The following is a 56,235-nucleotide window of genomic DNA, read 5'->3' as shown; positions in this document are numbered from 1 at the left end:
CGTCGTCGGCGACCTCGCCGAAGTTCCAGCCCTCGCCGTACAGGATGATCTTCTTGCCGTCGACGCCGTCCTTCTTGAGGGTCAGCGCGTCGAGGGCCTTGCGTACGGCGAGGATGTTGGCCTTCGGGTGGTGGCCCATGAGGTCGAAGCGGAAGCCGTCGACCTTGTACTGCTTGGCCCAGGTGACGACCGAGTCGACGACCAGCTTGCCCATCATGGCGTTCTCGGTGGCGGTGTTGGCGCAGCAGGTGCTGTTCGCCACCGAGCCGTCGGCGAGGAGCCGCTGGTAGTAGCCGGGGACGATCCGGTCGAGGACGCTGGTCTTCGCCTGGCCGCTGGCCGCGGTGTGGTTGTAGACGACGTCCATGACGACGCGCAGGCCGTCCTCGTTGAGCGCCTTGACCATCTCGCGGAACTCGACCGTGCGGGCGGTGCCGTCCGGGTCGGTGGCGTAGGAGCCCTCGGGGACCGTGTAGTGGTACGGGTCGTAGCCCCAGTTGTAGGCGTCCTTGGCGGCGGCCTTCGCCACGCACTCCTGCTGCTTGACGGAGTCGGCCGGGAGCGCGGCGAGGTCGCAGTCGACGGTGGCCTGGTCGGACTTCTTCTCCGGGATCGTGGCGATGTCGAAGGCGGGCAGCAGGTGCACGTACGACGTGCCGGCCTCGGCCAGTTCGCGCAGGTGCTTCGAGCCGTCGCTCTTCTTGTCGGTGAAGGCGAGGTAGGTGCCCTCGCGGTCCGCGTCCGCCGTCCGGTCCGCGACCGAGAAGTCGCGGATGTGCAGCTCCTGGATCTGGGCGTCCCTGAGCGGCACGGCCTCGGGCTTGTCGTAGCTGTGCCAGCCTCGCGGGGTGAGGGAGCGGTCGCCCAGGTCGACGACGAGGCTGCGCTCGGAGTCGGTGGTCAGGGCGAGGGAGTACGGGTCGGTGACCTTGTTGGTGACGACCTTCCCGGCCTCGGGCGCCCACACCTTCACGGCGTAGCGATAGTCCTTGCCCTTCCAGGAGCGCGGGCCGCGCACGGACCAGACGCCGGTGTCGTCGTCGCGCCGCATGCGGACCGTGCGGTCGCCGATCTCCAGCTTCACGTCCTGTGCGGTCGGCGCCCACACGGAGAGGGTGGGGCGGCCGTGGCGGAAGGTCGGGCCGAGGTCGGCCTTCGTCGCGTCGGCCGCGTACAGGTCGTCCAGGACGCCGCCGATCTGCACGCCGGTCGCCGAGAGGACGGCGCCGTTGGCGGCGCGCTGCGAGGCGACGACCTGGCCGCGCAGGGCCTCGCGCACCCGGTCGCGGTCGCGCGGGTCGACGGACCAGGCGGTGTACGCGCCCAGGTGCGGGAACTTCGCCTTCTGGGCGTCGGTGAGGGTGGTCTTGGCGAGGCGGAGCCAGGTGGTGTCGTCGTCGCCGGTCAGGGTGGAGTCCTCGGCCTTGATCGCGCCGGTGCGGGAGGCGAGCAGCTGGGTGGAGGCGGCGCCCTCGGAGCCGTTCCAGGCGACGGTGTTCCGGTCGATCCAGACCGCCTTGGAGGTGGTGAGGTCGACGGCCGCCGCCGAACCGGCCGGTTGCGGCAGCAGGTACTTCTCCTCGCCGCTCACCAGCCACACCTCGTGCCCGTTGGCCTTGAGGTCCAGGGCCTGGTCGGTGGGCAGGTCCTTCTCGTCGCCCTTGTGGACGATGTAGCTGAGACTGGTGGCACCCTCGGTGAGCGGTACCTCGAAGACCGCGCCATAGGGGTCAGTCTTCACCGGTGTCAGGGGCTTCGACCAGTCGGTGGGGTTCGCGGCGCCGCCCCAGACGTGCAGTCCCCAGCCGTCGTAGTTCCCGTCGGCGCGGTGGTAGTGGAGGACGGCCTTGGTGGTGTCCTGGGCGGGGTAGTCGGGCCGCTCCGTGGCGACCGGCTCCTTGCCCTGCTCGATCCACACCTCGCCGGTCCGCGTGACGTCGATGGTGCGGTCGGCGGCCACGTCCTTGTTGCCGTCCTTGTCGACGACGAGGAAGCTGACGTCACTCGCGCCGGGCTTGAGCTTGACGTAGGCGAAGGCTCCGTAGGCGTCCCGGCCGGTGAAGGGGTGGCTGTCGGGCCAGGTGGTCGCCTCGCCGTCGGCGAGGTCGCCCCAGGCGTACAGGCCCCAGTCCTTGTAGTTCCCGTCCTCCCGCTTGTAGTGGACGATCGCGTAGTCGCGGGAAGCGGCGGTGGGCGGCTGCTCGACGGGCGGGGTGCCGGTCGTCGAGGCTGCCGTGGTGCTCGCGGTGCGGCCCGCCGAGTCGACGACGACCGCCTTGTAGCGCAGGGCGGTGCCGGCGGGGGTGTCCTCGCCGATGGTGTGGGTGACCTTGTAGGGGGCGTGGTCGGCGGAGCCGAGGGTGCGCCACTTGCCGTCGCCGGTCTGGGCGGCGAAGACGACGCGGTTGAGCTGTCCCCCGGTGACGTCGGCCGTCAGCTCGACGGTGCCGGTGGCGCCGGGCTCGGGGGCGGTGAGGGTGAGGGCCGGCTCGGTGGCGGGCTCGGCGAGCCGGCCGGCGGCCTTGAGGACGATGGCCGACCCGGCGGGGACGGTGACGGTGACCTTCTTGTCGGCGCCGGACCTCACGTCGTCGTCGGTGCCGTAGAGGGCGCGGAAGGCCATGCGCGCCGAGCCGGTCGCGAAGGTCGCGGTCTTCGCCTCGTCGGCGTTGTTGAAGGCGACGACGTACTCGGTGCCGCGTTCGGCGTCGGTGCGGGAGAAGGCGTAGACGCCGGTGCCGTCGGCCGCGTACCGCGCGGTCTGGACGCCGTCGGCGAGGGCCGGGTGGGCCTTGCGGAGCTTTGCGAGAGCACTGATCTGCTTGTAGAGCGGTGCTCGCGTGTCGTAGGCGGCGTCGGCGTGGGTGCGGTCGGTGCCGAGCTGGTCGTCGTCCAGGTAGTCGGCGGTGCGGGAGGCGAACATCGGCTGGCGGGCGTCCTTGTCGCCGCCCGCGCCGGTGAAGCCCTGCTCGTCGCCGTAGTAGATCACCGGGTTGCCCCGGCTGAGGAACATCAGCTCGTTGGCGAGCTTGTCCTTCTTCAGCAGTTCGGCGTCGGTGGCCTTCGGGTTGTCCTGCTTGAGGAAGGTGCCGAAGCGGCCCATGTCGTGGTTGCCGAGGAAGGTGACCTGCTCGTAGGCGTTGGCCTTGTCGGTCGTGTACTTCCAGTCGTCACCGAAGACGGCCGCGAGCTTCTGGGCGCTGCCGCCCTGGGAGGCGTAGCCGCGGGCCGCGTCCTGGAAGGGGAAGTCCAGCGTGGAGTCCAGGCGGCCCTGGGTGACGTACGGGGAGGTGACGGAGGTGTCGGCGGAGTAGACCTCGCCGAACATGAAGAAGTCGTCCCGGCCCTTCTTCGCCGCGTAGGCGTCGAGCGCGGTGGCCCACTGGGTCCAGAACTCCATGTCGACGTGCTTGACCGTGTCGATGCGGAAGCCGTCGATGGCGAAGTCCTTGACCCACCGCTGGTAGATCTTCTCCATGCCGTCGACGACCTCGGGCCGTTCGGTCCACAGGTCGTCGAGGCCGGAGAAGTCGCCGTAGGTGGCGGACTCGCCGGCCCAGGTGGAGTCGCCGCGGTTGTGGTACATCGCCGGGTCGTTGAGCCACCTCGGGACCTTGAGGTCCTTCTTGGCGGCGGGGACGACCGGCGTACGCGGGAAGGAGCCGGCGTCCACGCGCGGGAACCGGCGGTCGCCCTTCGCGTAATCGGCGTCGTCGAAGGGCTCGCCATCCTTGGTCAGGTACGGGAAGGCGCCCTTGGAGAGGTAGTCGTAGGACTTCTCCTCGTAGTCGACGACGTCGGCGGTGTGGTTGGTGATGACGTCGAAGAAGACCTTCATGCCCTTGGCGTGCGCCTTGGAGATGAGGTTCTTGAGGTCCTGGTTGGTGCCGAAGTGCGGGTCGACCTGGGTGAAGTCGGTGATCCAGTAGCCGTGGTAGCCGGCGGAGGCGTTCTCCCCGGTCCCCTGCACGGGCTGGTTCTTGAAGATGGGCGCCATCCAGATGGAGGTGGTGCCCAGGCCCTTGATGTAGTCGAGCTTCTCGGTCAGGCCCTTGAGGTCGCCGCCCTGGTAGAAGCCCTTGTCGGTGGGGTCGTAGCCGGTGACGAGCCGGGTGCCGGTCAGGCCGCCCCGGTCGTTGCGGGCGTCGCCGTTGGCGAAGCGGTCCGGCAGGACGAAGTAGAACTGCTCGCGGGTGAGGTCGTGCCGCGCGTCGGCCTTCGCGAGCTTGGCGTCCGACGGGGGCGCGGGCGGGGCGTCGGCCCGCGCGGCGAGGGGCTGGACGAGCGTTGCGGCGAGCGCGGCCACGGTGACGGCCGCGACCCGTCTGGCTCGTGCGGTGCGGCGCGCGACAGGCACCGGCCATCTGGGTATCACAGGCGTGAACTCCTTGCGACTACGGCTCGATCGGGTCCGACCCCGGCGAGACCGTAGCGCTGCCGCAGGGCTTGCAGCAAGACTTGCGCAAGTAACGGAAAGGGTTTTCACAGTACTTGCCCCAAGTGCGTTCCGGCGGGGCCACGCGCAAGGCCCGCCGCTTCCCGTGGGGAGGCGGCGGGCCTTGCGCGGCTCGGGCGTTACCGGAGGTCAGGCCCGGGTCCACCACACCGTCGTGTCCGCCGGCACCTTCGCCTCGCCGGCCGCCTCGGTCACCTCACCGCTGGCCAGCAGCACCCGCCCGTACGCGGGCATCGGCACCGACTCGCCGGTGGTGTTGGCGACGCACACGAACTCGCCGCGCCGGAAGGCGACGACGCCCTCGGGTGCGCGCAGCCACTCGACGGCGTCGCCCGCGCCCAGGTCGGCCCGCTCGCGGCGCACGGCCAGCGCGGCGCGGTACAGCTCCAGGGTCGAGCCGGGCTCGCCGGTCTGCGCCTCGACGCTCAGCTCGCCCCAGCCCGCCGGCTGCGGCAGCCAGCTGCCGCCGTCCCCGAAGCCGTACGACGACCCCGTGCGCGTCCAGGGGATCGGCACCCGGCAGCCGTCGCGGAAGCCGTCCTGGCCGGCGCCCCGGAAGTACGCCGGGTCCTGGCGCACCTCGTCCGGCAGGTCGACGACGTCCGGCAGCCCCAGCTCCTCGCCCTGGTAGACGTAGGCCGAGCCGGGCAGCGCCAGCATCAGCAGGGTCGCCGCGCGCGCCCTGCGCAGGCCCAGTTCGCGGTCGCCGGCCAGACGGATCTGGGTGCCGAGGCCGGGCGGGTTGGCGAAGCGGGTGGCGTGCCGGGTGACGTCGTGGTTGGACAGGACCCAGGTGGCCGGGGCGCCGACCGGGCGCATGGCGTCCAGCGTGCGGTCGATGACCGTGCGCAGCTCCGCCGCGTCCCAGTGGGTGCCGAGGTACTGGAAGTTGAAGGCCTGGTGCAGCTCGTCGGGGCGGACGTAGTTCGCGGTGCGCTCGACGGTGGGGGTCCAGGCCTCGGCGACGAAGATCCGCTCGCCGGAGTACTCGTCGAGGATCGTCCGCCACTGGCGGTAGATGTCGTGGACGCCGTCCTGATCGAAGAACGGCATGACATCGTTGCCCAGCAGCTTCAGCTGCTCGTGTGATCCAAGGTCGGGCAGGCCCTCGGCCTTCACCATGCCGTGTGCGACGTCGATCCGGAAGCCGTCGACGCCCATGTCCAGCCAGAACCGCAGGATGGAGCGGAACTCGTCGCCGACGGCCGGGTGCTCCCAGTTGAAGTCGGGCTGCTCGGGGGCGAACAGGTGCAGGTACCACTCCCCCGGCGTGCCGTCGGGCTCGGTGACCCGGGTCCAGGCGGGGCCGCCGAAGATGGACTCCCAGTCGTTGGGCGGCAGTTCGCCGTTCTCGCCCTTGCCCGGGCGGAAGTGGTAGCGGTCGCGCGACGGCGAGCCGGGGCCCTCGGCGAGGGCGCGCCTGAACCACTCGTACTGGTCGGAGGAGTGGTTGGGCACCAGGTCGACGATGACGCGCAGGTCCAGCGCGTGGGCGTCGCGGATCAGCGCGTCGGCGTCCAGCAGGGTGCCGAACATGGGGTCGACGGCCCGGTAGTCGGCGACGTCGTAGCCGGCGTCGGCCTGCGGCGAGGCGTAGAAGGGGCTGAGCCACACGGCGTCCACGCCGAGGTCGCGCAGGTACGGCAGGCGGGTGCGGACACCCTCCAGGTCGCCCATGCCGTCGCCGTTGCTGTCGGCGAAGCTGCGCGGATACACCTGGTAGATGACCGCGTCCCGCCACCAGTCGTGGCGCCCTGCGACGGTGGCGACGGCGGAGGCGGGGGCCGGTGCGGCGGAGTGCTGCTGGCTCATGTCGTCCTTGTGATGTGACGGAGTTCAGGTCATGGAGGCACGGGTGGGGGAGGGAGCGGCCGGCCGCGGTGCAGCGGGGTCGGATGGGCACCGCGGCCGGACGTTTTCCCGGCGGGGCGTCAGCCCTTCGTGCCGCCGGCGGTGAGGCCGGTCACCAGGTTCTTCTGCACCAGGTAGAAGAACGCGGAGACGGGTATCGCGACGAGTACGGCGGTGGCCGCCATCAGATGGCGCTGCGCGTCGTGCTCGCTGACGAAGCTCTGCAGGCCGACGGCGAAGGTGTACTTCGTGTCGCTCAGCATGAACGTCGAGGCGAAGGCGACCTCGCCGAAAGCGGTGATGAAGCTGTAGAAGCCGGCGACCGCCAGGCCCGGCCGGGCGAGCGGCAGGATCAGCCGGAAGAAGGTGCCGAAGGGGCTCAGGCCGTCGACGCGCCCGGCCTCGTCGATCTCGAACGGGATGGTGTCGAAGTAGCCCTTGAGCAGCCACGCGCAGTACGGCACCGCGGTCGAGCAGTAGACGAGGACCAGGCCGAGGTAGCTGTCGACGAGCTGGAGCTCGGACAGGATCTGGTACATCGGCACGATCAGTACGGCGATGGGGAACATCTGGGTGACCAGCAGCACCCACATGAGCTTTTTGTAGCCCGGGAAGCGCATCCGCGAGACCGCGTAGCCGGTGGTGGCGGCGACCATGACGCCGATGACCGTGGTCCCCAGTGAGACGATCAGCGAACTCTTCAGCCAGTCGAAGAACTGCGTGTGCTGGAGCACGAACGCGTAGTTGTCGAAGGTCATCTTCGACCAGATGCGCTCGGGGTGCAGGTAGTCGTTCTTGTCCGGGCCGAGCGACAGGTAGACCAGCCAGGCGACCGGGAAGAGCGCGATGAGGCTCGCGACGGACAGGACGCCGTGGGAGGCGAGGGACGCGGCGCGGCTGCGTTCGCCGCGGCCGCGCACCCGGCGCGGCGGCGCGGTGGACGCGTCGGCCTGCTCCGCCGGGGCCTTGGTGGGCGCGGTTGTTGTACTCATGGCGGCTCCTGCCTCAGTTCGCGAGCTGCTGCTCATTGCGGTTCAGCCAGCGGCGGTAGAAGGAGGTGAAGACGATCAGGATGGCCAGCAGCAGGATGCCGTAGGCCGCGGACTGCGCGAAGTCGCGCGGCTGCTGCCCGAAGCCCAGGTGGTACGCCCAGGTCACCAGGATCTGCGCGTCGGGCGCGGTGTTGCCGAACAGCAGGAAGATCACGGCGAACTGGTTGAAGGTCCAGATGATGCCGAGCAGGACGACCGTGGAGCTGACCGCCCGCAGACCGGGCAGGGTGACGTGGCGGAACCGCTGCCAGGCGTTCGCGCCGTCCATCTCGGAGGCTTCGTAGAGCGTGTTGTCGATGGACTGCAGGCCGCCGAGGAGCGAGACCATCATGAACGGCACACCGCACCAGGTGTTCACCATGATCGCGGAGAACCGCTGCCAGAAGGTGTCCTCCAGCCACGCGGGGGTCGGCAGGTGCAGCCAGTCCAGGGCCGAGTTGACGATGCCGGCGTCGGCGAGCATGAAGCGCCAGCCGAAGACGGTGACGAAGGTGGGCACGGCCCACGGCAGGACCAGGATCAGCCGGTAGAAGGTGCGGCCGCGCAGCTTCTGGTTGAGCAGCAGGGCGAGACCGAGGCCGATGAAGAAGTGCAGGCCGACGCAGACCGCCGTCCACACGATGGTCCAGATGAAGTGCGACCAGAAGCGGTCGTACGCCGTCGGGCCCCACAGGATGTCGGCGTAGTTGTCCAGGCCGACGAACTTGTACGTGGCCTCGATCTCGTTGACGCCGATCGTGCGCCCCGTGTTGAGGCTGTTGGCGTCGGTGAGGGTGAGGTAGAGGCCGTAACCCAGCGGGTACAGCACGAGGACGCCGATCACGACGGCCACCGGCGCGATCATGGCGTAGGCGTACCAGTGCTTCTGGTAGCCGTCTTTCAGACGCCGGCCAAGGCCGGGCCGCGGGGTGCGGTCACCGCGGCGCTTGCCGGTCGCGCGGTCGATGGCGACTGTCATGGTTCGACACCTTCGGGAGCATCAGGACGAGCGGAACGTCAGGGGGTACGGCGCTCGGTGCGGTGGCCGCCGGGTCCCTCCCCTCCGGTAGGGGACCCGGCGGCCACCCGGACTCACTTGCTGAAGTCCGGCACCAGCTTGGCGATCGCGGTCTCGGCGTCGCTCAGCCCCTCGTCCAGGGACTTCTTGCCGCCGGCGATCTGGGGCAGCTGCTCATCGAGCGGGGTCCACAGGGAGCTGTACTCCGGCAGGGCCGGGCGCGGCTGGGCGGCCGGCAGGACCGTCTGGAAGCCGGCGATGCCCGGGTCGGCCTTGACCTCGGCGGTGTAGGCGTCGTCGCGGGTCGGCAGCGTGGAGTTCTTCAGGGCGACGGTCTCCTGGGACTTCGCCGAGGTCATGAACTTCACGAACTTCAGCGACGCCTCCTGGTGGGCCTTGTCCGAGCCGGCGTACACCGACAGGTTGTGGCCGCCGGTCGGGGCGCCCGCCTTGCCGGTGGAGCCGGCCGGGACGGTGGCGATGCCGAGGTTGTTCTTGTCCTTGAAGGCGGAGCCCTTGTAGAAGTTGGTGATCTCCCACGGGCCCTGGATGATCGAGGCGACCTTGCCGCTGACGAACGCCTCCTGGATGTGGGCGTAGGCGTCGGCGGTGACGTCGGCCTTGTGCAGGCCCTTGCCCTCGAAGAGGCTCAGCCAGGTGCCGTACGCCTTCTTCGCCTCGGGCGAGTTGACGGTGATCTTCTTGCCCTCGGCGTCGACCGTGTCGGTGCCCTCGCCGTACAGGAACGGCTGCGCGTAGTAACCGGCCGTGGAGGCCCAGTAGCCGTCGGCGCCGGTCTTGTCCTTGATGGTGGCGGCGGCCTTCTTCAGCTCGTCCCAGGTCTTGGGGGCCTCGACGCCGGCCTTCTCGAAGAGTTCCTTGTTGTAGACGAAGGCGAGGGTGTCGGTGACCAGCGGGACGCCGTAGGTCTTGCCCTCGTACTTGGCCTGCTCGATCAGGTTGGGCTGGAACTTGTCCTGCTCGGCGAGGGCCTCGGTGCCGTCCAGCGGCAGGAAGAAGCCCTTCTTGGCGAAGGCGGGGGTCCAGCCGACCTCGGCACGCAGCACGTCGGGGGCGCCCTTGGAACCGGCGGCGGTGTCGAACTTGTTCTGCGCCTGGTCGAAGGGGACGTTGACGTAGTTGACCTTGACGTCCTTGTTGGCGGCCTCGAACTCCTTGACCAGGGCCTGGTAGGTCGGCGCCTCGTTGGTCGCGTTCGAGGTGTCCCAGTACGTGATGGTGACCGGTCCGCCCGACTCGCTGTCGCTGCCGCCGTCCCCGCCGCACGCCGTCGCCGCGAGGGCGAGGGACGCCACCAGAGCGGTGGCCGCTATGCCACGCCGCATGAGTTCTCCTTGAGGGTGAAAGCCCGTGTGGTGCAGGGTGCGGGCCCGTCCGCCGCTCCTGCCGACACCGACCGCGTCCTTGCCGCCGTCGGGCGACGTGAACGTAACAGCGTTGCAAGCGGCGCGAAAGTGCTTGCAGCAAAAAAGTGCAAGAGATCTCCGAAGTTATCCGTGCGTGACCTCCTGGCGACCGTCATGAGACGCTTGTTTACGGGGGCCGAGCGGTATCGGGCCGGTTGTGCAAGACTCTGCAAGCTCTTGCCGTCACTTTCTCGAGGGAGCGCGATGACGCAGCAGCCCGCGCCGGGCCGTCCAACAGGCCGTGCACGGCGCCCGATCGGTGTGCAAGGCGGCGGCCGACAGGTACAGTCCACCCCTGTGACCACACGGCTTGCCGACATCGCCGCCCAGGCGGGGGTGAGCGAAGCGACGGTCAGCCGCGTCCTCAACGGGAAGCCGGGCGTCGCCGCCACCACCCGACAGTCCGTACTCGCCGCCCTCGACGTCCTGGGCTACGAACGCCCCGTGCGGCTGCGGCAGCGCAGCGAGGGCCTGGTCGGCCTGATCACGCCGGAGCTGGAGAACCCGATATTCCCGGCGCTGGCCCAGGTCATCGGCCAGGCGCTGACGCGTCAGGGCTACACGCCGGTCCTCGCCACCCAGACCCCGGGCGGTTCCACGGAGGACGAGCTGACGGAGATGCTGGTCGACCGCGGGGTCGCCGGCATCATCTACGTCTCCGGGCTGCACGCCGACACCACCGCCGACATGCAGCGCTACGAACGGCTGCGCGCGCAGGGCGTGCCCTTCGTCCTCGTCGACGGTTTCTCGTCGAAGGTGCAGGCGCCGTTCATCTCCCCCGACGACCGCGCCGCGATGAGCCTGGCGGTCACGCACCTCGTCTCGCTCGGCCACACCCGCATCGGGCTGGCCCTCGGCCCGAAGCGGTTCGTGCCGGTGCAGCGCAAGATCGAGGGCTTCGTCCGCACGATCCAGGACCAACTGGATCTGAGTGCCGAGACCGTGGAGACGGATCTCGTCCAGCACTCCCTCTACACCCTGGAGGGCGGCCAGGCGGCGGCCACCGCTCTCATCGAGCGGAACTGCACGGCGGTGGTCTGCGCCAGCGACATGATGGCGCTGGGCGCCATACGGGCGGCCCGGCAGCGGGGCCTGGAGGTGCCCAAGGACTTCTCGGTCGTCGGCTTCGACGACTCGCCGCTGATCGCCTTCACCGACCCGCCGCTGACGACCGTCCGCAAGCCGGTCCCGGCGATGGGGCAGGCGGCGGTGCGCACGCTGCTGGAGGAGATCGGCGGAACGCCCGCGCCGCACAGCGAGTTCGTGTTCATGCCGGAGCTGGTGGTACGCGGCTCGACGGCGTCGGCGCCGGGCGAGCGCAACCGGTAGCCCTGCCCCCTCCTCCGCGAGGTGGCCGGATGCGGCCCGGATCCGACGGGGGGATGATCGGTGGGAGAGGGCTTTTCTGGCAGACTTCATGCCTATGGGTGACGCGACCGTGAGGACTTCGGAACGCCTGGGAGAGGGCGTTCCGCACCCCGTCACGGAGGAGACGGGGCGGGGCCCGCTGCGCCGGCTCCGCGCACCGCGCCGACCCCGGCTGTGGTTCGAGATCCTGCTGATCGCCGTCAGTTACTGGACGTACTCCCTCGTCCGGAACGCGGTACCGGAGCAGCGGACGCAGGCGCTGCGCAACGCGGACTGGATCTGGCGCGTCGAGCAGCAGCTCGGCATCGCCGTCGAGCAGACCGTCAACCACGCCGTGAACTCGGTGACTTGGCTGGTCGTCGGCATGAACTACTACTACGCCACGCTGCACTTCGTGGTGACCCTGGGTGTGCTGGTGTGGCTGTACCGCGGCCACCCCGGGCGGTACGCGGCGACCCGGCTCGTGCTCTTCGCGACGACGGGCGTCGCCCTGGTCGGTTACTACCTGTATCCGCTCGCCCCGCCCCGTCTGATGAACGGCGGGCACTTCATCGACACGGTGATGGTCCACGAGACGTGGGGCTCGATGGCGTCCGGCGACCTGAAGAACATGTCGAACCAGTACGCGGCGATGCCCTCGATGCACATCGGGTGGTCGGTGTGGTGCGGGCTGACCATCTTCGCGCTGGCCTCCGTGCCGTGGGTGCGGGTGCTGGGGCTGGTGTATCCGGCGCTGACCCTGGTCGTGATCGTCGCCACCGCCAACCACTTCTGGCTGGACGCGGTGGGCGGGGTGCTGTGTCTCGGGTTCGGGTACGCGGTGGCGGCCGCCTGGTACGGGGCGTTGCCGCATGCGCTGCCGCGGGTTGTGCCGGGGCCGGTGGAGCGGCGGGGGGCGTGGTTGCCCACGCGTGCGTGACGCCTGCCGGCGTTGACGCCGGGGCGGGCGCTGCGCGGCCCGGCGGTGCGGGGTGCCTCCTCCACAGCCCACCCGTACCGCCTGGGGGTACCTCCCAGGCCGTTCAGGCACTGAGGGAGGCGCGACTGCCCGCAGCGGCGTGGCGCGTACGCCTGCTCGGCGCGACTGCCCGCAGCCACCGCGTAGCGGCTACGCGTAGAACAGGTCCTCCACCACCGCCCGGGCCCGGCGGGCCGTGCGGCGGTACTCGTCGAGCATGTCGCCCGCGTGGCCCGGGCCGTGGCCCAGGTAGCGGCCCACCGCCGCCAGCTCCCGGGGGTCGGTCGGGAAGGTGTCGGCGGCCCGGCCGCGCACCAGCATCACCGCGTTGCGGACGCGCGTCGCCAGTACCCACGCCTCGTCGAGTGTCCCGGCGTTCTCCGCCGAGATGAGCCCGGCGTCGCAGGCGGCGGACAGGGCCTGGCGCGTCCGGGTGGTGCGCAGCCCCCGCTCCGCGTGCCCGTGCCGCAGCTGCATCAGCTGCACGGTCCACTCCACGTCGGACAGCCCGCCCGGCCCCAGCTTGGCGTGCAGCTTGGGGTCCGCGCCGCGCGGCAGCCGCTCGGACTCCATCCGGGCCTTGAGCCGCCGGATCTCCCGCACGGCGTCCTCCCCGAGCCCGTCCGCCGGGTACCGCAGCGGATCGACCAGCTCGGTGAACCGGCGCCCCAGGTCCGCGTCGCCGGCGACGAACTCGGCCCGCAGCAGCGCGTGCCGCTCCCACACCAGCGACCAGCGCCGGTAGTAGGCCTCGTACGACTTCAGGGTCCGCACCAGCGGGCCGGACTTGCCCTCGGGACGCAGGTCCGCGTCGATGAGGAGGGGCGGGTCGGCGCTGGGGACCTGGAGCAGGCGGCGCATCTCGGAGACGACCTTGTTCGCCGCGTCCGACGCCTCCCGTTCGTCGACCCCGTCCCGCGGCTCGTGCACGAACAGCACGTCCGCGTCCGAGCCGTAGCCCAGCTCGTGCCCGCCGAACCGGCCCATGCCGATGATCGCGAACCGGGTCGGCAGCGTGTCGCCCCAGCCCTCCCGTACGACGGCCCGGAGCGTGCCCGCCAGGGTCGCCGCCGTCAGGTCGGACACGGCGCCGCCGACCAGGTCCACCAGGGCGCCCTGGTCGGCCTCGACGGGCTGCGTCTCGGTGCCGTAGGAACCGACGATGTCCGCGGCCGCCGTACGGAACAGCTCCCGGCGCCGGACCCCGCGCGCCGCCGTGACCGCCTGCACCGCGCCGTCGGCCCGGCGGACCGCGGCGAGTGTCTCCTGCTCCAGCTGGAGCCGCCCGCGCGGCGCCAGCCCGCCGGCGTTGCCGTCCCCGAGCAGTGCGACGGCCTCGGGCGCCCGCATCAGCAGATCGGGGGCGAGCCGCCCGGCGGACAGCACCCGGGCGAGGTTCTCGGCCGCGGCACCCTCGTCCCGCAGCAGCCGCAGGTACCAGGGCGTCGTGCCGAGCGCGTCGGAGACCTTGCGGAAGTTGAGCAGGCCGGTGTCCGGGTCGGCCGAGTCGGCGAACCAGCCGAGCAGCACGGGCAGCAGGGTCCGCTGGATGGCCGCCTTGCGGGTGACGCCGGACGCCAGCGCCTCCAGGTGCCTGAGCGCGGCGGCCGGGTCGGCGTACCCGAGGGCGACCATCCGCTCCCGCGCCGCCTCGGGGCTCAGCCGGGCCTCGCCGGGCGCCAGCTGGGCGACGGCGTCGAGCAGCGGCCGGTAGAACAGCTTCTCGTGCAGCCGGCGTACGACGGACGCGTGCCGCTTCCACGCGCGCAGCAGCCCGGTGACCGGGTCGGTGCGCAAACCGAGGGAGCGGCCGAGACGCCGCAGGTCGGCCTCGTCCTCGGGGACGAGGTGGGTGCGCCGCAGCCGGTGGAGCTGGATGCGGTGCTCCATGGAACGCAGGAAGCGGTACGCCTCGTCGAGCTGGGCGGCGTCCGCCCGGCCCACGTACCCGCCCGCGGCGAGGGACTCCAGCGCGTCCAGCGTCGTACCGCTGTGCAGGGACGTGTCCGACCGCCCGTGCACCAGCTGGAGCAGCTGGACGGCGAACTCCACGTCCCTGAGCCCGCCCGGACCCAGTTTCAGCTGCCGGTCGACCTCGGCGACGGGGATGGTCTCCACCACCCGGCGGCGCATCTTCTGCACGTCCGGGACGAAGTTCTCGCGGTCGGCGGCCTGCCACACCAGCGGCTGGAGGGCGGCCACGTACTCGGCGCCGAGGCCGGGGTCGCCGGCCACCGGGCGGGCCTTGAGCAGCGCCTGGAACTCCCAGGTCTTGGCCCAGCGCTGGTAGTAGGCGAGGTGGCTGCTGAGGGTGCGCACCAGCGGGCCGTTGCGTCCCTCCGGGCGGAGGTTGGCGTCGACGGGCCAGATGGAGCCCTCGACGGTGGTCTCGGAGCAGATCCGCATCAGGTGCGAGGCGAGCGCGGTCGCGGCCCGCATCGCCCTGGCCTCGTCCTCCACCTCCTCCGCGGGCTCGCCCACGAAGATCACGTCCACGTCGGAGACGTAGTTCAGCTCGTGTCCCCCGCACTTGCCCATCGCGATCACCGCGAGCCGGCACAGCGCCGCCTCTTCGGGCGCGGCGGCCTCGGCGAGGGCGAGGGCGGCGCGCAGCGTGGCGGTGGCGAGGTCGGCCAGCTCGGCGGCGGTCTCGGCGACGTCGATGGTGCCGCACACGTCGCGGGCGGCGATGGACAGCAGGCAGCGCCGGTAGGCGACGCGCAGCGAGACCGGGTCGGTGGCCTCGGCGAGGCCGCGCTCGAACTCCGCCACCCCGCGGTGCAGGTCGCGCGGCTCGTAGGTGACCAGGGCCTGCCAGTCGCCGGCGTGCCGGGCGAGGTGGTCGGCGAGCGCCTCGGAGGCGCCGAGCACACCGAGGAGACGGTCGCGCAGCGGCTTGGCCGCTATCAGGGTGTCCAGCAGCTCCCGGCGGGCGGTGGGGTCGGGCTGCGCCTCCAGGAGCCGGACCAGTCCGTGCAGGGCGAGGTCCGGGTCGGCGGTGGCGCCCAGCGCCTCCAGCAGGACCGGGTCGCTGCGGACCGGTGCCAGCTCCACTCCGTCCAGCAGCCGCTCGGCGGCCGAGGGATCGGTGAAGCCGTGCCGCAGCAGCCGCGTGAAGGTACTGCTCCTGCGCCCCGGCGCCGTCATCTCGGCCTCCTGTCGGACCTGTGGGATGGACCTGTGGGATCAAGGTCGTACGGCCCGAGCGTAACCGGGGAGCAGCGCGGGGGCGCCGGGGCGTACCGCTCTCGCCCCCCGTTCCCGGCCTCCGGTGGACCGCTCCACACTCGTACGATATCTTGTACAAGCCGTGAAGGGAGGCACCGGTATGTCCATTACCGCAAGCGAAGCCCGTCAGAACCTGTTCCCCCTGATAGAGCAGGTCAACGAGGACCATGCCCCGGTGCACATCACCTCCCGCAAGGGCAACGCCGTGCTCATGTCCGAGGAGGACTTCACGGCCTGGACGGAGACGGTGCATCTCCTGCGTTCCCCCAAGAACGCCCGCCGCCTGCTCGACTCCATCGCCGAGGCCGAGTCCGGCGGCGCACGGCGGCGCGAGCTGATCGATCCGGACGCGGAGCGCCCGTGAAGATCACTTTCACGTCGCACGGCTGGGAGGACTACGTCCACTGGGCCGAGAGCGACCGGAAGGTGACCAAGCGGATCAACAAACTGATCACCGACATCACACGTGACCCGTTCAAGGGCATCGGCAAGCCGGAACCCCTGAAGGGCGACCTGTCGGGCTACTGGTCACGACGCATCGACGACACACACCGTCTGGTGTACAAGCCCGCCGATGGCGTCCTGGTCATCGTGCAGGCGCGGTACCACTACTGATACCGACATCGTGCTCGACAAGGACGTCGAAGGAGCCATGCCATGGACTTCACGCTCGAAGTGATCCCGCTGCCCGTGACCGACATCGACCGGTCCCGGGACTTCTACCGGGACAAGGTCGGCTTCCACGTCGACATCGACCAGGAGGTCATGCCGGGCATGCGCATCGTCCAGCTGACGCCGCCCGGCTCGGGCTGCTCCATCGCCCTCGGCGAGGCCATCTGGGACATGGCCCAGGGACAGACCACGCCGGCCCCCGGCTCGTACCAGGGACTCCAGCTGTGCGTCACCGACATCAAGGCGGCCCACGCGGAGCTGGTGGGGCGCGGCCTGGAGGTCTCCGAGCCGGTGCAGTACGCGCCGGACGACGGCGCCACGTTCATGTACTTCAAGGACCCGGACGGCAACGGCTGGGCGGTCCAGGAGTACCGCCGCCGGGCGACGGAGCCGCTGCACCAGCTGCTGGCAGACCAGAAGCGGCAGTCCTAGGGCCTGTCTGACAGGCCCTAGGAGGGTCGGTCGTTCGGATCAGCCGGCTCCCGCCACCGGTTGGTGATCGGGAGCCGGCGGTCCTTGCCGAAGCCCTTCGGCGAGATCTTGGTGCCCGGCGGGTACTGGCGCCGCTTGTACTCCGCGGTGTCGACCATGCGCAGCGTCCTCGTCACCAACTCCCGGTCGTACCCGGCGGCCACGATCTCGTCCGCGCCCCGGTCCCGGTCGACGTACAGCTCGAGGATCGCGTCCAGCACCGGGTAGTCCGGCAGCGAGTCCGTGTCGACCTGGCCCGGGCGCAGCTCCGCGCTCGGCGGCTTGGTGATCGAGTTCTCGGGGATCGGAGGGGCCTGACCGCGCGATTCGGCCGCCCGGTTGCGCCACTCGGCGAGGCGGAAGACGGACGTCTTGTACACGTCCTTGATGGGCCCGTACGCGCCGACCGAGTCGCCGTACAGCGTGGAGTACCCCACCGCCAGCTCCGACTTGTTGCCGGGCGCGAGCACGAGGTGGCCCTCCTGGTTGGAGATGGCCATCAGCAGCGTCCCGCGCAGCCGCGACTGGAGGTTCTCCTCCGCCAGCCCGGTCAGGTCCAGCGCCCCCATGTACGCGTCGAACATCGGCTCGATCGCCACGGTGCGGTAGTTCAGCCCGGTGCGCCGCGCCAGCTCCGCCGCGTCGTCCCGGGAGTGCCCGGAGGAGTACGTGGACGGCATCGAGACGCCGTACACGTTCTCCGCGCCGACCGCGTCGCAGGCGATCGCCGCGACCAGCGCGGAGTCGATGCCTCCGGACAGCCCGATCAGCACCGAGCGGAAGCCGTTCTTCGCGACGTACGCCCGCAGTCCGACGACGAGCGCCGAGTAGACCTCCTCGTCGTCGTCGAGCCGCTCCGCGTACCCGCCGGACAGCTCCGGCGGGTAGGCCGGCACCGGCTCCTCGGACAGCACGACCCGGTCGACGCGCAGGCCGTCGTCCACCACGCCGGTCGGCGCGTCCGCCTCGGCGGCCGGCAGGTCCAGGTCGACGACCACGCAGCTCTCGGAGAACTGCGGCGCCCGCGCCACGACCTCCCCGTCCCGGTCGACCACGATCGAGTCGCCGTCGAAGACCAGCTCGTCCTGCCCGCCGGTCATCGCGAGGTAGGCGGTCGTGCACCCGGCCTCCCGGGCGCGCCCGCGCACCAGTTCCAGCCGGGTGTCGTCCTTGTCGCGCTCGTACGGCGAGGCGTTGACGGAGAGCAGCAGCCCGGCCCGCGCCGAGCGAGCGGCCGGCACCCGGCCGCCGTCCTGCCACAGGTCCTCGCAGATGGCCAGCGCCACGTCGACACCGCGCACCCGCACCACCGGCATGGTGTCGCCGGGCACGAAGTAGCGGAACTCGTCGAAGACGCCGTAGTTGGGCAGGTGGTGCTTGGCGAAGCTCAGCACCACCTCGCCGCCGTACAGCACGGCCGCCGCGTTCTGCGGGGCGCCGGCCGGCTGGCCGTACTTCGGCTGGGCGGTCGCGGAGCGGTCGAGGTAGCCGACGACCACCGGCAGCGTGCCGAAGCCCTCCCGCGCCAGACGCGCCGCCAGCGAGCGCAGGGCCGCGCGGGACGCCTCCACGAAGGACGGCCTGAGCGCCAGGTCCTCGACGGGATACCCGGTCAGGACCATCTCCGGGAACGCCACCAGGTGCGCTCCCCGCTCGGCCGAGTGCCGGGTCCAGCGGACGACCGACTCCGCGTTCGAGGCGATGTCGCCGACACACGAGTCGATCTGGTTCAGGGCGAGTCGTAGTTGAGGCACCCGCACAGTCTAATCGTCAGAACGACGCGATGGGGTGGCGTGCCGGTACCCGCCTCAGGTCCGCGGCTTCGCGCCCCGCTCCGTCAGCAGGTCCGCCATCAGCCGGATCTCCGACTCCTGCGACTCGACCATCCCCTGCGCCAGCCGCTTCTCCACCCCGACCGTGCACCTGTCGGCGCACCCCTGGGCCATGTGGACGCCGCCCTTGTGATGCTCGGTCATGAGCTGGAGGTAGTAGACCTCCGCCCGCTTCCCGTCGAGCGCGGCCAGTTTCTCCATCTCGGCGTCGGTGGCCATCCCCGGCATCAGCGAGCCCTCCCCCGCCGACGGCATGTCGCCCATGCCCATCCAGCTCATCGGCGGGTCGGACGACACCTTCGGCAGCCCCCACAGGTCGAGCCAGCCGATCATCATGCCGCGCTGGTTGGCCTGGGTCTGCGCGATGTCGTACGCGAGGCGCCGCACCTCCTCGTCCTTGGTGCGGTCGCGCACGATGTACGACATCTCCACGGCCTGCTGGTGGTGCACCGACATGTCCCGCGCGAAGCCGGCGTCCGCGGAGTCGGCCGTCGGGACCCGGCCCGCGCCGTCGTCCCCGGCGACGGCGTAGGTGATGCCGCCGGCCGCGACGAGGGCCGCGGCGGCGGCCCCCGCGATCCAGCCGGCCCGTTTCGGTGTCACTGCGACAGGCCGTTCGTGCAGGCGGCACCCGGCTCCGGGGTCTGCTCGCCCTGCACGAACTTCTCGAAGAACTTGTCCACGTTCGGGTCGTCGGCGCCCGTCACCGTGCGCTGGTGGCCCCAGGCGGTGAGCATGATCGGGTCCTTCTGCTTGTCGTCCGGGCTCATCAGCGAGTACGGCGTCTTCTTCACCTTCGCCGCCAGCTTCTCCACGTCGGCCTTGGGCGCCTTGTCGGTGTACGTCACCCAGACGGCGCCGTGCTCCAGCGAGTGCACGGCGTTCTCGTTCTCCAGCGGCTTGGTGTAGACGTCGCCGTTGCAGTTCATCCAGACCTGGTTGTGGTCGCCGCCGACCGGGGGCTCGGCCGGGTAGGACACCTTCTTGGTGACGTGGTTGCGGGACAGGTCCCCCTTCCAGGTCCGCACCCCGTCCGCCCCGGCGACGAACTTGCCGGAGGTCTTGCCGTCCGACGCCGTGGCGTCGTCGGAGTCGCCGGACTGCGACCGGACGAGGACGACACCGCCGACGACGAGACCGGCGACGACCACGGCGCTGACCGCGATGGTGAGGATCCGGTTCCGGCGGTCGCGGGCCTCCTCGGCGCGCCGCATCTCGGCTATGCGTGTCTGTCGCGCCGTGTTGCTGCTCTTCTTGGCGGAACCCATGGGGTGTGCCCTTCTGGGAAAAGGGGGGCGGTGGAGTCCGCTGATCGTAATGGCGGAGGAGGGCTGAATCGTAGGGAGATCACAGGATCCGTCGCGGTGGGAGTCCAGGAATGGCCCGATCGAACAGGTGGCCTCTACGCTGCGGGGAGAGCCGGTGGGCCGATCGAGGCCCGCAACGCGTACGAAACCGTGCTGTGGTGTGATGCTCAGGTGCCCGACCGCCTCCCGCCGTACCGGAGACAGGCGGCCTGACCAGCAAGGATGGGGAAGCGGAAGATGGACAAGCAGCAGGAGTTCGTGATCCGGACGCTGGAGGAGCGCGACATCCGGTTCGTACGCCTGTGGTTCACGGACGTACTGGGCTTCCTCAAGTCCGTCGCCGTGGCCCCGGCGGAGCTGGAGCAGGCCTTCGACGAGGGCATCGGTTTCGACGGCTCGGCGATCGAGGGCTTCGCCCGGGTCTACGAGTCCGACATGATCGCCAAGCCGGACCCCTCCACCTTCCAGGTCCTGCCCTGGCGCGCGGAGGCCCCCGGCACGGCCCGCATGTTCTGCGACATCCTCATGCCGGACGGTTCCCCGTCCTTCGCCGACCCGCGCTACGTCCTCAAGCGCGCCCTGGCCCGCACCTCCGATCTGGGCTTCACCTTCTACACCCACCCGGAGATCGAGTTCTTCCTGCTGAAGGACAAGCCCGTCGACGGCACGGTCCCCACCCCCGCCGACAACTCCGGCTACTTCGACCACACCCCGCAGAACATCGGCATGGACTTCCGCCGCCAGGCGATCACCATGCTGGAGTCGATGGGCATCTCGGTCGAGTTCTCCCACCACGAGGGCGCCCCCGGCCAGCAGGAGATCGACCTGCGCTACGCAGACGCGCTCTCCACGGCCGACAACATCATGACCTTCCGCCTGGTCATGAAGCAGGTCGCACTGGAGCAGGGCCTCCAGGCCACCTTCATGCCGAAGCCGTTCTCGGAGTTCCCCGGCTCGGGCATGCACTCGCACCTGTCCCTCTTCGAAGGCGACCGCAACGCCTTCTACGAGTCCGGCGCCGAGTACCAGCTCTCCAAGGTCGGCCGCTCCTTCATCGCGGGCCTGCTGCGGCACGCGGCGGAGATCTCGGCGGTCACCAACCAGTGGGTGAACAGCTACAAGCGCATCTGGGGCGGCTCCGAGCGCACGGCGGGCGCCGGCGGCGAGGCCCCCTCCTACATCTGCTGGGGCCACAACAACCGCTCGGCCCTGGTCCGCGTCCCCATGTACAAGCCTGGCAAGACCGGCTCGGCCCGCGTCGAGGTCCGCTCCATCGACTCCGGCGCCAACCCGTACCTGACCTACGCCGTCCTCCTCGCCGCCGGTCTCAAGGGCATCGAGGAGGGCTACGAACTCCCGCCGGGCGCCGAGGACGACGTCTGGGCCCTGTCCGACTCGGAACGCCGCGCACTGGGCATCGAGCCCCTCCCCCAGAACCTCGGCGAGGCCCTCGCCCTGATGGAACGCAGCGACCTGGTCGCCGAAACCCTCGGCGAGCACGTCTTCGACTTCTTCCTCCGCAACAAGCGGCAGGAGTGGGAGGAGTACCGGTCCCAGGTGACGGCGTTCGAGCTGCGGAAGTCGTTGCCTGTGCTGTGACGCTCCGCTGGAGGTGGGGTCGACGGGTCACGCCGACCCTTCGACCCCACCGACTCGCCTGCTGACGGCTCAGACGTGCGGGACTTCCTCGACCACCTTTTCCCCGAACCGCCACGAGCCCCGGTTGCCCAGTGCCTCCGCGCGCAGGCCCCTCTCCTCCTGCTCCTCCCGCGTGGTGGCGGTGCCGGTAGCGCGCTGGTACACCCTGCTCATGCCGCCCGGCCGCTTCCTCTCGTCGCGTCGCCCGGCGGCATCCGATCCGCGCCATGTCATCCACCCGACGGCACCCAGCGCGGCGAGGGCCGGCGCCCCCGCGCCGAACAGCTCACCAGTGGCATCCACCTGTCCCGGCGTCCGGGGTCGAAGCGTGCCCTCGGGATCCTCGATCACGGTGAGCACCTGACCGACGTCGTAGAGATCGGACGTCGTCTCCATATCGGGCCCAGGCACGCGAGAGCCGTCTTCCCTCCGCAGCTCGTAATGGGAGTGGCGGGCCTTGCGTCCCTGCGCCGGGTCAAGCCTCTCCTTCACGACCGTGGCAGTGACTCTCTCACCACGATGCTGAAGCGTGAGGTCGTCGCGCGCCAGGTCGAACACGTACACCGACATCACGGACGTGATCACGACGAAGAGGGCCGCATACGTGCTCGACTCACGCGCCCCGAGCCTCCGGATCAGCACAACGAGCAGCAGCCCGTGCAGGATCCACAGAGCGATCCGAGCGAAAGGCCCGGGCCCGTCCACGAGGAGGAACATCGCCGCGATCACCACGAGCACGTAGCAGCCGATACCGGCCGCCAGCAGTGCGGGATGCCTCGCACGCCTCCTGCGCGCCTCCTCCCCATCCTGCCGCGCGCTGATCATGCTCGTTGCTCCATTCCTCCGGTGTCCTCGGCCCGTCACCCAGCACGAGCCCCTGGCGTGTTACTCCCCCTGAACCGGCCGCCGGCCCGGGGCCGACCCCGAAAATCCCTCGGACCTGCACACCGTTCATCGCTCGGTCGCACGGAAAGGGCGTGGTGGAGGCGGATTGGGCCGGCTGGGCGGATCGCAGCTCGGGAGGACTCTCATACCGGCGGGTAGCGTGAAGACGGGGGCTCGTTCCGTGACCGGATTCGCACACAGATGGACGTGGCGGCGCCGGGCGAGAACCCTCAACCTCGCGCGGATGGTCGGCCGTTCAGCAGCGTGCTTTGATCAGTGCGCGGCACGCCGGTGATCGGGTCCGGACTCCCCCAACTCCGTATTCCGGGCGTGCGTGCCTCACCGCTCCCATTTCGTTCGCACGAAAGGAAAGACCTGCCATGAACCTCGTCCCCCAGGTCGAAACGGCTGAAATCTCCGACGCGGACCTGGACCAGGTGTCCGGCGGCAACATCGGCGTCGACGCCGGCGCGGCCGTCATAACGACCGCTGGCTCGGTCGGCGCCGGTCTCTACGCGGAGGCCGGCCCGTTCGCCATCGGTGCCGGTCTCGGCGGCTCCGCGTCGCTCGGCGGCGCCACGGCGCAGGGCCACGCGCACACGACCATGGTCTGAGCCGTACGGCTGACGCGCGTGTGAGGCCCCGGACCACTGCGTCCGGGGCTTCTCACTTGCCGGTGTCCGCCACGAACGCGGCCCACATGGCCGGGGCCACGGCCAGGCGGGGGCCGTCGGGGTGCTTGGAGTCGCGGACGTGGATGGTCGCGGGGGTTATCGCCACCTCGACGCGGTCGTTGCCGTCTCCGCTACTGCTGTAGCTGCTCTTGAACCAGTGATTCACGTCTCCCCCAGCACTTGTTCGATGAAGGCCAAGGACTCCTTGGCGGGCAGGGCTTCGGCGCGGTTGGCACCGTAGCGCAGTTCAAGAATCCGCAGTTGACGGAGATCGGTGACGGGTCGGCTGTCATAGGTGTTGTCAGCCCGGCCGACCGCTGTACCGTCACTGAACTTGAGCACCTGGATTCGCCCGCCCGTTCCTGGGTGGTCGCCACGCGAGGTCGGCATCACCTGGATATCGACATGCCGCAGCCGCGCCACCTCCAGCAGGTGTTCGAGCTGCTTGCGCAGCACCGCCCTCCTGCCAATGGGCCGCCTCACGGCGCAGTTTCAGTTGGCGCCCTACCGCAGTGATGACGGCTGCACCCCACCCGTCGTCCGGGTCGACTTCCCAACCCGACCCGTCCACCCTGCCGTCCACCGACATCCGCACCCCTCCGCCCTACGCGTCGTATCGCGACGTGCGTCACGGTAGGGGCGCGGAACACGGTGAGCGGTCGGATCGCGTCGGTCACACCCCCAGGGGTGACATCACCGGCGTACGGCCTCCGCCGCCTCCGGCACGTGACTCGCGACCACGCGCTCGCGTCCGGCGGCGGCAGGGCGCCGGTCCACCGCCCACGCCGCGCCCGCGACGCCCAGGCCGAGGACCGCCAGCCCCGCGCCCGCCGTCGCCGGGGACGTGGCGCCGAAGCCCGCCGCGAGGGCGAGGCCGCCGATCCAGGCGCCGCCGGCGTTGGCGAGGTTGAAGGCGGCCTGGTTGGCCGAGGAGGCCAGGGAGGGGGCCGCGGCGGCCTTCTCCATGACCATCAGCTGGAGGGGCGAGCCGGTGATGAAGGCGGCCATGCCGAGCAGGGCCACGGCGAGGGCCGCGCTGGCCTCCGTGCGCATCAGGAGCGGGAAGAGGGCGAGGACCACGACCAGCGAGGCGAGGCCGCCGAAGAGGGTGCCCCGCAGGGAGTGGTCGGCCAGGCGGCCGCCCAGCAGGTTGCCCGCGGTGGCGCCGACTCCGAAGAGGGCCAGCAGCAGCGTCACGCTGGCCTCGGCGAATCCGGCGGCGTCCGTGAGCATCGGGGTGATGTAGCTGTACGCGGAGAAGAGCGCGCCGAAGCCCGCGACCGTCGTACCGAGCGCCAGCCAGACGGGGACGGAGCGCAGGGCGGCCAGTTCGCCGCGCAGGCCGGTGGTGGGGGCGGGGGCGTGGTCGCGGGGTACCAGGGCGACCAGCGCCGCTATCGCCGCGACGCCGATCGCGCTCACGCCGAGGAAGGTCGCCCGCCAGCCGAGCTGCTGGCCCATGGCCGTGGCCGCGGGCACGCCGACGATGTTGGCGACGGTCAGGCCCAGGAACATCAGGGAGACGGAGCGGGCCTTGCGTTCCGGCGCGACCATGCCGGTGGCGACCACCGCGCCGACGCCGAAGAAGGCACCGTGCGGCAGGCCGCTGACGAAGCGGGCGGCGAGGAGGGAGACCTCGCCGGGGGCGAACGCCGACAGGGCGTTTCCGATCACGAACAACGCCATCAGGGCGATGAGGACCGTGCGGCGGGACATCCGCGCGGTCGCCGCGGCGAGCAGCGGTGCGCCGATGACGACGCCGAGCGCGTAGGCCGAGACCAGGTGGCCCGCGGCGGGGATCGAGATGTGCAGGTCGTCCGCGACTTCGGGCAGCAGGCCCATCATCACGAACTCGGTCGTACCGATGCCGAAGGCGCCCACGGCAAGGGCGAGCAGGGCCAGGGGCATGAAGGGTCTCGCCTTTCGAGAGCGGAGGTGCGTACGGGACTTCTTCGCTATGTTCCCGTACGGAACAAAGCCTCTCAGGCCGAGTATTCCGTGAGGTGACGCGTGGGTTTCCGGCAGTCGCCCATACGGGGCTGACCAGGGACTTTCAGGACGCCGTTGTGTCGACCCTCACACGCGCGGCGATCGGGAGATGGTCGCTGCCGGTCGCCGGGAGGGTCCAGCTGGTCGTCGGTTCCACGCCGCTCACCAGAATCTGGTCGATGCGGGCCATCGGGAAGGACGCCGGCCAGCTGAAGCCGAAGCCGTCGCCCACGGCGCCCTGCGGGGAGCGCATCTGGGAGGTGATCGCGGTGAGCGCGCGGTCGTTCATGGTGCCGTTGAGGTCGCCGAGCAGGATCTTGCGGGGCAGCTTCTCGTCGGCGATGGCCTCACCGAGGGCCTCGGCGCTCTTGTCCCGCTGCCGGGCGGTGAAACCGGCCTCCAGCTTCACCCGTACGGAGGGCAGGTGGGCGACGTACACCGCGACCGGCCCGGACGGGGTGGCGACGGTGGCGCGCATCGCCCGCTTCCAGCCCAGTTCGATGTCGACCGCCTGCACGCCACTGAGCGGGTACTTGCTCCACAGGCCGACGGTGCCGACGACCGCATGATGGGGGTACTTCGCCGCGAGTGCCTTCTCGTACGTCGGTACGGCGGACGCCTTCAGTTCCTCCAGGGCCATCACGTCCGCGCCGGCGGCGGCCACGGCGCGGGCGGTGCCGGCCGGGTCGGCGTTGTCGGCGTTGACGTTGTGCGTGGCCACCGTGAGGTCGCCGCCGGTGCCGGTCTTGTCGAAGAGCAGGCCGCCGAAGAGGTTGAACCACACGGCAATCGGCAGCAGGAGCGCGATCAGCGCCGTCGCCGACTTGCGGGCGAGGGCGATCACCAGGAGCACCGGGACCAGCAGGCCGAACCACGGCAGGAAGGTCTCCGTGAGGCTGCCGAGGTTGCCGATGGCGTTCGGGATGCGCGAGTGGCCCGCCATGACGACGGCCAGGACGACGGCCACCACGGCGGTGACCAGGCCCCGGCGCCAGATCCGCGGGTCGCCGCGCCAGCCGGTGACCGCCCGGTCGAACAGGCGCCGAATCCGGGTCTCCCGGCGCTCGGGCCCCGAGCCGCCGCTGTCCGTCTCCGTCATGTACGCCTGCTGCGCCATACCGTCGCCTCACAACCTGCCGTGCAACACCGTCGCCCCCTGTGACTCAGCACCCTAGGGGATGATCGGTTCCGAACCCGCCGTCCTGTGACGGCCGTACTGGCACGAGGACGTACGAGTCGGCGTCCGGAGTTCCGAACAACGTCGACACGGGCCGCTCTGTGACACAACGAGCACATTCGCCCCCTCCCCTACCCCCGGGTGCGGCCGGTGTCGAGGGTCCCCTAGCCGCCAAGACGCTCGAGGTGCCACCATGGAGGGGATCCGGGGACACCGTCAGGGTGCCTCGAGATGACATGAAGGAGCCGTTGCCATGACGCAGCTTTCGGCTGCCCCGACGCCTCAGCGCACGCCCTCCGACGGGAGCAAGGCGCTGTACGGGGGCAAGAGCAACCGTCGCATCACCGTCCGGGACATCGCCGCCGCCAAGGAGCGCGGCGAGAAGTGGCCCATGCTCACCGCCTACGACGCGATGACCGCGTCCGTCTTCGACGAGGCCGGCATCCCGGTCATGCTCGTCGGCGACTCAGCGGGCAACTGCCACCTCGGCTACGAGACCACCGTCCCCGTCACGCTGGACGAGATGACCATGCTCTCGGCCGCGGTCGTCCGGGGCACCAGCCGCGCCCTGATCGTCGGCGACCTGCCCTTCGGTTCCTACCAGGAGGGTCCGGTGCAGGCGCTGCGCTCGGCGACCCGGCTCGTGAAGGAGGCGGGCGTGGGGGCCGTGAAGCTGGAGGGCGGTGAGCGGTCGCACGAGCAGATCCGGCTGCTCGTCGAGTCCGGCATTCCCGTGATGGCGCACATCGGCCTCACCCCGCAGTCCGTCAACACCATGGGCTACCGCGTGCAGGGCCGGGGCGAGGAGGCGGCCCAGCAGCTGCTGCGCGACGCCAAGGCGGTGCAGGACGCGGGCGCCTTCGCGGTCGTCCTGGAGCTGGTGCCGGCCGAGCTGGCCGCCGAGGTGACACGGACGCTGCACATCCCGACGGTCGGTATCGGCGCGGGTCCGGAGACGGACGCGCAGGTGCTGGTGTGGACCGACATGCTCGGGCTGACCGGCGGCCGGATGCCGAAGTTCGTCAAGCAGTACGCCGACCTGCGCCAGGTCATCGGCGGCGCGGCGAAGGCGTTCGCCGAGGACGTCGTCGGCGGAACGTTCCCGCAGGAGGAGCACTCCGTGCACTGAGCCACCGCGGTACGACACCGGCCCCGCCGATCTTCCCCCGTCGGCGGGGCCGGTGCTTTTCGCGGGCTCCCTTCCCCCTCGACTCCTCGTCCCGTCGGTGGGCTGTCGGCGGTGCCGGACGGCTGTCGGTAGGATGTCGGCGGTTTGTCGGCGGGGGCTGACAACGTCGTCGGCATGAAGCGAATCGACATCAACCCCCCGGCCGCGGGCAGCGCGGTCACCGTGCGGGGGCTGGTCAAGCACTACGGCGAGACCAAGGCGCTGGACGGCGTCGACCTGGACGTGCGCGAGGGCACCGTGATGGGTGTGCTCGGGCCGAACGGCGCCGGCAAGACCACCCTCGTCCGCATCCTGTCCACCCTCATCACGCCCGACTCCGGCCAGGCGCACGTCGCCGGCTACGACGTCGTACGGCAGCCGCGGCAGCTACGGCGGGTGATAGGGCTGACCGGGCAGTACGCGTCCGTGGACGAGAAGCTCCCCGGCTGGGAGAACCTCTACATGATCGGCCGGCTGCTCGACCTGCCCCGCAGGGACGCCCGCGCACGGGCCGACGAACTGCTGGAGCGGTTCTCGCTCACCGAGGCGGGCAAGCGGCCCGCGGCCACGTACTCGGGCGGCATGCGGCGGCGGCTGGACCTGGCGGCCTCCATGATCGGGCACCCGGCGGTCCTCTACCTCGACGAGCCCACCACCGGCCTGGATCCGCGCACCCGCAACGAGGTGTGGGACGAGGTCAAGCGCATGGTCGGCGACGGCGTCACCGTGCTGCTCACCACCCAGTACATGGAGGAGGCCGAGCAGCTCGCCTCCGAGCTGACCGTCGTCGACCGCGGCAAGGTCATCGCGAACGGCGGCATCGAGGCGCTGAAGGCCAAGGTCGGCGGCCGCACCCTGCGCGTCCGCCCGGCCGACCCGCTCCAGCTGCGTCCGCTCGCCGCCTTCCTGGACGAGCTGGGCATCACCGGGCTCGCCAACTCCACGGTGGACGCGCAGCGCGGTGCCGTCCTGGTACCGATCCTCAGCGACGAGCAGCTGACCGCCGTGGTCGGCGCGGTCACCGCCCGCGGCGTCACGATCGCCTCCATCACCACCGAACTGCCCAGCCTGGACGAGGTCTTCCTGTCCCTCACCGGCCACCGCGCCAGTGCCCCGCAGGACCCCGCGCCCGCCGAAGCCCGCGAGGAGGTCGCCGTATGAGCGCCACCACTGTCAGTCCCGACGCCCGGATCACCCCGCGCGGGCATCTGCGGCACACCGGCGCCCTGGTCCGCCGCAACCTGCTGTGGATCCGGCAGGACCCGGAGTCGATGTTCGACGCCCTGCTGATGCCGGTCGTCTTCACCCTGCTGTTCGTGTACGTCTTCGGCGGGTCGATCGGCCAGGCGCTGGGCGGCGGGCAGGACGGCTATGTGCAGTACGTGATTCCCGGCATGATCGCGATGATGAGCATGACGCTGTCCCAGGGCGTCGGCACCGGGTTCAGCCAGGACTTCAACTCCGGTGTCATGGACCGCTTCCGGTCGCTGCCGATCGGGCGCGGCTCGGTGCTCTTCGCGAAGATCGCGGTGGAGATGCTGCGGATGCTGTTCGCGACCGCCGTGCTGATGGTCGTGGCCGTCCTGGTCGGCTTCGACATCCAGAGCTGGCCCGGTCTGTTCGCGGCGGTGGGCCTGTCCGCGGTGTTCGCCTCGTCGATCATGTGGGTGTTCCTCACGCTGGGCGTGATCCTGAAGAACGCGCAGTCCGTGCAGGCGATGGGGTTCATGGTGCTGTTCCCGCTGCAGTTCGGTTCCTCGATCTTCGCGCCGACGCAGTCGATGCCGGGCTGGCTGCAGGCCTTCACCGACTACAACCCGCTCTCCACGCTCGCCGACGCGGCGCGCGGACTGATGGTGGGCGGCCCGGTCGCGCACGACCTGTGGATCACGCTCGGCTGGTCGGTGGCGATCACGGCGGTGATGGCGCCGGTCGCCATCCACAAGTTCCGTACGAAGACCTGACCCGACCCGGGTCAGACGAGGGCGACGGCCTCCTGAACGGAGAGACCGGCGCCCTCGGCGTACGCGGCCTCGTACGCCTCGCCGCCGATCACCTCGCGGACCCGCTCGGTGGCCCGGGCGCGCGCGTCCCGCTCCAGGCCCATCGCGACGTGCTCCGGCGGCAGCATCGCGTCGGCGGCACCGATGCAGCGGGCGGCGTCCGCGGCCCGGCGCCCGCCGTCCACGCGGGCCAGCGCCATCGCGGCGATGGTCAGGTACCCGGAACGCATGTGCGGGGCGATGGCCGCGGACAGCGGGTCCTCGGCCCGCTCCAGCGACTGGCGGACCTTGTCCAGGCACTCCTCGTGCCGGTCCTCCAGCGTGGCGATCCATGCCTCCGCGGCGAGGATGAAGGCGTCGAAGACGATGAAGTGGGAGATGGCGAAGTCCTCGCGCAGCAGCCGCAGCTGCACCCGTGCCTCGGCGGTCCGGTCGGTCATGCCGAGCCAGCCGGCGAGGAAGAGCCGGGCGGCCGGCATGGCGCCGTTGTGCCCGGCCCCCTCGGTCCGGTCGATCACGGCGGTCAGGATGCGCTCGCCCTCCTCGCCGTCGCCCGCCTCCAGCAGCACGCTGCCGAGGCGGGCCTCCAGGACGTCCACCTGGGCGTGCGCGCCGAGCCGTTCGGCGTGCTCCGCGGCAAGCCGGTAGTCGGCGGCGGCGAGTCGGTACTCGCCCTTGCGCTCACGGGCCTCGGCGCGGGCGGAGAGGGCCTCGGCGGTGCCCCAGGCGTCGCCGAGGCGGCGGTAGATCTCCAGTGCCTCGTCGGCGTCGCCGGCCGCGTCGCCCGCCCACTCGGTGCGGTTGGCCAGGAAGTTGGCGCGCATCTGGAGGCTGCCGGCCAGCGCCCAGTCGTATCCGGGCGTCTCGCGGGAGGTGCGCACGGCGGCGTCCATGATCACGCGCAGCCGCTCCATGTCGCCGGAGAGCATCACGGCGAAGAACCAGAGCATGCCGGGAGGGGCGCAGTTCTGGGGCATGCCCGGTTCGTACGTCTCGGCGATGGCGCGCAGCTTCCGCTTGGCCTCCGGTCGCTGCCAGGCCTCCAGCTCGGTGTCCATGCAGGCGAGATGGGCGAGATGGACGCCGCGCCGGGCCTCGGCGAGCACCTCGCCGGTCATCGGCGGCGGGGCGGCCGTGCACCGCTCCCACACCGGCTCGGCACGGCGGACCGGCTCCGTGAACGGGTCAGGGCCGAGGGTCATGACCTCGCTGAACCAGCTCCTGGCCTCCACCCGCAGGTCGCGCATCTGCCAGTACCAGACCAGCGAGAGGGACAGGCTGAGCGCCTCCTGTTCGTCGCGCTCGGCGATGGCGTGCCGCAGGGCGGTGCGCAGGTTCTCGTACTCGCGCTCCAGCCGTTCGATGGCGGTGAGCTGTCGCGGGCCGCGCAGCAACGGGTCGGTGGTGCGGGCGAGTTCGCGGTAGTACGTCAGGTGCGCGCGCTCGGCGGCGGGCCGGCCGCCGGTCTCGTCGAGGCGTTCGGCGGCGTATTCGGCGACGGTCTCCAGGAGCCGGTAGCGCATGCCGTCGCCGGCGGACGGTGCGGCGACGACCAGGGACTTGTCGACGAGGGAGCCGAGGGCGTCCAGGGCGGCGGGCCCGCACACGGCCTCGGCGGCGGCGAGGTCGCAGCCGCCCGCGAAGACGGACAGTCGCCCCAGCACGTCCCGTTCCTCCGCGTCCAGCAGGTCCCAGGACCAGTCGACGACCGCGCGCAGGGTCTGCTGGCGGGGCAGGACGGTGCGGCTGCCGGAGGTGAGCAGGCGGAAGCGGTCGTCGAGGCGGTCGGCGATCTGGCGCGGGGTGAGCATGCGGAGCCGGGCGGCGGCCAGCTCGATGGCCAGCGGCAGCCCGTCGAGGCGGCGGCAGATCTCGGCGCAGGCGGCCGCGGTCTCCTCGTCGGCGTCGGTGCGGAAGCCGGGGCGGGCGGCGGCACCCCGGTCGGCGAGCAGCCGCAGCGCGGCCGGCTCGGGCAGCGGCTCCACCGGACGCAGCGACTCCCCCGGTACGCCGAGGGGTTCGCGGCTGGTGGCGAGGACGGTCAGGTCAGGGCAGCGGGCGAGCAGTTCCTCGGTGAGGCGGGCGGCGGCGTCGACGACGTGCTCGCAGTTGTCGAGGACGATCAGCATGCGGCGCCGGCCGCAGTGCTCGACGAGGCGCTCCACGGCGGTGGCCCGCCGGTCGGGGGCGGCGACGGCCCGCATCTCCTCGGCGCCGGCGCCGTACAGCACGGTCTCGCGGGCGCCGAGGGCGGTCAGCACGGCCTCCGGTACGGCGCCGGGGTCGTCGACGGGGGCCAGCTCGGCCAGCCACACGCCGTCCCGCGCCGGGTCCCCGGCGCCTTCCGCGACCTCCTGCGACAGCCGGGTCTTGCCCGCGCCGCCGGGCCCGAGGAGGGTGACGAGACGCGCGGTCGTCAGGTCGGCGCGCAGGGCCTCGATGTCGGCGTCCCGGCCGACGAAGGAGGTCAGCCGGGCTCGGAGGTTGCCACGGGGGCGGGAGGCGGCCGGAGCGACCGGGGCGTCACGGCCCTCGGTCGCGGTGGGTGCGGCGGACGCGGCGGGCGTCGCGGATATCCCGGGCGTTCCGGGCGTTCCGGGATACGCGGGCGTCCCGGGCGTCCCGGGATACGCGGTTCCGGGCGTCGGGGCTTTCGCGGTCGTCCCGGGCGCCAGGCGCTCCGTGGGCGTCGCTGGCGCCGCTGGCGTCGCTGGCGTCGCTGGCGCCGCTGGCGTTGCGGGCGTTGCGGGCGACGCTGGATTGAGCAGTTCCCCGTGCAGCGCCCGTAGTTCGGGCCCCGGGTCGGTGCCGAGCCGGTCCGCGAGGAGTCGGCGTACGGCCTCGTAGGCGGCCAGCGCCTCGGCGGTGCGGCCGGTGTCGCGCAGGGCGCGCAGCCGCAGGGCCTGGAGGGGCTCGTCCAGGGGGCGGCCGTCGCACAGCGCGGTCAGCTCGGGCAGGGAGTGCTCGGCCTGTCCGAGGTCGAGGGCGGCGGTGTGGCGGGCGCGCAGGACGTCCAGGTGCCGCATCTCCCAGCGGGCCGCCTCGGCGGCGCGGTCGGGCAGGTCGGCGAGGGCGGGGCCGCGCCACAGGGTGAGGGCGTCGTCGAGCACGACGGCCGCCTTGCCCGGGTCGCCGTCGGCCAGGGCGCGGGTGCCCTCGCCGGCCAGCCGGTCGAAGCGGTGCAGGTCGACGTCGTCGGGGGCGGCGGCGAGCCGGTAACCGCCGTCGGCCGAGGCGACGGCGCCCGCGCCGAGCGTCCGGCGCAGCCGCCCGACCAGGGCCTGCAGGGCGCCCGGCGCGTCGGCGGGCGGGTCGCCGTCCCACACCTCCTGCACGAGCAGGCCCGCGGGCACGGTGCGGCCGGGCCTGATGGCGAGGACGGTCAGCAGCGCGCGCAGCCGCGCCCCGCCGAGCGGGACGGCCGTGCCGTCGGGGCGGAGTGCCTGTGTGGTGCCGAGGATGCGATAGCGCACGGGGTCCATTGTCCCCGCTGTCGTCGGAGCCGGTCACGGGGTTTTGACGGCGCGGCGTGCGGGCCGGGGGCAAAGCCCCTCACCGCGGCCCCGCCCTCCCCGGAACCTCCCGCCGCCCGCGAGACGTTTTCCCGGTGCGCCCGGTACGGTCGGGCAGTCCCCCGCAGGTCCCGCCGCACACCCGAGAGCCCAGGGAGCCCCATGACCACCGCCACCGCCCGCCCCAGTGACCGGCGGATCAGTCCGGTGTTCCTCGGGATCGTCGCCGTCGCCGCGGTCACGGGCTGGGCCACCTGGACCGGGTTCGCCGAGCAGCCGGGCCTGGCCGTGTTCCTGTTCGTGACCGCCGCCTGGGTCGTGTCGCTGTGCCTGCACGAGTACGCGCACGCGCGCACCGCCCTGCACAGCGGCGACATCTCGGTCGGCGCGAAGGGCTATCTCACGCTGAACCCGGTGAAGTACACGCACGCGCTGCTGAGCATCGTGTTGCCGGTGCTGTTCGTGATCATGGGCGGGATCGGCCTGCCGGGCGGTGCCGTCTTCATCGAGCGCGGGCGGATCCGGGGGCGGTGGCGGCACAGTCTGATCTCGGCGGCGGGCCCGCTGACGAACGTCCTGTTCGCCGTGGTGTGCACGGCCCCGTTCTGGCTGGACGCGCTGGACGGCGTGCCGCGCGACTTCCGGATCGCGCTGGCCTTCCTCGCGCTGCTCCAGGTCACGGCGGCGATCCTGAACTTCCTGCCGGTGCCCGGCCTGGACGGCTACGGGGTGATCGAGCCGTGGCTGTCGTACAACGTGCGGCGGCAGGTGGAGCCGCTCGCGCCGTTCGGGCTGCTGATCGTGTTCGCGCTGCTGTGGATCCCGGCCGTCAACGGCGTGTTCTTCGACGCGATCGACGCGATCCTGCGCGGTCTCGGGATCAGCGAGCTGGACACGTACTGCGGCTTCGAGGTGTACCGCTTCTGGCAGACGGACCAGCTCTGCTCGGTCAGCCCGTGACCGACGTGGAGCGGCGGGCGTCCCTGCCGCGCTTGACGTAGTACCAGCACATGTTGGACGACAGCCCCGACAGCAGCACCCACACGACGCCGATCAGCACGCTGCCCTGCACGAAGGAGACGACGGCGGCGGCCACGGCGAGCACGCAGACGACCAGGGCGTAGAGGGCGAGGCGGGGCATGGTGCGGACTCCTGTCGGGGGACACGGCGGGCACTGCGGGTGCCGTGTCGCGGTCTGGCTTGCACCCACCAGTGTCCCCCATCGCCTCACACGTCGGTGACGCGGAGCCCGGCGTGTGCCTTGTAGCGGCGGTTGACGGAGATCAGGTTGGCGACCAGCGACTCGACCTGGTGGGCGCCTCGCAGCCGCCCGGCGAAGACGCCGCGCATGCCGGGGATGCGCCCGGCGAGGGCCTGGACGATCTCCACGTCGGCGCGGACCTCGCCCAGCACCATGACGTCGGTGTCGATCTCGTCGATCTCCGGGTCCTGGAGGAGGACGGCGGACAGGTGGTGGAAGGCGGCCGTGACCCGGCTGTCCGGGAGCAGGGCGGCGGCCTGCTCGGCGGCGCTGCCCTCCTCGGGCTTGAGCGCGTAGGCGCCCTTCTTGTCGAAGCCGAGCGGGTTGACGCAGTCGACGACGAGCTTGCCGGACAGTTCCTCGCGCAGGGATTCGAGGGTCTTGCCGTGGCCGTCCCAGGGCACGGCGACGATCACGACGTCGCTGCGGCGGGCGGTCTCGGCGTTGTCGGCGCCCTCGACGCCGTGTCCGATCTCCTCGGCGGCGGCCTCGGCGCGCTCGGCGGCGCGCGAGCCGACGATCACCTTCTGGCCTGCCTTGGCGAGGCGGTACGCGAGGCCCTTGCCCTGGGGTCCGGTGCCGCCGAGCACGCCGACGACCAGCCCGGAGACGTCGGGCAGGTCCCAGGGGTCCTTGGCGGGGGCCTTCTGTGCAGCACTGTCGGTAGAGGTCATGGGCCGACCCTACGTCCGTCCCGACCGCCGGACGGGATCAGGTCCCGCCCAGCGCCGGGGCGTTCCCGGGCCGTCCCCGGGTCGGGCGAATCCGGGGCGAATACCGGGCCGCGCGGGCCGGGTTGCGGCAGGATGCGGGCCCATGGACGCCGTACGGGTCGCACTGCTGCGGGAAGTGCTCGCCGGAACCGAGTGGCTGGGCGCCACCCGGAGGTTCGCGGGGGCGCTGCGGGGCTCCGTGGTCCCGCACGGGGGCGGGCTGCTGCTCGTGGGCACCGCCGAGTACGAGCCCTGGCATCTGGCGGCGCACCTGGTGGACGAGGCGGCCTGGTCGGGGACGCCGGAGCTGGCGCCCACGCTCGTACGGCACGACGCGCGCCCTTCGGACCCGGCGCATCTCGCGGTGGGCCCGGGTCGGCTGGCGGCGGCCCGGCGCGGGGAGACGCTGCTCGTGGTGACGCCCGACGACCCCGGCGCCCCGCTGCTGGAACGGGTGCACGACGCCCGCCGGGCCGGCGCGACGGTGCTGGCGCTGGGCACCGGCGAGCGGGAGCTGACGGCGATGGCGCACGAGACGCTGACCGTGCCGGACGGCGCCGAGCTGGACCTGGACACGGTGCAGCACCTGGTCAGCGCGGCGGCCGGGGAGAACGCGGTGCCGCCGCCCCGGGGCCGCCGCCGCTTCCGGGACCGCCTGTCCCGACTGGCCGACCACCTGACGGCCCCGCCGCCCTCCGGCTGGTAGTCCCCGCCCCCGCGTCCGCGCGCAAGGCGGCTACCGCCACGGTGACCGTGGCGGGGTGTCCCGTCAGTCCTCTTCCGCGCGGCCCGCGGCGGAGGGGTCGTGCCACTTGGGGTCGTTCTCCCACTGGAGGTTGCGCTCGCGGGCGGTCTGCATCGCGTGCTCGGCCTCCGGGCGGGAGGCGTACGGTCCGAAGCGGTCCTTTCCCGGGCAGTCCGGGCCCTCCTCGACCTTCTGGTGCTCCAGGCAGTAGTACCACTCGCCCGGTTTTCCGACCGTGCGCTTCTTGAACAGGGCCATGACCGGCTCCTTTCGCCAGGGACATGCTCTCGTATGCCCGCTGGTTAGACTCGCTGACATGTCTGGCCAGTCGCTGCTCGTACCAGGGGAGCTGTCTCCCACCCGTTCCGTACCCGGAAACATCCGCCGGCCCGAATACGTAGGCAAACCCGCGCCGACGCCGTACACCGGACCGGAGGTGCAGACGCCCGAGACGATCGAGGCGATGCGCGTGGCCGGGCGGATCGCGGCGCGGGCCATGGAGGAGGCCGCGAAGCTCATCGCGCCCGGCGTGACCACGGACGAGCTGGACCGGGTGGCGCACGCCTACATGTGCGACCACGGCGCCTACCCCTCGACGCTCGGCTACCGCGGTTTCCCCAAGTCCCTGTGCAGCTCGGTCAACGAGGTCATCTGCCACGGCATCCCCGACTCCACGGTGCTGCGCGACGGTGACATCGTCAACCTCGACGTGACGGCGTACATCGGCGGCGTGCACGGCGACAACAACGCGACCTACCTGGTCGGTGACGTGGACGAGGAGAGCCGGCTGCTGGTCGAGCGGACCCGCGAGTCCCTCGCCCGCGCGATCAAGGCGGTCAGGCCGGGCCGGCAGATCAACATCATCGGCCGGGTCATCGAGTCGTACGCGAAGCGGTTCGGGTACGGGGTGGTGCGGGACTTCACCGGCCACGGGATCAACTCGTCGTTCCACTCGGGGCTCATCGTCCCGCACTACGACAGCCCGCACGCCACCACCGTCATCCAGCCCGGGATGACCTTCACGATCGAGCCGATGCTGACGCTCGGGACGCACGAGTACGACATGTGGGACGACGGCTGGACGGTCGTGACGAAGGACCGCAGGCGGACGGCGCAGTTCGAGCACACGCTCGTGGTGACCGACTCCGGGGCCGAGATCCTGACCCTTCCGTAGCCCCGCCCCGCCACGCACGTCGTCACGGGCCCGCTCTCTTCGGAGGGCGGGCCTTTCCATGTCCGGATACGCTTTACCGACAGAACGTCGGCAAGACCATTGACTTAGGTAAGCCTAACCATGGAAGATCGGCCTCATGGACAGCTTCTCGACGCTCCTCCGCACCGCCACTCACGAGTACCACGAGGAGGCGAACACTTCGTCGTTCATGACCGACCTGCTGGGCGGCAGGTTGGGGGTGGACGCCTTCACCCGGTACACCGAACAGCTGTGGTTCGTGTACGAGGCCCTGGAGTCCGGAGCGGAACGACTGACGTCGGACCCGGTGGCGGGACCCTTCATCCGTCCCGAGCTGATGCGGCTGGCGTCGCTGGAGCGGGACCTGGACCATCTGCGGGGCCCGGGCTGGCGCACGGGGCTGACCGCCCTGCCCGCGACCGAGGAGTACGCGGCCCGGGTGCGTGAGTGCGCCGAGACCTGGCCGGCCGGTTACGTCGCCCATCACTACACCCGCTACCTCGGCGACCTCGCCGGTGGCCAGGTGGTCCGCGACAAGGCGGAGCGGACGTGGGGCTTCGCCAAGAAGGGCGACGGGGTCCGCTTCTACGTCTTCGAGGAGATCACCAACCCGGCCGCGTTCAAGCGCGAGTACCGCGGGCTGCTGGACGGCATCCGCGCGGACGAGCTGGAGAAGCAGCGGGTCGTCGCCGAGTGCAAGCGGGCGTTCGTCCTGAACACGGCGGTCTTCCAGGCGCTCGCCGAGGAGTTCCCGCTGTCCGCGTGAGCGCGTCCGACCCGGAAACGGGCCGGTCCCCCTCGGCCGCCGTGGCCGAGGGGGACCCGGAGCGAACGGCCGACCGGCTCAGTTGTCGATGTCGTAGTCGTCGCTGCGGCAGTTGATGCCGCCGTAGGTCACGTCGCTGCCGACGATGTCCGTGGAGATGTTGCCGAAGTACGGGCTGCAGGTGGCGTCCTCGTCACCGTGCAGCGGGCCGTCGAACGCGGTGGCGGTCGCGGCGCCACCGGCCGTCATGGCGGCGGTCAGCAGGACGGTGGCGAGGGCGGAGCGGATGCGCATGGAGTGCCTCTCACGTGAGGGAACGGTCAGGCGAGAGGTAACCCCTCGCGCTCGCGCGCACACGCGGTTCCACCCGTACGGCGGCGCCCGTCACCGTTCCAGACGCACCCGTCCGCCGATCTCGATCCACCCTTCGGGCTGCGGCGCCGTCAGGATCTGCGAACCGGCCCCCTGCGTGATGTTGAGGGCGCGGCCCAGCCGTTCGGTCAGCAGCAGCGCCGCGGCGCCCGTCGCCTCGTCCTCGTCGATGCCGTCGCCGCGGCCCGGGAAGGCACGCGCCCGGACGCGCCCCGCCGGCTCGTCCTCCCAGGCCCAGGCGTAGACCCACTCCCCCGGCGGCGGTACGGCCAGGTCGTCGACCTCGGCGACGGCGGCGTACTGGCGCAGGGTGCGCGGCGGGGCCCACTCGGGGCGGGCCTCGATCCAGCTGAACTCGCCGTCCAGGCGGGTGCCCACCACCCCGGCCGGGGTGACGAGTTCGGGCACGTCGAGCAGCCAGGCCGTGCCGACGCAGGGGTGGCCGGCGAACGGCAGGCGCAGGGTGGGCGTGTAGATGTCGACGACGCCGCGCTCGGGATCGTCGACGAAGACGGTCTCGCTGAAGCCGAGCTTCGCGGCGAACTCCTGCCGCTCTGCGGGGCCCGGCAGCACGGAGCCGTCCCGGACGACGCCGAGCTCGTTGCCGTATCCGCCGTTCGGCGCACAGAAGACGCGCAGTACGTCGTAGTCAGTCACCGGTGCATTCAAGCATCGCTCGCCGGAGGCCGGATCGGCGTGGGGGCCTCGTCGAACGGCGGGGTGGCGAGTGTCTCCGCGTACGCCCGCGCCAGGGCGGCGTGCCGGCGTTCGGTGTCCGGGCCGCCGGGGCGGGCCAGCCCGGCCCCCGACGGCCCGCGACGGCCCGCGACGGGTTACTGCCGCGTCCGCCGCTTGCGCGCGGCGAAGACCGCGCCCGCGCCGATCGCGACCGCGACGCCGGCCGCGGCGCCCAGGGCCGGGCCCGGGAGGTCCGCGCCGGTGGAGGCCAGGCTGCCGCCGCCGATCGCGCCGCCCGTGGTCGTGCCGGTGCCGCCGATGGTGGAACCGGTGCCTCCGGTCGTCGAGCCGGACGTGCCGCCGCTACCGCCCGTGGTGTCCGAGCCGCCGGCACTCCCCGTGCCGCCGGTCGGGTCCGTGCCGCCGCCGTCCGGCAGCTCGGCGTCGTCGCTCAGCGCCACCGACAGGTCGACGGCGTCGAGTGCCGTGCCGGCCGGGTAGTTGCCGAAGATCTTCGCGCCGGCCTCGGTGAGCGTGGCGGCGACGCCGTCGACGGTGATGACGTCGTTCCGTGCGGTCAGGTCTACGGACTTGGCCTTCAGGTCGGCCAGGACGACGCCCTCGGTCCGGGTGCCGAGGCTGTTCACGTCGGCGGTCAGCGTGCCGGTGCCGCCGTCGAGCGTGGCCTTGAGGTTGCCGAGGGTCAGGTCGAGGCCGTAGGCGCCGTTCGTCTCGTGGCCCTTGAAGTTCACGGCGCCCTGGAAGGAGGCGGTGAGCTTGTCGGCGTCGGTGTCGTAGGTGCCGGTGGCGTCCTTGAAGGTGAACGGCCCGTTGCCGGCCGCCTGGGCGGCCCCGCCCGAGACGGTGACCCGGCCCTTGGCGATGGGGCCGACGACATAGGAGCGGAAGGACTCCTTCACACCCCAGCCGAGGGTGCCGTCGGCTATCTCGCCCTTGGCGGGGGCCTCGGTGGCGGTGGCCGTGGCGGTGGTTGTGGCGGAGAGGGACGCGCTGGTGCTCGCGGTCGGGTTCGGCGCGGCCGTGGTGGACTCGGTGGCCGTGGGTTCCGGGTCCTGGGTCTGCGTCTGCGTCGCCGTCGCCGTCGGGGAGGGCCCGGTGGTGGGGGCGCTCGTGGTGGGCGTGGGGCTGGGGGCCGGCGGCGCCTTCCGCACCACCGTCAGCGGGTCGCCCGCCGCGCCGTTGTAGCTCGCGCTGCCGAAGACCTCCGCGGCCTCCCCGGTCAACGTGGTCGCCATGTCCGTCATCTCGCGCGTGACGGTGACCGTGGCGAGCGGCACGTCGTCCTCGGTCGTGCCGCCCCGGGTCACGTCGGCGGTGATCTCGGCGTCCTTGCTGTCGAACCGCACGTCCGACAGGGTGAGCGCGAAGCCGTGCGCCTTGGACTCGATGGCCAGGCTGCCCTTGAAGGCGAGGTTCGCGGTGTTCGCGGTCGAGTCGTAGCCGCCCGTGCCGTCGACGAAGGTGAACGCGCCGTTGCCGGCGGCCTGCGTCGCGCCGTCCGCAGGGGTGAAGCCGCCCTTCGCGAAGGTGGCGACGTAGGTGCGGTACGACTGCTTGATGCCCCACGTCAGCTCGTAGTCCTTGAGCGGGACCTCGGCCGCCGAGGCGGTGGTCGCGCCGGCGGTGGCGAGCGCGGTGGCGCCGAGCGCGGCGGCCGTCGCCACGGCGGCGGCGAGTGCGGTGGAGCGGCGTCGTCTGACGGGCATGACTCGGTTCTCCTTGAGTGGTGGGGCCGCGGGTGGGCGGTCCGGGTGTGGGTTCGGCCTTCGTCCGCGGCCGTGGGTTCAGCCCTCGTCCGCGGGGGACGCGGCGGGCTGTGCGCGACGCCTGCGGACGGCGACGGCCACGAGGGCCGCGGCCACCAGCAGCAGGGCGCCGGCCGCGAGGGAGACGGGCAGGGCGGGGAAGTCGCCGCCGTCGGCGGCGCTCGCGACGGGGTCGGCGGAGGTCTCGGGTCCGGTGGTCCGTTCCGGCTGCGGGCTCGCGCTCGTCGTGGGAGCGGTGCCCAGGTCGGGCAGGGCGGGCAGTTCCGCGTCGGCGGTGAGGGCGACGGCCAGGGAGACCGGGTCCATCTCGGTGCCCGCCCGGTACATGCCGCCGAATGCCTCGGCGCCGCGCGCGGTGAGTTTCGCGGGGGCCTCGGTGATCTTCACCAGGCCGTCGGCCGGCTTCAGGCCCTCGGCGGTGAAGGTGACCAGCGGCACCTTCTCGCCCGTGAGCCCGGGGCCGGCCACGTCGGCGTAGAGCGTGCCCTTGCCGTCCTCGACGGTGGCCCGTACGGCACTCAGGCTCAGGTCGAGGCCGTGCGCGCCGGTGAAGTGCACCGCGCCCTCGAAGGCGGCGGTGAGGTCGCCGTCCTCGTACGTACCCTCGCCGCCGGGGAAGCGGAAGAGGGCGCCGCCGTCCTGGGCGCCGGCGGTGAGGGCCCACTTGCCGTCGGCGATGTCGCCGGTGACGTACTCGCGGAAGGTGCGGCGTACGCCCCAGTCGGCGGCGCCGTCCTCGATCGCGCCCTCCTTGGTCGCGCCGTCCGAAGTCCGCTTCGGCTCGGGCGACTTGTCCGCCTCGGTGGCCGTGCTCGACGGCTTCGGCTCCTGCTGCCGCGCCGCCGCCCGGACGTCCGCCGACAGGCTCACCGGGTCGAGGGCGGTCCCGGCGGTGTAGTACCCGGCGAAGGACTTGGCGCCCTGCGCGGTGAGGGTGGCGGGCAGGTTGTCGAGAGTCACGGCGTCGCCGCCGCCCTTCATGTCGATGCCGCCGACGGAGAGTGCGGCGAAGGGCACCTGACGGGAGGTCGTGACCGCCCCGGTGCCCTTCGCCTTGCTGGTGACGTCCACGAAGAGCGTGCCGGTGGAGCCGGAGATGCTCACGGTGGGGCGGCTGATGGTGAGGTCGAGCTGATGGGCGCCCGCGCCGGTGCGGTGCCCGAGGAAGTGCACGCCGCCGGAGAAGGCGGCACGGAAGGCGCCCGTGTCGCCGTCGTAGGCGCCGGTCGCCGAGTGGAAGCGGAAGGCGCTGCCGCCGACGGTGGCCGCGCCGCCGGTCAGGGAGTAACTCCCCTTGGCGACGGGCCCGGTGACATAGCTCTGGAACGACGACTTGATGCCCCAGTCGAGCCGTCCGCCCTGCACGGTCCGGCTCTCGGCGTGCGCGGCGGACACGGGGAGCAGGGCTCCGAGGACCGCCGCGCACAACACGGTGACCAGGGTGCGAAGACGGGCGGGCATGCGAAGTCCTCCGGATCCGGGGGCCGGTAGCGAACAAAGGTAAGGCTAACCTAAGCTCTAGCCGACTGATACTGGCGGTCGAAGAGAGGAACGGACACCACCGTGCGACGCTTGCGGAACCGACTGGCGGGAGCACTGCTGTCCGTGCTCGCCCTGACCCTGAGCGCGACCGGATGCGCGGGCTCCGCCGAGGCGGAGTCCGACGCCGGGACCGGCTCGGGGGCCGCCGCGGCGACGGACCCCGTCGCCGACCGGGTCGAGCCGCTCGCGAAGACACCCGAGCCGAAGCTCCCCGTGACCGTCCGCTCGGCCGACGGCGAGCAGGTGACGGTGGAACGGGCCGAGCGCGTCGTCCCGCTCTCCGGCAGCCTCAGCGAGATCGTCTTCACGCTCGGGCTCGGCGACCGGGTCGTCGCCCGGGACGTCACCGCCACCTTCGAGCAGGCGGCGAGACTCCCCGTGGTCACCCGGGGCCACGACGTCTCCGCCGAGAGCGTGCTGTCGCTCAGGCCGGACCTGGTGATCGCCGAGACCACCACCGGGCCGGAGGAGGCCGTGGACCAGATCCGCGCCGCCGGTGTGCCGGTGCTGTTCGTCGAGGCGGCGGGGGGCCTGGACGACGTGGGCCCGCGCATCCGGGCGGTCGCCGACGCGCTCGGCGTACCGGCGGCCGGGACGGAACTGACACAGCGCTCGGAGGACCGGATCGCCGCCGTGCGCGAGGACGTCGAGGACGTCTCCCACGGCGACCGGCCCCGCGTCGCCTTCCTGTACCTGCGCGGCTCGGCCTCCGTCTACCTCATCGGCGGCAAGGACTCCGGCGCCGGCTCGCTGATCGAGGCGGCCGGGGCGGTGGACGCCGGGGCCGCCTCGGGCCTGGAGAAGGACTTCACCGCCATCACCAGCGAGGCGCTCGTGAAGGCGGCGCCCGACGCGATCCTCGTGATGAGCAAGGGACTCGAATCGGTCGGCGGCGTCGACGGGCTGGTGAAGATCCCCGGTGTCGCCCAGACCCCGGCCGGACTGGACCGCCGGATCGTCTCGGTCGAGGACGGCGTACTCCTCAACTACGGCCCGCGCACCGACCAGGTGCTGAAGTCGGTCGTGGCCCAGCTCTACGGGGACGGCGACCGGTGACCGTACTGGACAAGCCGGTTCGCCCCGGGGCGCCCGCCGAGCCGGCCCCTCCCCCGCCCCGCGGCCGGCGCACCGCCGCCTGGCTGCTGACCGCCGCCCTGGTCGCCGGCCTCCTGCTCCTCGTACCGGTCGCGGCGGGCACCGGTGCCTACCCGATCCCGGTCGGCGACGTGCTCGGCTCGCTGCTGCACCGAAGCGGGCTCGGCGGTACGGAGTTGGACCGGGTGGCCGAGTCGGTGCTGTGGAACGTGCGGTTCCCGAGGATCGTGCTGGCGCTGCTCGTCGGCGCCTCGCTCGGCTGCGCGGGCGCGCTGATGCAGGGCGTGTTCGGCAACCCGCTCGCCGAGCCGGGCGTCATCGGCGTCTCCTCGGGCGCGGCGGTCGGCGCGGTCGCCGCCATCGCGTTCGGCCTGAACTTCCTCGGCAACTGGACGGTGTCCGTCTTCGCGTTCGCCTCCGGCCTGGTCACCGTCCTGGTGGTGTACGCGATGTCCCGCTCGGGCGGCCGTACGGAGGTCGTCACGCTGATCCTCACGGGCATCGCGGTGAACGCCTTCGCGGGGGCGCTGATCGGGCTGTTCCTGTTCTTCGCGGACACGGCGGCGGTCAACCAGATCACCTTCTGGCAACTGGGCTCGCTCGCCCAGGCGACCTGGCCGAAGGTGCTCGCGGTACTGCCCTGCGCGGCGCTCGGACTCGGGCTCGCCCCGCTCCACGCCCGTCGCCTCGACCTCCTCGCGCTCGGCGAACGCCCGGCCCGGCACCTGGGCGTGGACGTGGAGCGGCTGCGGGTCGTACTCGTCCTGGTGATCGCGCTGCTGACCGCGGCGGCCGTGAGCGTGGCCGGGGTGATCGGCTTCGTCGGACTGGTCGTCCCGCACCTGCTGCGGATGGTGGCGGGCCCCGGGCACCGGTTCCTGATCCCGGGCAGCGCGCTGCTCGGCGCGCTGGTGCTGCTCGCCGCCGACCTGGCGGCCCGCACGGTCGCCGAGCCCGCCGAGCTGCCGCTCGGGGTGCTGACGGCGCTGCTCGGCAGCCCGTTCTTCTTCTGGCTGCTGCGCCGCACCCGGCGCAGGCAAGGGGGTTGGGCATGAGAGGCACGCACACGAGGACCGTGAATGCCAGGGGGCTGCTGCGCCTCGTACCGTCCCGCCCGGTGCCGCCGCCCCCGGCCGCGCCCGGCGACGTCCTCGCCGAGGCGGAGGGCCTGCACGTCCACCTCGGCGGCCGACCGGTCCTCGACGGCGTGGCCGTCACCGTCCGGGCGGGCGAGGTGCTCGCCCTGGTCGGCCCCAACGGGGCGGGCAAGTCCACCCTGTTGGGGGCGCTGGCCGCCGATGTCCCGGCCGCCGAGGGGGTCGTACGCGTCCACGGCCGCCCGGTGACGGAGTGGTCCGCGCCGGAACTGGCGCTGCGCCGGGCCGTGCTGCCCCAGTCCGCGTCGCTGTCGTTCCCGTTCCCGGTCGAGGAGGTGGTCCGGATGGGCCGGGCGCCCTGGGCGGGGAGCGACCTGGCGGACGAGGACGACGCGGCCGTGGCCGAGGCGATGGCGCGCACGGAGGTGACCGGCTTCGCCGGGCGGCCGTTCTCCGCGCTCAGCGGCGGCGAGCGGGCCCGGGTCGCGCTCGCCCGCGTGCTCGCGCAGCGCGCTCCCCTGCTGCTGCTCGACGAGCCGACCGCGGCACTGGACCTGCGGCACCAGGAGCTGGTGCTGCGGCTGTGCCGGGAGCGGGCGCGGGCCGGGGACGCGGTGGCCGTCGTACTGCACGACCTCTCACTGGCGGCGGCGTACGCGGACCGGGTCGCGATCCTGCGCGCGGGCCGGGTCGCGGCCGACGGGCCGCCGGCGGAGGTCCTCACCGAGGGGCTGCTGTCCGAGGTCTACGACCAGCCGGTGGAGGTACTGCCGCACCCGCGCACGGGGGCGCCGCTGGTCGTCCCGAGGCGCGAGCCGTGACGTGAGATCACGGTGTGGCCGCTGTACCCGGTCCCGGCGTCCGGACGCCACCTCGCCCCGGTAGGGTTCGCCTCCGGGAAGGGGAAGGTGAAGGAACCTGATGAGCAGGGATCGCGGCCCTCGTTGGCCCCGCAGGCTTGACCGGAGCGCGCTGATAGCGGCCTCGGCGACCGCTTTGTCGTTGACGGCGAGCGGATGCGTGGTGGTGCACGGCGAGCGCGAGGTGCTCCCGTCGACCACGCGGGCCGAGGCCACGAAGGCCCTCCAGCAGTTCACCTCCGCCTACAACGCGGCCGACAAGGCGTACGACCCCTCCCTGGACGCCGATCACACCACCGGCGCCCTCGCCGCCATCGACTCGGCGCGGCTGGAGGCGGGCCGGGCCAACAACCCGGACGGCAACCCGTCGCACACGCCGCTGGAGCTGACGGACGCGAAGTTCACGATCCCGAAGAAGGCGGGCTGGCCGCGCTGGTTCGTCGCGGACACCAAGGCCAACAAGGGCGGCGACGCCCGCTGGCTGCTGGTCTTCACCCGGGACGGCCTGGAGGAGACCTGGCAGGCGGCGTACCTGACGCTGGTCGCGCCCGACAAGATGCCCGAGTTCAAGACCGACCGGGACGGCTGGGCCGAGGCCGTCCCCGCGAACTCCACCGACCTGGCCGTTCCGCCGGCCGACCTGAGCAAGGACTACACGACGTATCTGAAGGACGGCGGGAAGACCTTCGCGGACGGCGCCCATACCAGTTCCTGGCGGGAGTTGCGCGAGAAGCGGTCGATCCGTCCCGGCCTGGTCACGCAGTACATCGACGAGCCGCTGACGAACGGCGACTACGCGCCGCTGGCGCTGCGCACGGAGGACGGTGGGGCGCTGGTGTTCTTCACCACGCGGCACTTCGAGAAGCAGACCTCGGCGCAGGGCGCGTCGGTGCCGACGCCGAACAAGGACGTACTGGCGCTGACGGACGGCGAGATCAAGCAGTCGCTGACGATGGAGTTCGTCTCCAACGGGATCGCGCTCGACCCGGCGCGGGGCGCGGGGGACGGACAGGTGTCGGTCCTCGGGCGGGTCCAGGGTCTGACGTCGGCGAAGGGCGAGTAGCGGCAGGTGGCCGTGGTCGGTCAGCGGCGCGAGGGCCAGGCCGTGCCCGCGTGGTCGCTCTCCTCGCCGATGTGCCGGGCACAGGCGTCGGTGAGGATCTCCAGCAGGGTCAACGGGTCCGGCAGCGGATGCTCCGGGCCGCGTACCCAGTGCACCGTCCGGTCCTCGCCGGGCAGGCGGGCGGGCGGTACGAGGACGTAGGAGCCGCGGCAGTGCCAGCGCAGGCCCGGATGCTCGTCCATCGTCTCGGGGTGGCAGTCCAGCTCGCAGGGCCACCACTCGTCCTCCTCCTCGGGGGTGCCCCGGGTGAGGGTGAACAGCAGCATGCGGCCGTCGTCGCTCTCGGCGACCGGGCCGACCTCGATACCGGCGTCGAGCAGGCGCCGGAGCGCCTCGCGACCGGCCTGGAGGGGGACGTCGAGGACGTCGTGCACCATGCCGGTCGCGGTGATGAAGTTGGCCTCGGGCTGGTGGCGGGCCCAGCGCTCGATCTGGGCGCGGTCGGTGGTGGACTGCGTCTGCCAGGCGAACGACACCGGGTGCCGGGCGGGGGTGGGACAGCCGACGCGGTCGCACGAGCAGCGGTATCCGGCCGGGTGCGCGGCGGGCGCCAGGGGCAGTCCCGCACCGGCGGCGGCGAGCAGCAGGTCCTCCCGGCCACCGTCACCGGCGGCCTCCTTGGGGCGGCGTCCGCGCAGCCACTGGGAGAGTTTGCCCTGCAGGCCGCTCCGACCGCCGAACTCCGCGCTCATCTATCCCCTTCGCCTCGCCGTCGTGCGCACCAGCATGCCCTATGGTCGCACCATTCGGCGCTTCGGGGTCGGGAAGGGACAAACTTCCCTGGTCAGGCTTCTTTGGTCATCGCGGAGCGAGCCCGTGGAGCGCGTAGTCGACGAGCGTGTCGGTGTAGGCGTGGGAGATGGGCCCGGTGTGCTGCAGCCAGCGCTGGGCGAGCGGGGAGACGAAGAGTTCCAGTCCGATGCGCGGGTCGATGTCCGGTCGCACGTGACCGGCCTCCTGGGCGGCGCGCAGCCGGTCGGCGTGGAGCTGGAGCGACGGCTCCAGGAGCCTGGTGACGAACTCCCGGCCGAGCTGTTCGTTGACCACGCCTTCCGCGGCCAGGGCGCGGTAGGGGGCCTCGAACTTCGGATCGCGCAGTTCGTCGACGGTGGCGCGCAGCACGACCTTGAGGTCGGCGGCGACGTCACCGGTGTCCGGGATGGCGTACGCCTCCTCACCGGCGGCCTGCACGGCCCGCTCGCCCAGGTCGAGGAAGGCCTCCAGCAGGACGTCGGCCTTCGCGGTCCACCAGCGGTAGATCGTCTGCTTGCCGACACCGGCGCGGGCGGCGATGCCCTCGATGGTGGTCTTGGGGTAGCCGACCTCGGCGACGAGGGCGAGAGCGGCGTCGTAGATGGCCTGACGGGACCGTTGGCTGCGACGGGTGGCGTCGGGGTGCGGCCTGTCGGGCGCGGGAGTCGGGGCGTGGGCTGGTTTCTGAGCGGCCATGTCTCGAAGTTACCAGGTTGACAAGACGGTACGTCTCGCCGACAGCCCGCGCGGCAGCGGCGGCGGACACAGGAAGGCGAGCCCGCGAGCGACGAGGCATGGTGAGCGGGACGAGGCATCGTGCGGGATGAACACCCCTACCGCGTAGGCGGATCGGTCTCCGGCCCCGGCCCCGGCTCCGGCGGGGACCAGGGATCCCCCCAGTCCGCGTCGCGGGCGGCCTTGTACAGGTCGCCGTGGCGCTTGGTGACCGTCCGGCGGCGAAGCTGCTCGTCGGGCTCGCACAGGTCGAGCAGCACCTGCCCCTTGCGGATCTGCGGACGCCGGATCACCCGGGAGGGGGCGGGGTCGACCGGGAGCCGGGTGGCGGCGACATAGCTGAACTTCTCGTCCTCGTAGGCGAGGGAGCCGCCCTTGACCTGGCGGTGCAGGGAGGAACGGCTGACCCGCGCAGCGAAGTGGCACCAGTCCGTGCCCGGGACGATGGGGCAGGCGGCGCTGTGCGGGCAGGGGGCGGCGACCTGGAACCCGGCGGCGATCAGCCGGTCGCGGGCCTCGATGACCCGGGCGTACCCGTCCGGGGTGCCGGCCTCCACGATCACGACGGCCTGCGCGGCGGAGGCGGCGGCGTCGACGAGGGCGGCGCGGTCGGCGCCGGTCAGCTCGTTGAGCACGTAGGAGACGGTGACGAGATCAGTGCTCTCGATCGTGAGCGCCGCTCCGATCCGAGAGCGCTGCCAACGTACGTCGCGCAGGGCCGGGTGGGCGGCGGCGATCTCCCGGCCGAGGGCCAGTGCGGGCTCGGCCCAGTCGAGCACGGTCACCGGACGAACGCCGCCCCAGGTGGCGCCGGCCGCCCAGGTGGCCGCGCCGGTCCCGCCACCGACGTCGACATGGCTCCCGGGCACCCACCCGGGCACGGCGTCCGCGAACGCCGCCAGCGCCGACCGCACCGCCGCGAAGGTCGCCGGCATGCGGTACGCGGCATAGGCGACGACGTCCGCGCGGTCCCGCAGGATCGGGGCGTCGGTCGGGGTGGCCCCGCGATAGTTGGCGATCAGCCGCTCAACGGCCTGCGCGGCCTGCCGGGGCGGCAGCCCGTCGACCAGGTCGGCGAGAGCGACGCGCAGGGTGTCGGCGGGGGCGGCGGGGTCGTTCACCCGGCGATTCTACGGGGCGGGGCGGGGCGGGGCGGGTGGGGTGGCGGTGTGCGGGCGCGCGGCCCGGCGCTGCTGTGTACGGTGCCCGGCGTGGGTGTGGGCGCGGGGTGGGTCGCGCGGACCGGCGCTGGCGGGGTGCCCGGCGTGAGTGCGGGCGCGAGGTCGGTCACACGGCCCGGCGCTGGCGGGGTGCCCGGCGTGGGTGTGGGCCGGGGGTGGGTGACGCGGCCCGGCGCTGCGGGGTGCCGCTGCGCCCACCCGTGCCGCCCCAGCGGCACGACTGCCCGCAGCTAGGGGGCGGCGTACGACTGCCCGCAGCTAGGGGGCGGCGTACGACTGCCCGCAGCTAGGGGGGCGGCGTACGACTGCCCGCAGCTAGGGGGGCGGCGTACGACTGCCCGCAGCTGGGGCGGGAAGCCGCGTACGGCGAGGAGGGACGTGTCGGGGGGTGTTCGCCCGCAGCGGTTGGCGCGTCAACGCCCCGCACCACTGCGGCCAACCGATTCCGCGCCGTTCCGAGGACGGACACCCCCCGGCGCGGCCCGACCCACAACGAAACAGAACGCGCTACGCGCACCCCCACCGAATCCGCACAGGCCGCCGCAGGCATCGCACCCGCGCCCGCACCCCGCTCAGATCTCCCGCACCGCCCGCACCGCCCGCGCCACCCGCGTCCCCAGCGCCGCCCGCGGCCCGTTGTCCGGGGCGCGGCGGCGCGGATGAACCGTGTTGGCGAGGAGGACCGCGAACGTGTCCGTACCCCGGTCGAGGACCAGCATCGTGCCCGTGAACCCGGTGTGCCCGGCCGCCCCGCGCCCCGCCAGCTCGCCCATGAACCACGGCTGGTCCAGGGCGAACCCGAGCCCCGGCTCGGTCAGGAGCAGTTCCACGAAATCGGGCCCGAGGATCCGCGCCGGCCCGTAGGAGCCGCCCGCCAGCAGCGCACGGCAGAAGACCGCGAGGTCCCGCCCCGTCGAGAAGAGTCCCGCGTGACCGGCCACTCCGCCCAGCGCCCACGCGTTCTCGTCGTGGACCACGCCCCGCAGCATCCCCCGGTCCGCCTTCGCCCACGGCCTGCGCTGGTCCTCCGTCGCCGCCGCCCCCGGGCACGGCCCGAAGTGTGTCGCCGTCATGCCCAGCGGCCGGGTGATCCCGTCGTGGACGAGGACGTCGAGGCCACGGCCGGTGATGCGTTCCAGGACCTGTTGGAGGAGCAGCATGTTCAGGTCCGAGTAGCAGTACGTGCCGGGCACCCCCACCGGCGGCTCCGCGCGCAGCCACCGCAGTCGTTCCTCGTCGTCGGCGCAGTCGTACAGCGGGAGTTCGGGCCGCAGCCCGGAGGTGTGGGTGAGCAGCTGCCGCACCGTGACGCCGTGCGCGGCAGCGGCCCGGAAGTCCGGCAGGTACGCCCCGACCTTGGCGTCGATGCCGAGCGTGCCCCGTTCGATCTGCTGCACGGCGGCGACCGCCGTGAACACCTTCGTGAGGGACGCCAGGTCGAAGGGCGTGCCGACGGTCATCGGCACCCGGGAGCGGGCGGGCAGTTCCACGCCCGTGTCGGTGCGCGGATCGTAGGACGCGTAGCGCACGGCCCAGCCCGCCGCCTCCTCGACGGCGAGCACGGGTCCGCGTCCGACGGCCACCACGGCACCCGCCGCCCAGGGCCGCTCGCCGCTGGTGAGCTCGTGCACCTCTTCGACGACACGGCGAAGCTGCCCGGGGTCGAGTCCGGCCCGCTCCGGGGTGTCGCTGCGCAGTCTCGGCACGCTCAGCTGTCTTCTCCCTCGCCCGTCGTCCGTCCCGTGACAGGACGACACATGCCCACCAGGAAGGCGAGTGCCACCAGCGCCGACGCCAGCTGGACCACGGCCATCGGCAGTGCGGTGTCCTCCCCCGCGATCCCCACGAGCGGGGAGGCGATGGCGCCGATGAGGAAGGAGGACGTGCCGAGCAGCGCGGAGGCGGAGCCGGCGGACTTCTTGACCCGCATCAGGGCGAGCGCCTGGGTGTTGGGCATGCTGATGCCCATCGCGGACATCAGCACGAACAGCGCGGCGGCGACCGGCACGAGGCCGACCTCGCCGAAGACGCCCAGGGTCATCAGCAGCAGGGCGGTCGCGGCGGCGATGACGACGAGGAGCCCGAGTCCCAGCACCCGGTCCAGCCGGGCCCGGCCGACCAGGACCTTGCCGTTGATCTGCCCGACGACGATCAGGCCGATCGAGTTGAGGCCGAACAGCAGGCTGAACGTCTGCGGGGAGGCGCCGTAGATCTCCTGGATGACGAACGGGGACGCCGAGACGTAGGCGAACAGCGAGGCGAAGGTGAAGCCGCCCGCGAGCATGTACCCGGTGAAGGCGCGGTCGGCGAGCAGCCCGCGCATCGCGCGCAGGGTGTCGCCGACCCCGCCCGCGTGCCGCTCCTCCTCCGGGAGCGTCTCGGGCAGCTTGGCCCACACGACGACGCCCAGCACCACCCCGACCACGGTGAGCACGGCGAACACACCCCGCCAGTCCGTCACCCGCAGGATCTGCCCGCCGATGAGCGGCGCGACGATCGGCGCGACCCCGGAGATCAGCATGAGCGTGGAGAAGAAGCGGGCCATGGCCACGCCGTCGTACAGGTCCCGGACGACGGCACGGGCGATGACGATCGCGGCGGCGCCCGCGAGTCCCTGCGCCAGCCGGAAGGCGACGAGGAGTTCGACGGTGGGCGCGAACGCGCACAGGACGGTGGCGACGACGTAGACGGCGAGACCGGCCAGGAGCGGGCGGCGGCGGCCCCACCTGTCGCTCATCGGTCCGACCACGAGCTGGCCGAGCGCCATGCCGGCCAGGCAGGCGGTGAGCGTGAGCTGGACGGTCGCGGCGGGCGCGTGGAGGGACCGGGTGACCTCCGGGAGCGCTGGGAGGTACATGTCCATCGCCAGCGGCGGCGTGGCGGTCAGGCCGCCGAGGATGAGTGTGACGAGCAGGCCGGTGCGGCGGGTGGCGCGCAGCGAGCGGGCGGCCGGTCCCGTTTCCGGTCCGGCCGCCTGTGCAGGCTTCGAGGTCTTCAGTGTGGTGTCCGGTGACGTGTGCGGTATGGACGGCCCGCGCTCGGGCATGTGCCCCTCCCTCTTCGACAGATCCGCCACCTATGCTCTCAGCTCGTACGGACTTGAACGAACAGACTCGAACAACCTGAGCGAGGGTGGGGCAGGGTGTCAGCGGTGACCGGGCAGAAGGTGCGCTGGGGGATTCTGGCGACCGGTGGGATGGCGGCGACGTTCACGGCGGATCTGGTCGATCTGCCGGACGCGGAGGTCGTGGCGGTGGCCTCGCGGACGGAGGCGTCGGCGAAGGCGTTCGCGGAGCGGTTCGGGATACCGCGGGCGTACGGCGACTGGGAGACGCTGGCGCGGGACGAGGACGTCGACGTGGTGTACGTCGCCACGCCGCACTCGGCGCACCGGACGGCCGCCGGTCTGTGTCTCGAGGCGGGGCGGAACGTGCTGTGCGAGAAGCCGTTCACGCTGAACGCGCGCGAGGCGGCGGAGCTGGTCGCGCTCGCCCGGCAGGGCGGCAGCTTCCTGATGGAAGCGATGTGGATGTACTGCAACCCGCTGGTACGACGTCTGAAGGCACTCGTCGACGAAGGCGCGATCGGCGAGGTCCGCAGCGTCCAGGCGGACTTCGGGCTGGCGGGCCCCTTCCCGCCCGCGCACCGTCTGCGCGACCCCGCGCAGGGCGGTGGCGCGCTGCTCGACCTGGGTGTGTACCCGGTGTCGTTCGCCCAGCTGCTGCTGGGTGAGCCGTCGGACATCGCGGCGCGAGCGGTGCTCTCCGACGAGGGCGTCGATCTCCAGACGGGTGCACTGCTCTCCTACGAGAGCGGTGCTCTCGCTTCGGTGCACTGCTCCATCACCGGCGGTACGCCCAACTCCGCCTCGGTCACCGGCTCCAAGGGCCGCATCGACGTCCCGTACGGCTTCTTCTTCCCGGACCACTTCGTGCTGCACCGGGACGGCCAGGACCCGCAGGAGTTCCGGGCCGACCCGGGCGACGGCCCCCGGGCCAGCCTCAAGCACGAGGCCCGGGAGGTGATGCGCGCCCTGCGCGCCGGTGAGACCGAGTCCCCGCTGGTCCCGCTCGACGGCACCCTGGCCGTGATGCGGACGCTCGACGCGATCCGGGACCGCGTCGGCGTCCGCTACCCCGGCGAGGAGAGCGACGAGCCGGCCGCCGACCGCGAGGTCACGCCGGCTTGAGCCCCTGCTCCCCCACCTCCGTCACGAAGGACCCGGCGGTCGTCAGCGGCGCGCCCTGCGTGGTCACGTGGGACACGGTCTTGAAGTCGGCGCGCGCCGACTCCCGGCCGAGTGACACGGTCGCGTAGCCGCGCCGCCCGTTGAAGAACTTCAGGTGCGGGTTGGCGGCCATGAGCGTGTCCCAGTTGGACGGCTTCTCCGAGCCGTCGCGCCCGCTGGTGACGGAGGTGGTCACGATCTCGGTGCCCACGGTCCGGGAGTCCGGGTCGGAGAAGTCGCGCTTGATGTCGAAGCCGTAGGAGACGTGCACGTCGCCGGTGAGGACCATGAGGTTCTCGACGCCGGCGGCCTGCGCGCCGGCCAGCACCCGCTCGCGGGAGGCCGGGTAGCCGTCCCAGGAGTCCATGGAGACCTTGGACGGGGTGGTGGTCATGTTGTACCGCTGCGAGAAGGTGACCTGCTGGGGCACCACGTTCCACAGGGCGTCCGACCGGTGCCAGCCGTTGATCAGCCAGCGCTCCTGGGCGTCGCCGGTCAGCGTGCGGCTCGGGTCCTCGGACTCGGGGCCGGGGAACTGCCAGCCGTCGCCGTAGGCCTGGTTGGAGCGGTACTGGCGGGTGTCGAGCACGTCGAACTGGGCCAGCCGGCCCCAGTGCAGGCGGCGGTAGAGCTTCAGGTCGGCGCCGTCGGGCAGCTGCGGGCGGCGCAGCGGCATGTTCTCCCAGTAGGCCCGGTAGGCGGCGGCCCGGCGGATGAGGAACTCCTCCGGCGGGACGCTGTTCTCCGGCGTCTCGTCGGCGTAGTTGTTCTCGGTCTCGTGGTCGTCCCAGGTGACGACGAACGGGTGCGCGGCGTGCGCGGCCCGCAGGTCGGGGTCCGACTTGTAGAGGGCGTACCGCAGGCGGTAGTCCTCCAGGGTCACCGTCTCGCGCTCGAACAGGGAGGGCAGGGTGCCGGCCGGGTAGGCGCGCCGGCCGGCGACGTCGTCGACGGCGTACTCGTAGAGGTAGTCGCCGAGGTGGAAGACGACGTCCACGTCCTCCTGGGCCAGGTGCTTGTACGCGGTGTAGTAGCCCTCGTCGTACTTCTGGCAGGAGACCACGCCGAAGGTGAGGTCGGAGACCCGGCTGCGCTGCGCGGGCGCGGTGCGGGTGCGGCCGGCCGGGCTGACCCAGCGGCCGGCGCGGAAGCGGTAGTAGTAGACGTGGCCGGGGGCGAGGTGATCGACCTCGACGTGCACGGTGTGGTGGAACTCGGGGTGGGCGGTGGCCTTGCCCCGTCTGACGACGCGGCGGAACCGTTCGTCGAGGGCGAGTTCCCAGCCCACGTCGACGCGTTTGGCGGGCAGGCCGCTGTCGGCCTGGTACGGGGCGGGGGCCAGGCGCGTCCACAGCAGGACGGAGTCGGACTGCGGGTCGCCGGAGGCGACGCCGAGCGTGAAGGGGTCGTCGGTGAGCCGGGCCGCGTCGAGTTCGGCGGCGCTCGCGGTGCCGGCGGCCGGCAGGTTCACGGAGAAGGCGAGCGCGGCGGCGGCGCCGGTGACGGTCAGGAAGCGGCGGCGGCCCAGGTGGCGGGCGGCGGCGCGGAGTTCGGGCGCGTGCGAGGGCTGGGACTGGGCCTGGTGGTTCGCGGGTGTCATCCGTTCCTCCCCATGCAGTGGTTGCATGGGGCATTCGAATGGCCGGGGACGACCCTGGCTTGGCGCGGACATGGCGATCCCATGTCGGACGGATGAGATCCGCATGATCCGCCACGCGTACGCTGCCGACTCATGAACACCGTGAGAACCGCCGACGAGGAAAACGTCGGCGCACAGAAAGTGGCCGTCGTCACGGGCGCCGGATCCGGCATCGGCCGGGCGGTCGCCGTCGAACTGCTGGCGGCCGGCTGGTCGGTGACCCTCGCCGGCCGACGCGTCGAGACGCTGGAGGAGACGGCCGCACAGGCCCCCGCGGGCGGCGCGTCGGCACTCCCCGTCCGCGCCGACGTGTCACGCCCCGAGGACGTGGCGGCCCTGTTCGACGCCGTACGCGACCGCTTCGGGCGGCTGGACCTGCTGTTCAACAACGCCGGGACGTTCGGCCCGGGCGGCGTGCCGGTCGAGGAGCTGCCCTACGAGGCCTGGCGGCACGTGGTGGACACCAACCTCAACGGGGCGTTCCTGTGCGCGCAGGCGGCGTACCGGCAGATGAAGGAGCAGCGCCCGCAGGGCGGCCGGATCATCAACAACGGCTCGATCTCGGCCCACACGCCGCGCCCGCACTCGGTGGCGTACACGGCAACCAAGCACGCGCTGACGGGCCTGACCAAGTCACTGTCGCTGGACGGCCGCCCCTACGGCATCGCGGTCGGCCAGATCGACATCGGCAACGCGGCGACCGACATGACGGCGGGCATGCAGACCGGCGCGCTCCAGGCCAACGGGGAGACGGCACCCGAGCCCGTGATGGACGTCGCCGACGTGGCGCGCACGGTGCGGCACATGGCGGAGCTGCCGTTGGAGGCGAACGTGCAGTTCGCGACGGTCATGGCGACGGCGATGCCGTACGTGGGACGCGGCTGAGCCCCGCGGCTGGGCCCACCGCGTCGATTCACACAATCGGAATATAAGAGTCCGCAGTATTGCAGCCGGTGGCGGACATATGCTCAACTCTCCTTCACGAGAGCTTCACACTTGGAGCGTTGGTCTTCCGTAACGCTCAGGGCGATCCGCAGGCCATACCGAGGGGGGAGGCGGCAGCCGTCCCGCCGCACCGGCTGGGGGTGGACCCCGCGTGGGACCGCGGGATACACACCGGTGGGCGGAACGGCTGCCGCGCAGATCACGCGAGTACGCGCTACGCCTGCCCGGTCTCGAACCGCGCGATCCGGCCCGCCTCGTCCACGGTGAAGTCCCACCGCGTACGCATCTCACCCCAGGTGTCGTTGCTGTAGCGGGCGATGAGGGCACGACCGCCGTTCGACTCGTTGTCGACCTCCATGTGGCCGTGGGAGGAGAAGATCTCCTGGTCGATCCACTGGCCGAGGTCCCGGTCGTCCCCGTCGTCGGCCATGGTGGCGTCCGGGGCGAGCAGCGAGAGGAAGGCCTCGCGGTCGTGGGCGTTGACGGCGGCGACGAAGGCGCGGACGGCCGGGTCGCTGAGTCGCGTGGTCTGAATCGTCATGGCGGCAGCGTCACACCGGCTCCGCGCCCCCGCCACCCGAACGGCGCCCGTGGGGGGCCCGCGCGGCGCGGGCGGGCGACGGTGGGGAGGTGAGCCGCCACCGCCTGCGAGGGAGTCGACGTGAACTGTACTGACCGGCGTGATCTCGGGCTGCTGCTGCTCCGCCTGGGTACCGGCGGCGTCCTGGCCGCGCACGGCGCGCAGAAACTGCTCGGCTGGTTCGGCGGCGGCGGCATCGAGGGCACCGGCCAGGCCATGGAGGCCATGGGCTACACGCCGGGCCGGGCCAGCGCCACCGCGGCCGGCCTCGCGGAGGC

Annotated in this window: 49 protein-coding genes and 2 pseudogenes (2 of these 51 cut by a window edge); 22 read left to right on the top strand and 29 right to left on the bottom strand. The window is 72.1% G+C overall.

Going from position 1 to position 56,235, the window contains the following annotated elements:
* The 5 genes from pulA to RI578_RS28185 all read right to left on the bottom strand — a co-directional run.
* A protein-coding gene (pulA, locus tag RI578_RS28205) for a pullulanase-type alpha-1,6-glucosidase (RefSeq protein ID WP_310873696.1) crosses the window boundary here: on the bottom strand, positions 1–4,375 show its 5' portion. 1,043 nt of this gene lie to the left of the window's left edge; 4,375 of the gene's 5,418 nt are visible here — the first part of the coding sequence; its start codon is at positions 4,373–4,375; the stop codon falls past the left edge of the window.
* A 210-nt stretch (positions 4,376–4,585) separates the two neighbouring features.
* Positions 4,586–6,268 carry a glycoside hydrolase family 13 protein gene (locus RI578_RS28200; RefSeq protein WP_310873695.1) on the bottom strand — a complete coding sequence of 561 codons (1,683 nt, stop codon included), beginning with the start codon at positions 6,266–6,268 and terminating at the stop codon, positions 4,586–4,588.
* Between the two features lie 119 nt (positions 6,269–6,387).
* On the bottom strand, positions 6,388–7,299 hold the full coding sequence (locus RI578_RS28195) for an ABC transporter permease subunit (RefSeq protein WP_310873694.1): 912 nt from the start codon (positions 7,297–7,299) through the stop codon (positions 6,388–6,390).
* 13 nt (positions 7,300–7,312) lie between these two features.
* On the bottom strand, positions 7,313–8,317 hold the full coding sequence (locus RI578_RS28190) for a sugar ABC transporter permease (protein WP_310873693.1): 1,005 nt from the start codon (positions 8,315–8,317) through the stop codon (positions 7,313–7,315).
* Positions 8,318–8,430: 113 nt separating this feature from the next.
* Positions 8,431–9,702, bottom strand: coding sequence for an extracellular solute-binding protein (locus tag RI578_RS28185; protein WP_310873692.1), 1,272 nt, complete (start codon positions 9,700–9,702; stop codon positions 8,431–8,433).
* Positions 9,703–10,080: 378 nt separating this feature from the next.
* On the opposite strand from RI578_RS28185, the gene RI578_RS28180 reads away from it, so the two are divergent.
* Positions 10,081–11,112: a LacI family DNA-binding transcriptional regulator gene (locus RI578_RS28180; RefSeq protein WP_310873691.1), complete on the top strand. Its 1,032-nt coding sequence runs from the start codon at positions 10,081–10,083 to the stop codon at positions 11,110–11,112.
* A 94-nt stretch (positions 11,113–11,206) separates the two neighbouring features.
* Complete coding sequence (locus RI578_RS28175) at positions 11,207–12,070, top strand: phosphatase PAP2 family protein (RefSeq protein WP_310873690.1); 864 nt, start codon at positions 11,207–11,209, stop codon at positions 12,068–12,070.
* 189 nt (positions 12,071–12,259) lie between these two features.
* On the opposite strand, the gene RI578_RS28170 is transcribed toward RI578_RS28175, so the two are convergent.
* Entirely contained in the window at positions 12,260–15,256 is a 2,997-nt protein-coding gene (locus RI578_RS28170; RefSeq protein ID WP_310873689.1) for a bifunctional [glutamine synthetase] adenylyltransferase/[glutamine synthetase]-adenylyl-L-tyrosine phosphorylase, read from the bottom strand.
* A gap of 181 nt (positions 15,257–15,437) precedes the next feature.
* Here RI578_RS28170 and RI578_RS28165 point away from each other — a divergent pair, with 181 nt between their 5' ends.
* From RI578_RS28165 to RI578_RS28155, 3 genes are read left to right on the top strand one after another with little or no spacing between them, the layout of a single operon-like run.
* Complete coding sequence (locus tag RI578_RS28165) at positions 15,438–15,701, top strand: type II toxin-antitoxin system prevent-host-death family antitoxin (protein WP_310873688.1); 264 nt, start codon at positions 15,438–15,440, stop codon at positions 15,699–15,701.
* Positions 15,698–15,952: a Txe/YoeB family addiction module toxin gene (locus RI578_RS28160; RefSeq protein ID WP_310873687.1), complete on the top strand. Its 255-nt coding sequence runs from the start codon at positions 15,698–15,700 to the stop codon at positions 15,950–15,952. The genes RI578_RS28165 and RI578_RS28160 overlap by 4 nt, the downstream gene beginning before the upstream one ends.
* Before the next feature lie 42 nt (positions 15,953–15,994).
* Positions 15,995–16,441, top strand: coding sequence for a VOC family protein (locus RI578_RS28155; protein ID WP_310873686.1), 447 nt, complete (start codon positions 15,995–15,997; stop codon positions 16,439–16,441).
* Between the two features lie 17 nt (positions 16,442–16,458).
* Here the strand turns inward: RI578_RS28155 and RI578_RS28150 are convergent, their stop codons facing one another.
* From RI578_RS28150 to RI578_RS28140, 3 genes are read right to left on the bottom strand one after another with little or no spacing between them, the layout of a single operon-like run.
* The gene (locus RI578_RS28150; RefSeq protein ID WP_310873685.1) at positions 16,459–18,234 is read right to left on the bottom strand and encodes an NAD+ synthase; all 1,776 of its coding nucleotides are present in this window, start codon (positions 18,232–18,234) and stop codon (positions 16,459–16,461) included.
* Between the two features lie 54 nt (positions 18,235–18,288).
* Entirely contained in the window at positions 18,289–18,915 is a 627-nt protein-coding gene (locus tag RI578_RS28145; protein ID WP_310873684.1) for a DUF305 domain-containing protein, read from the bottom strand.
* Positions 18,912–19,580, bottom strand: coding sequence for a DUF3105 domain-containing protein (locus tag RI578_RS28140; protein ID WP_310873683.1), 669 nt, complete (start codon positions 19,578–19,580; stop codon positions 18,912–18,914). The genes RI578_RS28145 and RI578_RS28140 overlap by 4 nt, the downstream gene beginning before the upstream one ends.
* 276 nt (positions 19,581–19,856) lie before the next feature.
* Here RI578_RS28140 and glnA point away from each other — a divergent pair, with 276 nt between their 5' ends.
* Positions 19,857–21,218, top strand: a complete 1,362-nt coding sequence (gene glnA / locus RI578_RS28135; RefSeq protein ID WP_310873682.1) for a type I glutamate--ammonia ligase — start codon at positions 19,857–19,859, stop codon at positions 21,216–21,218.
* Positions 21,219–21,287: 69 nt separating this feature from the next.
* On the opposite strand, the gene RI578_RS28130 is transcribed toward glnA, so the two are convergent.
* Complete coding sequence (locus RI578_RS28130; protein WP_310873681.1) at positions 21,288–22,082, bottom strand: hypothetical protein; 795 nt, start codon at positions 22,080–22,082, stop codon at positions 21,288–21,290.
* A gap of 440 nt (positions 22,083–22,522) precedes the next feature.
* On the opposite strand from RI578_RS28130, the gene RI578_RS28125 reads away from it, so the two are divergent.
* On the top strand, positions 22,523–22,756 hold the full coding sequence (locus RI578_RS28125) for a hypothetical protein (protein ID WP_310873680.1): 234 nt from the start codon (positions 22,523–22,525) through the stop codon (positions 22,754–22,756).
* A gap of 52 nt (positions 22,757–22,808) precedes the next feature.
* Here the strand turns inward: RI578_RS28125 and RI578_RS28120 are convergent, their stop codons facing one another.
* The 4 genes and pseudogenes from RI578_RS28120 to RI578_RS28105 all read right to left on the bottom strand — a co-directional run bounded on the left by RI578_RS28120 (position 22,809) and on the right by RI578_RS28105 (position 25,922).
* Positions 22,809–22,982, bottom strand: a complete 174-nt coding sequence (locus RI578_RS28120) for a DUF397 domain-containing protein (protein ID WP_310873679.1) — start codon at positions 22,980–22,982, stop codon at positions 22,809–22,811.
* Positions 22,979–23,299, bottom strand: a pseudogene (locus tag RI578_RS28115) (Scr1 family TA system antitoxin-like transcriptional regulator); the annotation flags it as partial. The gene RI578_RS28120 and the pseudogene RI578_RS28115, both read right to left, overlap by 4 nt.
* A gap of 210 nt (positions 23,300–23,509) precedes the next feature.
* Positions 23,510–24,724, bottom strand: a complete 1,215-nt coding sequence (locus RI578_RS28110; RefSeq protein ID WP_310873678.1) for an MFS transporter — start codon at positions 24,722–24,724, stop codon at positions 23,510–23,512.
* Between the two features lie 145 nt (positions 24,725–24,869).
* Positions 24,870–25,922 (bottom strand): endonuclease/exonuclease/phosphatase family protein, encoded by a 1,053-nt coding sequence (locus RI578_RS28105; protein WP_310873677.1) that lies wholly within the window; start codon positions 25,920–25,922, stop codon positions 24,870–24,872.
* A 313-nt stretch (positions 25,923–26,235) separates the two neighbouring features.
* On the opposite strand from RI578_RS28105, the gene panB reads away from it, so the two are divergent.
* The 3 genes from panB (at position 26,236) to RI578_RS28090 (ending at position 29,114) form a co-directional block, all read left to right on the top strand.
* On the top strand, positions 26,236–27,111 hold the full coding sequence (panB, locus tag RI578_RS28100) for a 3-methyl-2-oxobutanoate hydroxymethyltransferase (RefSeq protein ID WP_310873676.1): 876 nt from the start codon (positions 26,236–26,238) through the stop codon (positions 27,109–27,111).
* A 174-nt stretch (positions 27,112–27,285) separates the two neighbouring features.
* Positions 27,286–28,311 carry an ATP-binding cassette domain-containing protein gene (locus RI578_RS28095; protein ID WP_310873675.1) on the top strand — a complete coding sequence of 342 codons (1,026 nt, stop codon included), beginning with the start codon at positions 27,286–27,288 and terminating at the stop codon, positions 28,309–28,311.
* Positions 28,308–29,114: an ABC transporter permease gene (locus tag RI578_RS28090; RefSeq protein WP_310873674.1), complete on the top strand. Its 807-nt coding sequence runs from the start codon at positions 28,308–28,310 to the stop codon at positions 29,112–29,114. The genes RI578_RS28095 and RI578_RS28090 overlap by 4 nt, the downstream gene beginning before the upstream one ends.
* Before the next feature lie 11 nt (positions 29,115–29,125).
* On the opposite strand, the gene RI578_RS28085 is transcribed toward RI578_RS28090, so the two are convergent.
* A complete protein-coding gene (locus RI578_RS28085; RefSeq protein WP_310873673.1) occupies positions 29,126–32,635 on the bottom strand; it encodes a BTAD domain-containing putative transcriptional regulator in 3,510 nt (1,169 codons plus the stop codon).
* A 192-nt stretch (positions 32,636–32,827) separates the two neighbouring features.
* Between RI578_RS28085 and RI578_RS28080 the strand changes: the two genes are divergently transcribed.
* A complete protein-coding gene (locus RI578_RS28080) occupies positions 32,828–33,625 on the top strand; it encodes a site-2 protease family protein (RefSeq protein WP_310873672.1) in 798 nt (265 codons plus the stop codon).
* On the opposite strand, the gene RI578_RS28075 is transcribed toward RI578_RS28080, so the two are convergent.
* Together RI578_RS28075 and npdG are read right to left on the bottom strand one after the other, a co-directional pair.
* A complete protein-coding gene (locus tag RI578_RS28075; protein WP_310873671.1) occupies positions 33,615–33,806 on the bottom strand; it encodes a hypothetical protein in 192 nt (63 codons plus the stop codon). The two genes, RI578_RS28080 and RI578_RS28075, sit on opposite strands and share 11 nt — an antisense overlap.
* Before the next feature lie 86 nt (positions 33,807–33,892).
* Positions 33,893–34,600, bottom strand: coding sequence for an NADPH-dependent F420 reductase (gene npdG, locus RI578_RS28070; protein WP_310873670.1), 708 nt, complete (start codon positions 34,598–34,600; stop codon positions 33,893–33,895).
* Between the two features lie 142 nt (positions 34,601–34,742).
* On the opposite strand from npdG, the gene RI578_RS28065 reads away from it, so the two are divergent.
* A complete protein-coding gene (locus RI578_RS28065) occupies positions 34,743–35,345 on the top strand; it encodes a hypothetical protein (RefSeq protein WP_310873669.1) in 603 nt (200 codons plus the stop codon).
* A 63-nt stretch (positions 35,346–35,408) separates the two neighbouring features.
* Here the strand turns inward: RI578_RS28065 and RI578_RS28060 are convergent, their stop codons facing one another.
* A complete protein-coding gene (locus tag RI578_RS28060; protein WP_310873668.1) occupies positions 35,409–35,642 on the bottom strand; it encodes a hypothetical protein in 234 nt (77 codons plus the stop codon).
* A gap of 58 nt (positions 35,643–35,700) precedes the next feature.
* On the opposite strand from RI578_RS28060, the gene map reads away from it, so the two are divergent.
* Positions 35,701–36,558, top strand: coding sequence for a type I methionyl aminopeptidase (gene map, locus RI578_RS28055; protein ID WP_310873667.1), 858 nt, complete (start codon positions 35,701–35,703; stop codon positions 36,556–36,558).
* Positions 36,559–36,694: 136 nt separating this feature from the next.
* Positions 36,695–37,342 (top strand): biliverdin-producing heme oxygenase, encoded by a 648-nt coding sequence (locus RI578_RS28050; RefSeq protein ID WP_310873666.1) that lies wholly within the window; start codon positions 36,695–36,697, stop codon positions 37,340–37,342.
* A 78-nt stretch (positions 37,343–37,420) separates the two neighbouring features.
* Here the strand turns inward: RI578_RS28050 and RI578_RS28045 are convergent, their stop codons facing one another.
* From RI578_RS28045 to RI578_RS28030, 4 genes are all read right to left on the bottom strand, one after another.
* Positions 37,421–37,636, bottom strand: coding sequence for a hypothetical protein (locus RI578_RS28045; RefSeq protein WP_310873665.1), 216 nt, complete (start codon positions 37,634–37,636; stop codon positions 37,421–37,423).
* A gap of 90 nt (positions 37,637–37,726) precedes the next feature.
* Positions 37,727–38,371: a PhzF family phenazine biosynthesis protein gene (locus tag RI578_RS28040; RefSeq protein WP_310873664.1), complete on the bottom strand. Its 645-nt coding sequence runs from the start codon at positions 38,369–38,371 to the stop codon at positions 37,727–37,729.
* Positions 38,372–38,547: 176 nt separating this feature from the next.
* Positions 38,548–40,119 (bottom strand): HtaA domain-containing protein, encoded by a 1,572-nt coding sequence (locus RI578_RS28035; protein WP_310873663.1) that lies wholly within the window; start codon positions 40,117–40,119, stop codon positions 38,548–38,550.
* A gap of 78 nt (positions 40,120–40,197) precedes the next feature.
* The gene (locus tag RI578_RS28030) at positions 40,198–41,640 is read right to left on the bottom strand and encodes an HtaA domain-containing protein (RefSeq protein ID WP_310873662.1); all 1,443 of its coding nucleotides are present in this window, start codon (positions 41,638–41,640) and stop codon (positions 40,198–40,200) included.
* Between the two features lie 102 nt (positions 41,641–41,742).
* On the opposite strand from RI578_RS28030, the gene RI578_RS28025 reads away from it, so the two are divergent.
* From RI578_RS28025 to RI578_RS28005, 5 genes and pseudogenes are all read left to right on the top strand, one after another.
* Positions 41,743–42,777, top strand: coding sequence for an ABC transporter substrate-binding protein (locus tag RI578_RS28025; protein WP_310873661.1), 1,035 nt, complete (start codon positions 41,743–41,745; stop codon positions 42,775–42,777).
* Entirely contained in the window at positions 42,774–43,871 is a 1,098-nt protein-coding gene (locus RI578_RS28020) for an iron ABC transporter permease (RefSeq protein WP_310873660.1), read from the top strand. Before RI578_RS28025 ends, RI578_RS28020 begins: the two co-directional genes overlap by 4 nt.
* Positions 43,868–44,734: a heme ABC transporter ATP-binding protein gene (locus RI578_RS28015; RefSeq protein ID WP_310873659.1), complete on the top strand. Its 867-nt coding sequence runs from the start codon at positions 43,868–43,870 to the stop codon at positions 44,732–44,734. The genes RI578_RS28020 and RI578_RS28015 overlap by 4 nt, the downstream gene beginning before the upstream one ends.
* Positions 44,735–44,737: 3 nt before the next feature.
* Positions 44,738–44,875: pseudogene (locus RI578_RS28010) on the top strand (iron transporter); the annotation flags it as partial.
* Positions 44,835–45,836 carry a hypothetical protein gene (locus tag RI578_RS28005; RefSeq protein WP_310873658.1) on the top strand — a complete coding sequence of 334 codons (1,002 nt, stop codon included), beginning with the start codon at positions 44,835–44,837 and terminating at the stop codon, positions 45,834–45,836. The pseudogene RI578_RS28010 and the gene RI578_RS28005, both read left to right, overlap by 41 nt.
* A gap of 20 nt (positions 45,837–45,856) precedes the next feature.
* Here RI578_RS28005 and RI578_RS28000 read toward each other — a convergent pair whose 3' ends face one another.
* The 5 genes from RI578_RS28000 to RI578_RS27980 form a co-directional block, all read right to left on the bottom strand.
* Positions 45,857–46,588 carry a bifunctional DNA primase/polymerase gene (locus tag RI578_RS28000; RefSeq protein ID WP_310873657.1) on the bottom strand — a complete coding sequence of 244 codons (732 nt, stop codon included), beginning with the start codon at positions 46,586–46,588 and terminating at the stop codon, positions 45,857–45,859.
* A gap of 106 nt (positions 46,589–46,694) precedes the next feature.
* Positions 46,695–47,345 (bottom strand): TetR/AcrR family transcriptional regulator, encoded by a 651-nt coding sequence (locus tag RI578_RS27995; RefSeq protein ID WP_310873656.1) that lies wholly within the window; start codon positions 47,343–47,345, stop codon positions 46,695–46,697.
* Positions 47,346–47,482: 137 nt separating this feature from the next.
* Positions 47,483–48,505: a small ribosomal subunit Rsm22 family protein gene (locus RI578_RS27990; protein ID WP_310873655.1), complete on the bottom strand. Its 1,023-nt coding sequence runs from the start codon at positions 48,503–48,505 to the stop codon at positions 47,483–47,485.
* 632 nt (positions 48,506–49,137) lie between these two features.
* Positions 49,138–50,262 carry a serine hydrolase domain-containing protein gene (locus RI578_RS27985; protein WP_399063200.1) on the bottom strand — a complete coding sequence of 375 codons (1,125 nt, stop codon included), beginning with the start codon at positions 50,260–50,262 and terminating at the stop codon, positions 49,138–49,140.
* A gap of 11 nt (positions 50,263–50,273) precedes the next feature.
* Complete coding sequence (locus tag RI578_RS27980; protein WP_310873653.1) at positions 50,274–51,611, bottom strand: multidrug effflux MFS transporter; 1,338 nt, start codon at positions 51,609–51,611, stop codon at positions 50,274–50,276.
* 105 nt (positions 51,612–51,716) lie between these two features.
* On the opposite strand from RI578_RS27980, the gene RI578_RS27975 reads away from it, so the two are divergent.
* The gene (locus RI578_RS27975; RefSeq protein ID WP_310873652.1) at positions 51,717–52,754 is read left to right on the top strand and encodes a Gfo/Idh/MocA family oxidoreductase; all 1,038 of its coding nucleotides are present in this window, start codon (positions 51,717–51,719) and stop codon (positions 52,752–52,754) included.
* On the opposite strand, the gene RI578_RS27970 is transcribed toward RI578_RS27975, so the two are convergent.
* Positions 52,741–54,393 carry an alkaline phosphatase D family protein gene (locus RI578_RS27970; protein WP_310873651.1) on the bottom strand — a complete coding sequence of 551 codons (1,653 nt, stop codon included), beginning with the start codon at positions 54,391–54,393 and terminating at the stop codon, positions 52,741–52,743. The genes RI578_RS27975 and RI578_RS27970 overlap by 14 nt on opposite strands.
* A gap of 132 nt (positions 54,394–54,525) precedes the next feature.
* Here RI578_RS27970 and RI578_RS27965 point away from each other — a divergent pair, with 132 nt between their 5' ends.
* On the top strand, positions 54,526–55,317 hold the full coding sequence (locus tag RI578_RS27965) for an SDR family oxidoreductase (protein ID WP_310873650.1): 792 nt from the start codon (positions 54,526–54,528) through the stop codon (positions 55,315–55,317).
* A 274-nt stretch (positions 55,318–55,591) separates the two neighbouring features.
* Here RI578_RS27965 and RI578_RS27960 read toward each other — a convergent pair whose 3' ends face one another.
* On the bottom strand, positions 55,592–55,918 hold the full coding sequence (locus RI578_RS27960; protein ID WP_310873649.1) for a nuclear transport factor 2 family protein: 327 nt from the start codon (positions 55,916–55,918) through the stop codon (positions 55,592–55,594).
* A 120-nt stretch (positions 55,919–56,038) separates the two neighbouring features.
* Here RI578_RS27960 and RI578_RS27955 point away from each other — a divergent pair, with 120 nt between their 5' ends.
* Positions 56,039–56,235, top strand: the start of a protein-coding gene (locus tag RI578_RS27955; RefSeq protein WP_310873648.1) for a DoxX family membrane protein. 346 nt of this gene lie beyond the right edge of the window; 197 of the gene's 543 nt are visible here — the first part of the coding sequence; its start codon is at positions 56,039–56,041; its stop codon lies off the right edge, out of view.

Origin of the sequence: Streptomyces sp. BB1-1-1 (assembly GCF_031597775.1) — a bacterium.
In the GTDB taxonomy this organism is placed as follows: Bacteria; Actinomycetota; Actinomycetes; order Streptomycetales; family Streptomycetaceae; genus Streptomyces; species Streptomyces thinghirensis.
Note: the sequence above shows the minus strand (reverse complement) of the source record. Positions and strands in the feature narration are given on the sequence as shown.

Coding starts and splice junctions, on each gene's coding strand:
- RI578_RS28200 (WP_310873695.1), bottom strand. CDS start 6,268: ATGAGCCAGCAGCACTCCGCCGCACCGGCCCCCGCCTCCGCCGTCGCC.
- RI578_RS28195 (WP_310873694.1), bottom strand. CDS start 7,299: ATGAGTACAACAACCGCGCCCACCAAGGCCCCGGCGGAGCAGGCCGAC.
- RI578_RS28190 (WP_310873693.1), bottom strand. CDS start 8,317: ATGACAGTCGCCATCGACCGCGCGACCGGCAAGCGCCGCGGTGACCGC.
- RI578_RS28185 (WP_310873692.1), bottom strand. CDS start 9,702: ATGCGGCGTGGCATAGCGGCCACCGCTCTGGTGGCGTCCCTCGCCCTC.
- RI578_RS28175 (WP_310873690.1), top strand. CDS start 11,207: ATGGGTGACGCGACCGTGAGGACTTCGGAACGCCTGGGAGAGGGCGTT.
- RI578_RS28170 (WP_310873689.1), bottom strand. CDS start 15,256: ATGACGGCGCCGGGGCGCAGGAGCAGTACCTTCACGCGGCTGCTGCGG.
- RI578_RS28165 (WP_310873688.1), top strand. CDS start 15,438: ATGTCCATTACCGCAAGCGAAGCCCGTCAGAACCTGTTCCCCCTGATA.
- RI578_RS28155 (WP_310873686.1), top strand. CDS start 15,995: ATGGACTTCACGCTCGAAGTGATCCCGCTGCCCGTGACCGACATCGAC.
- RI578_RS28140 (WP_310873683.1), bottom strand. CDS start 19,580: ATGGGTTCCGCCAAGAAGAGCAGCAACACGGCGCGACAGACACGCATA.
- glnA (WP_310873682.1), top strand. CDS start 19,857: ATGGACAAGCAGCAGGAGTTCGTGATCCGGACGCTGGAGGAGCGCGAC.
- RI578_RS28130 (WP_310873681.1), bottom strand. CDS start 22,082: ATGATCAGCGCGCGGCAGGATGGGGAGGAGGCGCGCAGGAGGCGTGCG.
- RI578_RS28125 (WP_310873680.1), top strand. CDS start 22,523: ATGAACCTCGTCCCCCAGGTCGAAACGGCTGAAATCTCCGACGCGGAC.
- RI578_RS28110 (WP_310873678.1), bottom strand. CDS start 24,724: ATGCCCCTGGCCCTGCTCGCCCTTGCCGTGGGCGCCTTCGGCATCGGT.
- RI578_RS28105 (WP_310873677.1), bottom strand. CDS start 25,922: ATGGCGCAGCAGGCGTACATGACGGAGACGGACAGCGGCGGCTCGGGG.
- panB (WP_310873676.1), top strand. CDS start 26,236: ATGACGCAGCTTTCGGCTGCCCCGACGCCTCAGCGCACGCCCTCCGAC.
- RI578_RS28095 (WP_310873675.1), top strand. CDS start 27,286: ATGAAGCGAATCGACATCAACCCCCCGGCCGCGGGCAGCGCGGTCACC.
- RI578_RS28090 (WP_310873674.1), top strand. CDS start 28,308: ATGAGCGCCACCACTGTCAGTCCCGACGCCCGGATCACCCCGCGCGGG.
- RI578_RS28085 (WP_310873673.1), bottom strand. CDS start 32,635: ATGGACCCCGTGCGCTATCGCATCCTCGGCACCACACAGGCACTCCGC.
- RI578_RS28080 (WP_310873672.1), top strand. CDS start 32,828: ATGACCACCGCCACCGCCCGCCCCAGTGACCGGCGGATCAGTCCGGTG.
- RI578_RS28075 (WP_310873671.1), bottom strand. CDS start 33,806: ATGCCCCGCCTCGCCCTCTACGCCCTGGTCGTCTGCGTGCTCGCCGTG.
- npdG (WP_310873670.1), bottom strand. CDS start 34,600: ATGACCTCTACCGACAGTGCTGCACAGAAGGCCCCCGCCAAGGACCCC.
- RI578_RS28065 (WP_310873669.1), top strand. CDS start 34,743: ATGGACGCCGTACGGGTCGCACTGCTGCGGGAAGTGCTCGCCGGAACC.
- RI578_RS28060 (WP_310873668.1), bottom strand. CDS start 35,642: ATGGCCCTGTTCAAGAAGCGCACGGTCGGAAAACCGGGCGAGTGGTAC.
- map (WP_310873667.1), top strand. CDS start 35,701: ATGTCTGGCCAGTCGCTGCTCGTACCAGGGGAGCTGTCTCCCACCCGT.
- RI578_RS28050 (WP_310873666.1), top strand. CDS start 36,695: ATGGACAGCTTCTCGACGCTCCTCCGCACCGCCACTCACGAGTACCAC.
- RI578_RS28045 (WP_310873665.1), bottom strand. CDS start 37,636: ATGCGCATCCGCTCCGCCCTCGCCACCGTCCTGCTGACCGCCGCCATG.
- RI578_RS28035 (WP_310873663.1), bottom strand. CDS start 40,119: ATGCCCGTCAGACGACGCCGCTCCACCGCACTCGCCGCCGCCGTGGCG.
- RI578_RS28030 (WP_310873662.1), bottom strand. CDS start 41,640: ATGCCCGCCCGTCTTCGCACCCTGGTCACCGTGTTGTGCGCGGCGGTC.
- RI578_RS28015 (WP_310873659.1), top strand. CDS start 43,868: ATGAGAGGCACGCACACGAGGACCGTGAATGCCAGGGGGCTGCTGCGC.
- RI578_RS28005 (WP_310873658.1), top strand. CDS start 44,835: ATGAGCAGGGATCGCGGCCCTCGTTGGCCCCGCAGGCTTGACCGGAGC.
- RI578_RS28000 (WP_310873657.1), bottom strand. CDS start 46,588: ATGAGCGCGGAGTTCGGCGGTCGGAGCGGCCTGCAGGGCAAACTCTCC.
- RI578_RS27995 (WP_310873656.1), bottom strand. CDS start 47,345: ATGGCCGCTCAGAAACCAGCCCACGCCCCGACTCCCGCGCCCGACAGG.
- RI578_RS27980 (WP_310873653.1), bottom strand. CDS start 51,611: ATGCCCGAGCGCGGGCCGTCCATACCGCACACGTCACCGGACACCACA.
- RI578_RS27970 (WP_310873651.1), bottom strand. CDS start 54,393: ATGACACCCGCGAACCACCAGGCCCAGTCCCAGCCCTCGCACGCGCCC.
- RI578_RS27965 (WP_310873650.1), top strand. CDS start 54,526: ATGAACACCGTGAGAACCGCCGACGAGGAAAACGTCGGCGCACAGAAA.
- RI578_RS27960 (WP_310873649.1), bottom strand. CDS start 55,918: ATGACGATTCAGACCACGCGACTCAGCGACCCGGCCGTCCGCGCCTTC.